The organism is Streptomyces sp. NPDC017936 (assembly GCF_044328485.1).
Lineage (GTDB): Bacteria > Actinomycetota > Actinomycetes > Streptomycetales > Streptomycetaceae > Streptomyces.
The window spans coordinates 368,236-425,906 of sequence record NZ_JBIRHK010000003.1 but is presented as its reverse complement, the minus strand read 5'-3'; the positions used below and the strand labels follow the sequence as shown (position 1 = coordinate 425,906).

The 57,671-nt window shown below is 71.9% G+C and carries 41 protein-coding genes and 2 tRNA genes (2 of these 43 only partly in view); 6 read left to right on the top strand and 37 right to left on the bottom strand.

Going from position 1 to position 57,671, the window contains the following annotated elements; all coding sequences use genetic code 11:
* The 3 genes from ACH4F6_RS08445 to lepA all read right to left on the bottom strand — a co-directional run.
* Positions 1-1,110, bottom strand: partial view of a SpoIIE family protein phosphatase gene (locus tag ACH4F6_RS08445; RefSeq protein ID WP_397959128.1) — the 5' portion only. The gene continues 822 nt to the left of window position 1, outside the view; 1,110 of the gene's 1,932 nt are visible here — the first part of the coding sequence; the start codon lies at positions 1,108-1,110; its stop codon lies beyond the left edge, outside the window.
* Between the two features lie 717 nt (positions 1,111-1,827).
* Entirely contained in the window at positions 1,828-3,711 is a 1,884-nt protein-coding gene (locus tag ACH4F6_RS08440; RefSeq protein ID WP_397959127.1) for an AMP-dependent synthetase/ligase, read from the bottom strand.
* A gap of 261 nt (positions 3,712-3,972) precedes the next feature.
* Positions 3,973-5,841 carry a translation elongation factor 4 gene (gene lepA / locus ACH4F6_RS08435; RefSeq protein WP_397959126.1) on the bottom strand — a complete coding sequence of 623 codons (1,869 nt, stop codon included), beginning with the start codon at positions 5,839-5,841 and terminating at the stop codon, positions 3,973-3,975.
* A gap of 251 nt (positions 5,842-6,092) precedes the next feature.
* Between lepA and rpsT the strand changes: the two genes are divergently transcribed.
* Positions 6,093-6,359 (top strand): 30S ribosomal protein S20, encoded by a 267-nt coding sequence (rpsT, locus tag ACH4F6_RS08430; protein ID WP_360340939.1) that lies wholly within the window; start codon positions 6,093-6,095, stop codon positions 6,357-6,359.
* A 392-nt stretch (positions 6,360-6,751) separates the two neighbouring features.
* Here rpsT and holA read toward each other — a convergent pair whose 3' ends face one another.
* The 8 genes from holA to leuS form a co-directional block, all read right to left on the bottom strand.
* Positions 6,752-7,738 carry a DNA polymerase III subunit delta gene (holA, locus tag ACH4F6_RS08425; RefSeq protein WP_397959125.1) on the bottom strand — a complete coding sequence of 329 codons (987 nt, stop codon included), beginning with the start codon at positions 7,736-7,738 and terminating at the stop codon, positions 6,752-6,754.
* A 147-nt stretch (positions 7,739-7,885) separates the two neighbouring features.
* Positions 7,886-8,131, bottom strand: a complete 246-nt coding sequence (locus ACH4F6_RS08420) for a hypothetical protein (protein WP_397959124.1) — start codon at positions 8,129-8,131, stop codon at positions 7,886-7,888.
* 22 nt (positions 8,132-8,153) lie between these two features.
* A complete protein-coding gene (locus ACH4F6_RS08415; RefSeq protein ID WP_397959123.1) occupies positions 8,154-9,101 on the bottom strand; it encodes an arylamine N-acetyltransferase in 948 nt (315 codons plus the stop codon).
* A 4-nt stretch (positions 9,102-9,105) separates the two neighbouring features.
* Positions 9,106-11,673: a ComEC/Rec2 family competence protein gene (locus ACH4F6_RS08410; protein WP_397959122.1), complete on the bottom strand. Its 2,568-nt coding sequence runs from the start codon at positions 11,671-11,673 to the stop codon at positions 9,106-9,108.
* Positions 11,674-11,819: 146 nt separating this feature from the next.
* The gene (locus ACH4F6_RS08405; protein WP_397959121.1) at positions 11,820-13,064 is read right to left on the bottom strand and encodes a helix-hairpin-helix domain-containing protein; all 1,245 of its coding nucleotides are present in this window, start codon (positions 13,062-13,064) and stop codon (positions 11,820-11,822) included.
* 209 nt (positions 13,065-13,273) lie between these two features.
* Positions 13,274-14,119: a DegV family protein gene (locus tag ACH4F6_RS08400; protein ID WP_397959120.1), complete on the bottom strand. Its 846-nt coding sequence runs from the start codon at positions 14,117-14,119 to the stop codon at positions 13,274-13,276.
* An 83-nt stretch (positions 14,120-14,202) separates the two neighbouring features.
* Entirely contained in the window at positions 14,203-14,934 is a 732-nt protein-coding gene (locus ACH4F6_RS08395; RefSeq protein ID WP_397959119.1) for a hypothetical protein, read from the bottom strand.
* Positions 14,935-15,126: 192 nt separating this feature from the next.
* The gene (leuS, locus tag ACH4F6_RS08390) at positions 15,127-17,997 is read right to left on the bottom strand and encodes a leucine--tRNA ligase (protein WP_397959118.1); all 2,871 of its coding nucleotides are present in this window, start codon (positions 17,995-17,997) and stop codon (positions 15,127-15,129) included.
* 438 nt (positions 17,998-18,435) lie between these two features.
* On the opposite strand from leuS, the gene ACH4F6_RS08385 reads away from it, so the two are divergent.
* Together ACH4F6_RS08385 and ACH4F6_RS08380 are read left to right on the top strand one after the other, a co-directional pair.
* Positions 18,436-19,737: a cytochrome b/b6 domain-containing protein gene (locus ACH4F6_RS08385; RefSeq protein ID WP_397959117.1), complete on the top strand. Its 1,302-nt coding sequence runs from the start codon at positions 18,436-18,438 to the stop codon at positions 19,735-19,737.
* Positions 19,734-21,344, top strand: a complete 1,611-nt coding sequence (locus ACH4F6_RS08380) for an NADH-ubiquinone oxidoreductase-F iron-sulfur binding region domain-containing protein (RefSeq protein ID WP_397959116.1) — start codon at positions 19,734-19,736, stop codon at positions 21,342-21,344. Before ACH4F6_RS08385 ends, ACH4F6_RS08380 begins: the two co-directional genes overlap by 4 nt.
* A gap of 158 nt (positions 21,345-21,502) precedes the next feature.
* On the opposite strand, the gene ACH4F6_RS08375 is transcribed toward ACH4F6_RS08380, so the two are convergent.
* The 4 genes from ACH4F6_RS08375 to ACH4F6_RS08360 all read right to left on the bottom strand — a co-directional run bounded on the left by ACH4F6_RS08375 (position 21,503) and on the right by ACH4F6_RS08360 (position 23,554).
* Positions 21,503-21,575 (bottom strand) — tRNA-Ala (locus ACH4F6_RS08375).
* A 134-nt stretch (positions 21,576-21,709) separates the two neighbouring features.
* A complete protein-coding gene (locus tag ACH4F6_RS08370) occupies positions 21,710-21,943 on the bottom strand; it encodes a hypothetical protein (RefSeq protein WP_003976229.1) in 234 nt (77 codons plus the stop codon).
* Between the two features lie 3 nt (positions 21,944-21,946).
* Positions 21,947-22,120, bottom strand: a complete 174-nt coding sequence (locus ACH4F6_RS08365) for a hypothetical protein (RefSeq protein WP_397959115.1) — start codon at positions 22,118-22,120, stop codon at positions 21,947-21,949.
* Positions 22,121-22,189: 69 nt separating this feature from the next.
* On the bottom strand, positions 22,190-23,554 hold the full coding sequence (locus ACH4F6_RS08360) for an MFS transporter (RefSeq protein WP_397959335.1): 1,365 nt from the start codon (positions 23,552-23,554) through the stop codon (positions 22,190-22,192).
* 208 nt (positions 23,555-23,762) lie between these two features.
* Between ACH4F6_RS08360 and ACH4F6_RS08355 the strand changes: the two genes are divergently transcribed.
* Positions 23,763-24,644, top strand: a complete 882-nt coding sequence (locus tag ACH4F6_RS08355; protein WP_397959114.1) for a helix-turn-helix transcriptional regulator — start codon at positions 23,763-23,765, stop codon at positions 24,642-24,644.
* Positions 24,645-24,714: 70 nt separating this feature from the next.
* Here ACH4F6_RS08355 and ACH4F6_RS08350 read toward each other — a convergent pair.
* The 7 genes from ACH4F6_RS08350 to ACH4F6_RS08320 form a co-directional block, all read right to left on the bottom strand.
* Positions 24,715-24,787 (bottom strand) — tRNA-Ala (locus ACH4F6_RS08350).
* A gap of 173 nt (positions 24,788-24,960) precedes the next feature.
* A complete protein-coding gene (locus tag ACH4F6_RS08345) occupies positions 24,961-25,635 on the bottom strand; it encodes a histidine phosphatase family protein (RefSeq protein WP_397959113.1) in 675 nt (224 codons plus the stop codon).
* Positions 25,632-26,075, bottom strand: coding sequence for a ribosome silencing factor (rsfS, locus tag ACH4F6_RS08340; protein WP_397959112.1), 444 nt, complete (start codon positions 26,073-26,075; stop codon positions 25,632-25,634). Before rsfS ends, ACH4F6_RS08345 begins: the two co-directional genes overlap by 4 nt.
* 109 nt (positions 26,076-26,184) lie before the next feature.
* Entirely contained in the window at positions 26,185-27,936 is a 1,752-nt protein-coding gene (locus ACH4F6_RS08335) for an LCP family protein (protein WP_397959111.1), read from the bottom strand.
* Between the two features lie 16 nt (positions 27,937-27,952).
* A complete protein-coding gene (gene nadD / locus ACH4F6_RS08330) occupies positions 27,953-28,579 on the bottom strand; it encodes a nicotinate-nucleotide adenylyltransferase (RefSeq protein WP_365454147.1) in 627 nt (208 codons plus the stop codon).
* Between the two features lie 79 nt (positions 28,580-28,658).
* On the bottom strand, positions 28,659-28,823 hold the full coding sequence (locus ACH4F6_RS08325; protein ID WP_397959110.1) for a hypothetical protein: 165 nt from the start codon (positions 28,821-28,823) through the stop codon (positions 28,659-28,661).
* Positions 28,824-28,975: 152 nt separating this feature from the next.
* Positions 28,976-29,137, bottom strand: a complete 162-nt coding sequence (locus ACH4F6_RS08320) for a hypothetical protein (protein ID WP_397959109.1) — start codon at positions 29,135-29,137, stop codon at positions 28,976-28,978.
* Positions 29,138-29,279: 142 nt separating this feature from the next.
* On the opposite strand from ACH4F6_RS08320, the gene ACH4F6_RS08315 reads away from it, so the two are divergent.
* Entirely contained in the window at positions 29,280-30,371 is a 1,092-nt protein-coding gene (locus tag ACH4F6_RS08315; protein ID WP_397959334.1) for a M48 family metallopeptidase, read from the top strand.
* 295 nt (positions 30,372-30,666) lie between these two features.
* Here the strand turns inward: ACH4F6_RS08315 and ACH4F6_RS08310 are convergent, their stop codons facing one another.
* The 5 genes from ACH4F6_RS08310 to proB form a co-directional block, all read right to left on the bottom strand.
* Positions 30,667-31,737, bottom strand: coding sequence for a hypothetical protein (locus ACH4F6_RS08310; RefSeq protein ID WP_397959108.1), 1,071 nt, complete (start codon positions 31,735-31,737; stop codon positions 30,667-30,669).
* Positions 31,738-31,918: 181 nt separating this feature from the next.
* Positions 31,919-32,530 carry a hypothetical protein gene (locus ACH4F6_RS08305; RefSeq protein ID WP_397959107.1) on the bottom strand — a complete coding sequence of 204 codons (612 nt, stop codon included), beginning with the start codon at positions 32,528-32,530 and terminating at the stop codon, positions 31,919-31,921.
* A 74-nt stretch (positions 32,531-32,604) separates the two neighbouring features.
* Positions 32,605-33,891: a glutamate-5-semialdehyde dehydrogenase gene (locus ACH4F6_RS08300; protein WP_397959106.1), complete on the bottom strand. Its 1,287-nt coding sequence runs from the start codon at positions 33,889-33,891 to the stop codon at positions 32,605-32,607.
* A 346-nt stretch (positions 33,892-34,237) separates the two neighbouring features.
* On the bottom strand, positions 34,238-34,771 hold the full coding sequence (locus ACH4F6_RS08295; protein ID WP_397959105.1) for a hypothetical protein: 534 nt from the start codon (positions 34,769-34,771) through the stop codon (positions 34,238-34,240).
* A 158-nt stretch (positions 34,772-34,929) separates the two neighbouring features.
* Complete coding sequence (proB, locus tag ACH4F6_RS08290; RefSeq protein ID WP_397959104.1) at positions 34,930-36,057, bottom strand: glutamate 5-kinase; 1,128 nt, start codon at positions 36,055-36,057, stop codon at positions 34,930-34,932.
* Between the two features lie 215 nt (positions 36,058-36,272).
* Between proB and ACH4F6_RS08285 the strand changes: the two genes are divergently transcribed.
* A complete protein-coding gene (locus tag ACH4F6_RS08285) occupies positions 36,273-37,667 on the top strand; it encodes a polysaccharide pyruvyl transferase family protein (protein ID WP_397959103.1) in 1,395 nt (464 codons plus the stop codon).
* A 67-nt stretch (positions 37,668-37,734) separates the two neighbouring features.
* Here ACH4F6_RS08285 and ACH4F6_RS08280 read toward each other — a convergent pair whose 3' ends face one another.
* The 10 genes from ACH4F6_RS08280 to ACH4F6_RS08235 all read right to left on the bottom strand — a co-directional run.
* Positions 37,735-38,955 (bottom strand): glycosyltransferase family 2 protein, encoded by a 1,221-nt coding sequence (locus ACH4F6_RS08280; RefSeq protein WP_397959102.1) that lies wholly within the window; start codon positions 38,953-38,955, stop codon positions 37,735-37,737.
* A 188-nt stretch (positions 38,956-39,143) separates the two neighbouring features.
* Complete coding sequence (locus ACH4F6_RS08275) at positions 39,144-41,222, bottom strand: hypothetical protein (RefSeq protein WP_397959101.1); 2,079 nt, start codon at positions 41,220-41,222, stop codon at positions 39,144-39,146.
* A gap of 167 nt (positions 41,223-41,389) precedes the next feature.
* The gene (locus ACH4F6_RS08270) at positions 41,390-42,889 is read right to left on the bottom strand and encodes an SDR family NAD(P)-dependent oxidoreductase (protein WP_397959099.1); all 1,500 of its coding nucleotides are present in this window, start codon (positions 42,887-42,889) and stop codon (positions 41,390-41,392) included.
* A 225-nt stretch (positions 42,890-43,114) separates the two neighbouring features.
* A complete protein-coding gene (locus ACH4F6_RS08265) occupies positions 43,115-44,308 on the bottom strand; it encodes a hypothetical protein (protein ID WP_397959098.1) in 1,194 nt (397 codons plus the stop codon).
* Positions 44,309-44,402: 94 nt separating this feature from the next.
* Positions 44,403-45,848, bottom strand: a complete 1,446-nt coding sequence (obgE, locus tag ACH4F6_RS08260) for a GTPase ObgE (RefSeq protein WP_397959097.1) — start codon at positions 45,846-45,848, stop codon at positions 44,403-44,405.
* A gap of 125 nt (positions 45,849-45,973) precedes the next feature.
* Complete coding sequence (gene rpmA, locus ACH4F6_RS08255; RefSeq protein ID WP_040253648.1) at positions 45,974-46,228, bottom strand: 50S ribosomal protein L27; 255 nt, start codon at positions 46,226-46,228, stop codon at positions 45,974-45,976.
* A 14-nt stretch (positions 46,229-46,242) separates the two neighbouring features.
* Complete coding sequence (gene rplU / locus ACH4F6_RS08250; protein ID WP_004931419.1) at positions 46,243-46,563, bottom strand: 50S ribosomal protein L21; 321 nt, start codon at positions 46,561-46,563, stop codon at positions 46,243-46,245.
* A 223-nt stretch (positions 46,564-46,786) separates the two neighbouring features.
* The gene (locus ACH4F6_RS08245) at positions 46,787-47,233 is read right to left on the bottom strand and encodes an SUKH-3 domain-containing protein (protein ID WP_397959096.1); all 447 of its coding nucleotides are present in this window, start codon (positions 47,231-47,233) and stop codon (positions 46,787-46,789) included.
* A 71-nt stretch (positions 47,234-47,304) separates the two neighbouring features.
* Entirely contained in the window at positions 47,305-54,258 is a 6,954-nt protein-coding gene (locus ACH4F6_RS08240; protein ID WP_397959095.1) for a polymorphic toxin-type HINT domain-containing protein, read from the bottom strand.
* A 130-nt stretch (positions 54,259-54,388) separates the two neighbouring features.
* Positions 54,389-57,671, bottom strand: partial view of a LamG domain-containing protein gene (locus tag ACH4F6_RS08235; RefSeq protein ID WP_397959094.1) — the 3' portion only. 389 nt of this gene lie beyond the right edge of the window; 3,283 of the gene's 3,672 nt are visible here — the last part of the coding sequence; its start codon lies off the right edge, out of view; the stop codon is at positions 54,389-54,391.

The window sequence follows — 57,671 nt, the reverse complement described above, 5'->3', positions numbered from 1 at the left end:
CCGGCGGCCGAGGTCCTCGACGAGCCCGGTGACCTCGTCGGGGAAGCGCAGCAGCCCGGCCCGTCCGATGACGAGCGTGCCGAGCGGGCGGCCGCCGGCGATCAGACGGTAGGCGAGGGCGACGCCGTGCGTGCCGAGCACGGTGGCCGGCCACGGGTGGGCGGCGGGCCCGGAGCGCAGGCCGTCGGGCGGGACCGGCGGGTCCTTCTCGAGGGCGCGGCGCAGCTCCTCGACGTGGTTCTCGCTGATGTGCCAGACCCGGGCCAGCTGCGGCCCGGGCCCGCCCGCGTCCCAGCCTCCCGCGCTCCCGGCCCCGCCCGGGCGCGGGGAGTCCCAGCGTCCGCTGAGCTCGTCCTCCAGCCACACCGCGCACCAGTCGGCCAGGCGCGGGACGATCAGCTGGCCGGTGAGCGCGGCCACCAGGTCCTCGTCGAGCTGCCCGGCGAGCAGGTCGGAGGCCTCCGCGAGGAAGGAGAGGGCGCCGCGGCCCAGCCAGTCGCGGTCGCGGGCGGAGGGGTGCGGGTCGGGCGCGAGGGCCTCGGCGAAGGAGAGGGAGGCGGCGGGAGGGCCGTCGCCCGCCGCGCCGGCCTGCGCGGTCCGCTCCTCGTGGGGCTCCCCGCCGGGCAGCAGCCGCGCCCACACCGTCTTCGCGCTCCTGTGGTACGTCACCCCCCAGGCGTCGGCCAGCGCGGCGACCAGGCGCAGGCCCCGGCCGTACTCGGGGGTCTCGTACACGGCGTCGGGCATGCCGTCGCGGGGCGCGCGGGAGGGGTGCCGGTCGGTGACCTCGACGACGACCGCGCGGTGCTCGGGCTCGGCCGGGTGCTCCAGCCGCAGGACCACGTCGACGTCGGTGCCGGCGTGCACGACGGCGTTGGTGACCAGTTCGCTGACGACGAGTGTCGCGCCCTCGCCGAGCTCCTCGGCCGCGGGGCCGGTGAGGCCGAGGCCGGCCCACTCGGTCAGCGCGGCGCGGACGAGGTCGCGGGCGGCGCCGGGGGCGAGGGAGCTGCCGGTCAGGGTCGTGCGCGTCTGCGGGTGTCCGTCGGCGGGCGCGGGCGCGCCGCCGGCTCGGGACGCGGTCTCCCGTTGCGTCGGAATGGCCCCCATGGACAGCTCCCCGGACGGTCGGACGATCGGGTCTCGGTGTCGTCTCGGTCCGGCTCGGTTCCGGCCTTCTTCCGGCCTCGGTCCCCGGACGCCTGCGCCGCACACGACGCCGCCAGAGTGACAGACCGGACCCGCTCGTGCGCACCGAGTTACCGAAGTGGGCCGTCAGGAGGGGAACAGCGCCTCGCGGGTGCGCGAAGACGGACGAATTGCGACCGAGATGACCGGGAACGGACCGCCGGCGATCGCCGGCCGGGGAATCGCCGTATCCGGCGTGCGAGGCCGACACGGACCGAGCGGCACGCGCGTACCGGGCCGGCGGGTACCGGCAGGCCGGCCGCACAGGCACGCCGACGTACGGGCACGCGCGGACCGGCAGACTGGCCGTACGCGCGTACCGGGCCGGCGGGTACCGGCAGGCCGGCCGGGCACGCCGGCGTACGGGCACGCGCCTACCGGCCGCGGGCGTACCGGCACGCGGGCACCGGCACGCGGAGGCGGCACGGCACCGGCGTGCGGAGGCCGCACGGGACCGGCGCGGCAGGGGGCCGGCGCGGGGTCGTCGTCACGGCACCCGGGGCCGGCGCGGAGCCCCGGCGGCGCACGGCTCCGCCGTGACGTCGCGGCCGGCCGTGACGCGCCCGCGGTCGCCGCCGGCCCCGCCCCTTCCGCCGCCGGGCGCGTGCTGCGCGCCGCGTCCCGGCCGCGGCTCCCGCGTCACGCCTCCCGCGCCCCCGCGTACATCTCGTCGATCAGGTGCTTGTACTCCCGCTCCACCACCGGCCGCTTCAGCTTCAGGCTCGGCGTGATCTCGCCGTGCTCCACGTCGAGGTCGCGCGGCAGCAGCCGGAACTTCTTGATCGTCTGCCACTTCTGCAGGCCCTGGTTGAGCTGCTTGACGTACCCGTCGACGAGGTCGACCGTCGCCTGCGCGGCCACGACCTCCGCGTACGGCTTGCCGCCCAGCCCGTTCTCCTCGGCCCATCCCAGGATGGACGCCTCGTCGAGGGCGATCAGCGCCGTGCAGTAGTTGCGGTCGGCTCCGTGCACGAGGATGTTCGACACGTACGGGCACACGGCCTTGAACTGCCCCTCGACCTCGGCGGGCGCGATGTACTTGCCGCCGGACGTCTTGATGAGGTCCTTCTTGCGGTCGGTGATCCGCAGGTAGCCGTCGGCCGACAGCTCGCCGATGTCCCCGGTGTGGAACCAGCCGTCCGCCTCCAGCACCTCGGCCGTCTTCTCGGGCAGCCTGTGGTAGCCCTCCATGATGCCGGGGCCGCGCAGCAGGACCTCGCCGTCGTCGGCGATCCGCACCTCCGTGCCGGGCAGCGGCTTGCCGACCGTGCCGGTGCGGTAGGCCTCGCCGGGGTTCACGAAGGAGGCGGCGGAGGACTCGGTGAGGCCGTAGCCCTCCAGGATGTGGATGCCGGCGCCGGAGAAGAAGTACCCGATCTCCGGCGCGAGGGCCGCGCTGCCGGAGACGCAGGCCCGCAGGTTGCCGCCGAACGCCTCACGGATCTTCGCGTACACGAGCGCGTCGGCGACCCTGTGCTTCGCGCCGAGCCCGAACGGCACGGAGGCCGTCCCGGTCCGCCGGAAGTTGTCCTGGGCGGCCTTGGCGTACTCGCGGGAGACCTCCGCGGCCCACTGGAAGATCTTGTACTTGGCGCCGCCGCCCGCCCGGGCCTTGGCGGCGACCCCGTTGTAGACCTTCTCGAAGATGCGCGGCACGGCCGCCATGTACGTCGGCCGCACGACCGGCAGGTTCTCGATGATCTTGTCGACGCGGCCGTCGACGGCGGTGACGTGCCCGGCCTCGATCTGGCCGGAGGTGAGCACCTTGCCGAAGACGTGCGCGAGCGGCAGCCAGAGGTACTGCACGTCGTCACGGGTGACCAGCCCGGTCGCGGCGATGGCCTTCGCCATGTACGACCAGTTGTCGTGCGGCAGACGCACGCCCTTGGGGCGGCCGGTGGTGCCCGAGGTGTAGATGAGGGTGGCGAGCTGGTCCTTGGTGATCGCGCCGACCCGCTCCGTGATGAGCTGCGGCTCCCGCTCCAGGCGGGCGGCCCCGCGCTTCTCCAGTTCGTCGAGGGTGAGGACCCAGTCGGTGTCCTCCACGCTCTCCAGACCCGCCGGGTCCACCACGACGACGCGGGTCAGGTCGGGCAGCTCGGCCCGCTTCTCGACCGCCTTGGCGAGCTGCGCCGCGTCCTCGGCGATCAGCACCCGGCTCTCGGAGTCGGACAGGATGTACGCCGACTCGTCGGCGTTGGTCTGCGGGTAGACCGTGGTGGTGGCCGCTCCGGCGCACATGATGCCGAGGTCGGCGAGGATCCACTCGATCCGGGTGGAGGAGGCGAGCGCCACACGCTGTTCGGGCTGCACGCCCAGCTCGATCAGACCGGCCGCGATGGCGAAGACCCGCTCGGCGGCCTGCGCCCAGCTCAGCGACTTCCAGTCGTCCGGCCCCTCGCCGGACGCGGCCGGCACGGGATAGCGGTACGCCTCCGCGTCCGGTGTGGCCGCGACGCGTTCCAGGAAGAGGCCCGCGACGGAGGGCGGACGGTTCTCGATCAGTGTCTGTGTGTCGCTCACGACATCCTCCGGGGCCCGCGACGATGCGGCTTGCTCACTAGCGGCTGGGCTTGCTCACGGGCAGTGGTTCGGCCTGTTGTTTAACTCGCGAGTAACTATCGAGCGAGATCAGACTAGAGCGCGACCGCCCGTCGCGTAAGACTCCGCGGCCTGTCACTTCCTACAGAGCGCGACCGCCCGCACGCGAAGGGACCCGCCGCGCTTTCGCACGACGGGCCCCGATCCGCCCGCTTTGGCGGCGTACCCCCGGGTAACCGCTGGTTACTTCTTGCCCTTGCCCGACCCCGCGCTGTCATCGCTGGAGAGGACGGCGATGAAGGCCTCCTGGGGAACCTCCACGGAACCCACCATCTTCATCCGCTTCTTGCCTTCCTTCTGCTTCTCCAGCAGCTTGCGCTTGCGGGAGATGTCGCCGCCGTAACACTTGGCGAGGACGTCCTTGCGGATGGCGCGGATGGTCTCGCGGGCGATGACCCGCGAACCGATGGCGGCCTGCACCGGCACCTCGAAGGCCTGCCGCGGGATCAGCTCCTTGAGCTTGGCGACGAGCCGCACGCCGTACGCGTACGCCTGGTCCCTGTGGGTGATCGCGGAGAACGCGTCCACCTTGTCGCCGTGCAGCAGGATGTCGACCTTCACCAGGCTCGACGTCTGCTCGCCGGTGGGCTCGTAGTCCAGCGAGGCGTAGCCGCGGGTCTTGGACTTCAGCTGGTCGAAGAAGTCGAAGACGATCTCCGCGAGCGGCAGCGTGTAGCGGATCTCGACCCGGTCCTCGGAGAGGTAGTCCATGCCGAGCAGGGTGCCGCGCCGGGTCTGGCACAGCTCCATGATCGAGCCGATGAACTCGGTCGGCGCCAGGATGGTGGCGCGCACGACCGGCTCGTACACCTCGTTGATCTTGCCCTCGGGGAACTCGCTCGGGTTGGTGACCGTGTGCTCGCTGCCGTCCTCCATGACCACGCGGTAGACCACGTTGGGGGCGGTGGCGATCAGGTCGAGGCCGAACTCGCGCTCGAGCCGCTCCCGGATCACGTCCAGGTGCAGCAGACCGAGGAAGCCGACGCGGAAACCGAAGCCGAGGGCGGCGGAGGTCTCCGGCTCGTAGACCAGCGCGGCGTCGTTGAGCTGGAGCTTGTCCAGGGCCTCGCGCAGCTCCGGGTAGTCCGAGCCGTCCAGCGGGTACAGGCCCGAGAAGACCATGGGCTTGGGGTCCTTGTAGCCGCCGAGCGCCTCCGTGGCGCCCTTGGCCTGGCTGGTGACGGTGTCACCGACCTTGGACTGGCGGACGTCCTTCACGCCGGTGATCAGGTAGCCCACCTCGCCGACGCCGAGGCCGTCGGCGCCGAGCATCTCGGGCGAGTTGGTGCCGATCTCCAGCAGCTCGTGCGTGGCGCCCGTCGACATCATCCTGATGCGCTCGCGCTTGTTGAGCTGCCCGTCGATGACACGGACGTACGTCACCACGCCCCGGTACGAGTCGTACACGGAGTCGAAGATCATCGCGCGGGCGGGCGCGTCGGCGACCCCGACCGGCGCCGGGATCTCCCGCACGACCTTGTCGAGCAGCGCGTCGACGCCGACACCGGTCTTGGCGGAGACCCGCAGCACGTCGTCCGGCTCGCACCCGACGAGGTTCGCCAGCTCCTCGGCGAACTTCTCCGGCTGCGCGGCCGGCAGGTCGATCTTGTTGAGCACGGGGATGATCGTGAGGTCGTTCTCCATCGCCAGGTAGAGGTTGGCGAGGGTCTGGGCCTCGATGCCCTGGGCGGCGTCGACGAGGAGGATGGTCCCCTCACAGGCGGCGAGCGACCGCGAGACCTCGTAGGTGAAGTCGACGTGCCCCGGGGTGTCGATCATGTTGAGGATGTGCGTGTTGCCCGGGTCCTGGGTGGGCGCCCAGGGCAGGCGCACGGCCTGGGACTTGATCGTGATGCCGCGCTCACGCTCGATGTCCATGCGGTCGAGGTACTGAGCACGCATCTGCCGCTGCTCGACCACGCCGGTCAGCTGGAGCATCCGGTCGGCGAGCGTGGACTTGCCGTGGTCGATGTGCGCGATGATGCAGAAATTGCGGATCAGAGCCGGGTCGGTACGGCTCGGCTCGGGCACATTGTTAGGGGTCGCGGGCACGCAGGGTCCTGTCTCTTGAGGCGCCTTATGCCTCGGGTCGGATCGATACGTAGGTTCCATGGTCCCACGCGCGGCGACCGGAAGCCGGTTTGGGCCGCTCTCCGGGCCGCTGGTACTGTGGATGGCTGTGTCTCATGCCCTCTCAGCGCGAGGCACGTCATCAAGAAATCACCTGGCCCGGGATCCCGGCCTCCTTGCCTTCCCGCTCGGAGCGCTCATGACCCCGTGCCTGAACCTGAAAAGGCTCATTCGTGGCGAACATCAAGTCCCAGATCAAGCGGATCAAGACCAACGAGAAGGCTCGGCTGCGCAACAAGGCCGTCAAGTCCTCCCTGAAGACCGCGATCCGCAAGGCCCGCGAGGCCGCTGCCGCGGGTGACGTCGAGAAGGCCACCGAGCTCCAGCGCGCTGCCGCGCGTCAGCTCGACAAGGCCGTCTCGAAGGGCGTCATCCACAAGAACCAGGCCGCCAACAAGAAGTCGGCGCTGGCTTCCAAGGTCGCGTCCCTCAAGGGCTGAACCTTTTCCTGATCTGACCGGATCCTCCGGGATCCGATGCGCCGGAAGGACCCAGGGCGGGCCCTCTCTCATCCGCCCCCGACCGGCACCGACGGGTCCGCGCGCGGCCTGCGTTCGCCACGCGGGCGCGGATCCAGCAGCGTGAACCGAAGGCCCCGGCCTCCCGCCCTTCCCCAGGGCGGCAGCCGGGGCCTTCGGCATGCGCACGGCTCTGACATGCGCACAGCTCTGCCATGCGCACGGCTCTGACATGCGCACGGCTCTGACATGCGCGCAGTCCTGGTCCCCTCCCTGGCCCGGCAACGGTCTCGCTCCTGGTCCGGCGAGGGACGGCGGACACGTCCCATCGCCCCCTTCGCCTCCCCCGGGCGGCTGCCGTCCTTGGGAGGTGACTACCGTCCTCGGGAGCGGGCCGCCCGCGCGATGACCACCACGGCCTTCTCCAGGGCGTACTCCGGGTCGTCCCCGCCGCCCTTCACCCCGGCGTCCGCCTCGGCCACCGCGCGCAGCGCCACCGCCACCCCGTCCGGGGTCCAGCCGCGCATCTGCTGCCGGACCCGGTCGATCTTCCACGGCGGCATGCCGAGCTCACGGGCGAGATCGGCCGGCCGGCCGCCGCGGGCGGACGACAGCTTCCCGATCGCCCGCACCCCCTGCGCCAGCGCACTGGTGATCATCACCGGCGCCACTCCCGTGGCGAGCGACCAGCGCAGCGCCTCCAGGGCCTCCGCGGTCCGGCCCTCGACGGCCCGGTCGGCGACGGTGAAGCTGGAGGCCTCCGCGCGGCCCGTGTAGTAGCGCCCGACCACCGCCTCGTCGATGGTCCCCTCGATGTCGGCGACCAGCTGGGAGACCGCCGAGGCCAGCTCCCGCAGATCGCTCCCGAGGGCGTCGACGAGCGCCTGGCAGGCCTCCGGCGTCGCGGACCGTCCGGCCACCCGGAACTCCTGCCGCACGAAGGCCAGCCGGTCCGCCGGCCTGGTCATCGCCGGACAGGCCACCTCCCGCGCCCCCGCCTTGCGCGCGGCGTCCAGCAGGCCCTTGCCCTTGGCCCCGCCCGCGTGCACCAGCACGAGCGTGATCTCCTCGGCGGGCGCCCCGAGGTACGCCTTCACGTCCTTGACCGTATCGGCGGACAGGTCCTGCGCGTTGCGCACGACCACGACCTTGCGCTCGGCGAAGAGCGAGGGGCTGGTCAGCTCGGCCAGCGTGCCGGGCTGCAACCGGTCCGGGGTCAGGTCACGCACGTCCGTGTCGGAGTCGGCGGCCCTCGCGGCGGCCACCACCTCCTGCACGGCGCGGTCGAGCAGCAGGTCCTCCTGCCCCACGGCGAGCGTCACCGGGGCGAGAGGGTCGTCATGGGCGGTCTTCTTGGCCATCCCCGACAGCATCCCACGGGCCGCTGACAACACGGCCCCCGCCATGACGTCCCAGGGGCGCGCGGGCCCGCGCGACCAGCCGCGATCTCCCGTCGGCCGGCGGGCGGTCCTCCGTCACCGCGGGTCCCCGGCAGAGCTCGCGGAAGCTCACGGCTCCTCCCGCCATCCCTCCCACTCCGCCGCGAACGCGTCCAGCTTCCCCGCGTCGAGCCGTCCCTCCTCGTCCCGCAGCACCACCAGCCACTGCGCGTCCTCCGCGTCGTCCTCGCCGGCCAGCGCGTCCCGGACCACCTGCGGCTCCTCCCGCACCCCGAACCGCTCCGCGAGCGCCTCGACGACCTCCTCGGCGGCGTCACGGTCGGGCAGCACCAGCACATGTCTCACATCGCTCACGCCGCCATTTTCCGGTACCCGCTCAGCCACCGGCCCCCAGGTCCAAAACAGCGCCCTCCGGCACGGGAACCGGCCCGGGGGCCCGAGCCGTGTCCGTCCCCCGCACCACCGGCACCCGCTCCAAGCCGATCCCGAACCGCTCCCGGTACACCGCCAGCACCTCCTCGTCCCCCGCCAACTCCCGCTCCTCGCTCCCTCCGTCGGCAGCCGTCTCCTTCAGCCGGCGCCCGCTGAGCGTGATCCTGCCCCCGTCCTCCGTGACCCGCGAGCACACCAGCGATCTCGTGAAGTGCGAGTCCGGCGAGGTCCGGTGCCACCACGCCCCGGCCAGGAAGTCGCCCAGCACCCGGGGCCGCACCTCCAACCGGTACTCGCGGACGCCGTCACGGATGACGTCCAGGTCGGGGGCCCCCGGTCCCCGGCCCGGTCCGGCGAGCCGGCCGGCCCCGCCCTTCACCCCGGCCGCGTCCGGCCCGGCCTCGACGATCCGGAACAGGCCGCCGGGGTCCTTCTGTTCGCCACGGTCCTCCCACCGGAGCGGGTAGTGGCTGTGCGCCCCGAACCCGACGTCGGCCAGCCACTCCCCGGCGTCCACCGTCCGCACCAGCAGCGCGAGATGGTCGTAGGGGATGCCGAGCCGCCCCTGCTGCCCGTACACCCGGGCGGCGAGCAGCGTCACGTCGAACCCCAGCGCCCGCAGCAGCGCCGCGAACGCCCCGTTCAGTTCGTAGCAGAATCCGCCCCTGCCCTCCTCGGCCACCTTCTCGACCAGCCGCCCCTCCTCCAGCACGATCTCCTCGCCGAGGTGGACCGACAGGTTCTCGAAGGGGACGGTCTGAAGGTGCCGCAGGTGCAGCTCCCGCAGCACGTCGACCGTGGGCCAGGCCGGACACGCGACACCGAGGCGGTGCAGATAGGCGTCCAGCAGACGGGGCTCGAGCGGCGAGGTGACGACCTGTGCGCAGTCCATGCCCTCAGTCTCCCGCCACCCGCAGCTCCGCGCCCGCACCGGTGACCGCCAGCGCCCCGTCCAGGTCGGTCCGCAGCACCACCGCGCCCATGGCCCGCAGCGCCGCCACCGTGCTCGGCGCGGGATGCCGGTACAGGTTGTGCTCACCGCACGAGATCAGCGCCAGCCGTGGCGCCACCGCGCGTATCAGACCGGGGTCCTGGTGGGCCGATCCGTGGTGGGCCACCTTGAGCACGTCCACCCCGCCCAGCAGCGCGGCCGCCGGTGACCTCGACAGCGCCCGCTGCGCCGGGGGTTCCAGGTCTCCCAGCAGCAGCATCCGCAGCCCGCCCGACCGCACCAGCAGCGTCACGCTCGCGTCGTTCGGCCCCTCCGGCTCGGGCGCCGAGAACCCCGGGGGCGCCGGAACGCCCGCGTCGCGCCGGGGACTCGGCGGCGGCCACAGCACCTGCCAGTCGAGCCCGCCGAGACGCCGGCGCTCCCCCGCCGCGGCCCGGGTGAGCGGGATCCCCCGGGCCCGGGCCTCCCTCCGCACGAACTCCGCCTGGTCCGCCGGTTCCTCGAACCCCGTCGTCTCGATCGCGCCCACCGCCCGCCCCCGCAGCACCCCGGGCAGTCCCGCGACGTGGTCCGCGTGGAAGTGGGTCAGCACGAGGAGCGGGACCCTGGTGATGCCGAGGGCGCGCAGGCACCGGTCGACCGCCGCCGGATCGGGTCCGGCGTCCACCACCACGCCGGTGCCCGCGCCGGCCGCGAGCACCGTCGCGTCGCCCTGCCCCACGTCGCACATCGCGAACCGCCAGCCGGGCGGCGGCCAGCCCGTGATCACCCGGGTCAGCGGCGGCGGCCGCACCACCGCGAGCAGGAACAGCGCCCCGCAGACCGCGCACAGCACCGGATGCCCCAGCAGCCGCCGCCCGAGCAGCAGCGCCCCTGCCGTCGCGAGGGCGAGCAGCGACGCCCCGGTCCAGCCGCCCGGCCAGTCCAGCCCCGCGCCGGGCAGCGCCGCCCCGGTCCGCGCCACCCCCGCGATCCATCCGGCGGGCCAGCTCGCGCACCACGCCAGCGCCTCCGCCACCGGCATCGCCACGGGCGCCGCCGCCAGCGCCGCGAAACCCAGCACCGTGGCCGGCGCCACCGCGAACTCCACGAGGAGGTTGCACGGCACCGCCACCAGGCTCACCCGTGCCGACAGCACCGCCACGACCGGTGCGCACAGGGCCTGCGCGGCCCCCGCGGCCGCCAACGCCTCGGCGAGCCGCGGCGGAACCCGGCGCCGTCGCAGCGCGGCGCTCCAGCGCGGCGCCAGCGTCAACAGCGCCCCCGTGGCCAGCACCGACAGCAGGAACCCGTGACTCCGGGCCAGCCAGGGGTCGTAGAGCACCAGCAGCAGGACCGCCGTCGCCAGCGCCGGGATCAGCGATCTGCGGCGGCCGGTCGCGAGGGCGAGCAGCACGACGGCTCCGCAGGCCGCCGCGCGCAGCACGCTCGGGTCGGGCCGGCACACCACGACGAATCCGAGCGTGAGCACTCCCCCGAGCAGCGCGGTCGTGCGCAGCGGGATGCCGAGCCGGGGCGCCAGTCCGCGACGCTCGGCCTGCTGGGCCAGGCCGGGCGGCCCGAGGAGCAGCGCGAGCATGATCGTGAGGTTGCTGCCGGACACGGCCAGGGTGTGGGCGAGGTCCGTCTCCTTGAAGGCCTCGTCCAGTTCGGGCGTGATCCGCGAGGTGTCCCCGACGACCAGGCCCGGCAGCAGCGCCCGCGCGTCGGCCGGGAGCCCGTCGGTGGCCGTCCGCAGCCCGGCCCGCAACCGGCCCGCGAACCGCTGCGCCGCGGACGGCTCGCGCACGACCTCCGGCCCGGCCCGGTCCCGTACGCGCAGCACGGCCGCGATCCGGTCCCCGCGGGTCAGCGCGGGGGCCAGCCGCCCGCTGACCCGCACCCGCGTGGACGGCAGCAGCCCGAGCCACGCCGCCCGTGTCGCCGCAGGGCGAGCCGTGCCCCGGTCGCCGCCTCCCCGGTCCCCTCCCCCGTCGACGTCCACGACCACCAGCACCGGCGTCCGCGTCGCCACCACCGCCCCGGTCCGTGCCTCGACTCGGCGCACCCGGGCGTCGATCAGCACGGAGTCCGGGACCGTCCGGTTCCCCCGCACCCGTGGCCGGGCGAGCCGCGGATCGGAGGTGAGCTCCACCTCGGCGGTGACACGGGCGTCCTCCTTCGCCAGCCTCGGCACGGGTCCTCGGCGCAGGTCGGCGCCGTGCAGTCCGGCCGAGGCGGCGGCCGCCCCCGCACAGAGCAGCACCGCCGCGACGGTCGCCCTCGGCCACCCGCCCCGTGCTCCGGGCCGTCGGCCGCCCCGCACCCGCCTCCCGTACCGCTCCGCTCCCAGAAGCACCCCCGCCACGAGCACGCAGCCGAGCGCGAGGCCGCCCACCACCGCCGGTGAACCGTCCAGGGCCGACGCCGCCGTCGCCCAGGCCGCGAGCGCGGGAGGCACGAGCCGCAGATCCACCGGTCCTTCCTGACGCGGGTGAGCGGACCCCAGCCGTTTCCCCGAAGCGAGGTGCACGGCCCGGCGGGAGCGGAGGCCGTGGCCGGCGGTACCGGCGGGAACGGTATCGGCGTCGTCCGGACCGCCTGTGGTCCCCGCTCCCCCGTCCCGTGCGCGCGTCTCACCGGAACCCGCCCGCACCGGCGAGGCGTTGCCGTCGTCCCTCATGGCCGCACCAGGTTCCGCAGATCGGCGAAGCGCCGCTCGCCGATGCCGTTCACCTCGCGCAGTTCGTCCACCGAGCGGAAACCGCCCTGCCGCGTCCGGTAGTCGAGGATGTGCTGCGCCAGCACGGGCCCCACGCCCGGAAGCGCGTCGAGTTGCTCCACGGTGGCGGTGCTGAGGGAGACCGGGCCCGCCGGCGCCCCGGCCGCCGGACCGCCCGCGGACCGCCCCGTCCCGGTCCCCGGCCCCGCGGCTCCGCCGGCCGCCGGCCCTCCGACGACGACCTGCTCACCGTCCACGAGGAACCGGGCCCGGTTGAGGCCGTCGGTGTTCGTCCCCGGCCGCACCCCACCGGCCGCGCTCAGTGCGTCGACCACGCGGGAGCCGGCGGGAAGCCGGTGGATGCCGGGATTGCGCACCTTGCCGCTGACGTCCACCACGATCTCGGGTGCGGCCGTGCCCGCGCCGCCCACCGGCCCGGGCGAACCGGTGGGCCCGGCCGGCGCCGTCCGTTCCTCCGCCTCGTAGGGGGCCGCCGCCCGCACCACTTGCGGTGCCCGCACGGACTGGGCCCGGCCGGACCAGAAGTGCTGCACGGCGAGGGCCGCCACGGCCACCACCAGCACGGCCAGCGCCAGCGCGGTCCTGCGCTCCAGCCCGCAACGCGCCTGCACCCACACGGGCATCCGCTCCCGCAGAGCGAGCCCGGCCCGCCGCCACCGCTCCTCCACCCCGCGAGCGGCCCGCGCATCCCCCTCGTCCTCCCCGGCGCCGAGCGACCCGGCGAAACCGGCCGCCGGCTCGCCGGCCCCGGCGGAAACCGCCCCACCGCCACCGACGGCAGCCGGCCCGCCCCCTCCGGCGGCGACCGCCCGCCCGCCGTCCCCGACGGTGACCGACGCGCCCCTGCCGTGTCCGGCGGCCGGCTCACGCCTCCCGGCGAGCTCCGCACCGCTCACGGGCCGCGGCGCGCGCCTCCCGGAGTTCCGGAACCCGGCCTCGTCTCCGACATCGTCATCCCGCGTCGGCGGACCCGCCCCCGTTCCCCTCGCATGCCCTCGCCGTCCGACCCGGTCACCGAACAACTCCTCCGCCCGGCGGCGCAGTTCCTCCGCCGAGGCCTGACGGTTCCTCAGCCGGCTGTGGGCGGGTGACCGCCGGTGCCGGAGCCGGCCGTCGGAGCCGGGGTCCCGGCCGGGTCCACTGGTCGCGTTCGTCGTACGTGAGCGTGATCGAAGTGCCATGCGACGAGGATCGACGACTTCACCGAACCGCGATGATCTTGCTCGTTCTCCGGGGACGACGGCCCGCTTGTGGACAACTCCGTCACCCGCGCGAGTGACGGATCCCCGAGCGCCTCAGGCGCTCCCCGCGAACCTGCGGACGTCCGGGACGCTCACCACGGCTCGGACGCGCACGGCACCCACCACGGCTCCTCGGACGCGCGCGGCGCTCACCGCGTCGAGACCACGGCCCCCAACAGCCCGGGCCCGGTGTGCGCCCCGATCACCGCGCCCACCTCACTCACATGGAGTTCGCCGAGGTCCAGTACCCGGTCGCGCAGCCGCTCCGCGAGGGCCGACGCCCGATCCGGCGCGGCGAGATGGTGGACGGCGATGTCGACCGGCGCGTTGCCGGCCCGGCCGGCGACCAGCTCCTCGAGGCGGGCGATCGCCTTCGACGCCGTCCGCACCTTCTCCAGGGGCTCGATGCGCCCCCCGTCGAGCTGGAGCAGCGGCTTGACCGCGAGCGCCGACCCGAACAGGGCCTGCGCGGCGCCGATGCGGCCGCCGCGGCGCAGGTAGTCGAGGGTGTCGACGTAGAAGAAGGCGGACGTGCCGAAGGCACGCTTCTCCGCGGCCGCGACCGCCTCGTCCACCGTGCCGCCCGTCTCCGCGGCCCGGGCCGCCGCGAGCGCGCAGAAGCCGAGGGCCATCGCGACCATGCCGGTGTCCACCACCCGAACGGGCACCGGCGCCTCACGCGCCGCGACGACCGCCGCGTCGTAGGTGCCCGACAACTCGGCGGACAGATGGAGGGAGACGATGCCGGTGGCTCCGGACCCGGCGATCTTGCGGTAGGTCTCCGCGAAGAGCTGGGGGCTGGGGCGTGAGGTGGTGACGGAGCGTCGTTTCTGCAGCGCCTGCGCGAGGGCACGGGTCGAGATCTCCGTGCCCTCCTCCAGTGCCTGGTCGCCGAGGACGACGGTCAGGGGCACCGCGGTGATGCCGTGGCGCTCCATCGTCCGCTGCGGCAGGTAGGCCGTTGAATCCGTGACGATCGCGACATGGCGGGACATGAGCTGGAGGTTACCTGGCGTAGCGCCCGCGCGGCAGTCCGGCCCCTGCCGGGCGTCGCCCGTCGGCGGGATCGTGTGCGGCGTCAGGTGGTGGTCTCGGGCCGGGGCTTCTTCTGCCAGGGGTAGGTGGGGCGCGGCCCGGGCGGGGTGATGGCGGGCCGGTCCGGCTCCCGCGCCGCGCTCTCCGCGGTGCGCGCGTCGGCGCTCTTCGGCCAGGTCTGCTCTTCGGCGGCCGGTGTCCCGGGCCACGGAGGCGTCGGGGCGGTCTCCGGGCCGGTCCAGTGGCGCAGGGCGCCCGCCTCGACGTCGATCTGGGCGCTGAGGGTGTCCAGGTCCTCGTCCGCGAAACGGCGGGCGCGGTCCCGGGCCGCCCAGCGCAGCGAGTCCGCCGAGGCCGTGATGCGCTCCGTGCGCTCCCGCAGGGAGGGCAGCCGCTCGGCGAGCGTGGCCCGGTCGGGCTCGGACTCCAGGCGCCTGAGCTCGCCGTCCAGCTCGTGTCCGTGCGCGCTGAGGCGCCGGAAGAGGCCGAGGGACTCCTTCAGCGACTCGTCCTCGGCCGCGCCCGCCTGCAGCGCGTCCTGGGTGGCCCGCATCGAGGTGCGCAGCTTGAGGCGGAGCTGGGCGATCTCGCCGGCCGGCCCCGGCTGGGCGAAGGACTTGGCCCGCAGGGTGTGGTCCTCGACCGTACGGCGGGCGCTGGTGAGGGTGCGGTCCACGCTGCGCTTGGCGGCGCCGACCACCTTCACCGTGGCGTAGGCGCCGAGCGCCAGGAACAGCACGAAGAGCAGGGCGACGACTGCGATCACTGCTTCCACGGGCTCCTCCTCCGGAAACCGGCTCCGGCACACCGCGCGCCGCTCCTCAACCGTAAACGAGACGGGCAGGCCCGAAGTTCCAGAAGAACCCCGAACCTGCCCGTAGGGGACTACCCCGACCACCCCGACGGCCCCCGCCACCGGCCCCCCGCGGTCCGCGAGGGGGGCGTTCGAGGGGCCGTCGAGAGGCGTCTACGCCGGAACGATGTTGACCAGCTTGGGCGCCCGCACGATCACCTTGCGGATGCCCGCGCCGCCCAGCGCCCTGACGACGTTCTCGTCGGCCAGCGCCGTCTTCTCCAGTTCCTCGTCGGAGATGGCCGGCGACACCTCCAGCCGCGCCTTGACCTTGCCCTTGACCTGCACGACGCAGGTCACGGTCTCGTCCACGACGTAGGCCGGGTCGGCGACCGGGAAGTCCTGGTGGACGACCGAGCCGGTGTGGCCCAGCCGGCGCCACAGTTCCTCGGCGATGTGCGGGGCGAGCGGGGCGACCAGCAGCACCAGTGCCTCGGCGACGGACCGCGGCACGGCGGCGCCCGCCTTGGTCAGGTGGTTGTTCAGCTCGGTGATCTTGGCGATGGCGGTGTTGAACCGCATGCCCTCCAGGTCCCCGCGCACCCCGTCGATCGCCTTGTGCAGCGCCCGCAGCGTGTCCTCGCCGGGCTCGGCGTCGACGACGGTGACCGCGCCGGTGTTCTCGTCGACGACGTTGCGCCACAGCCGCTGCAGCAGGCGGAACTGGCCGACCACCGCGCGCGTGTCCCACGGCCGGGAGACGTCCAGCGGGCCCATGGCCATCTCGTACAGGCGCAGCGTGTCGGCGCCGTACTCGGCGCAGATCTCGTCCGGCGTGACCGCGTTCTTCAGGGACTTGCCCATCTTGCCCAGCAGCCGGGAGACCTTCTCGCCCTGGTAGTGGTAGGCGCCGTCGCGCTCCTCCACCTCGGCGGCCGGCACCGCGATGCCGCGGCTGTCGCGGTAGACGTAGGCCTGGATCATGCCCTGGTTGAACAGCTTGTGGAACGGCTCCGCGGAGGAGACGTGCCCCAGGTCGTACAGGACCTTGGACCAGAAGCGGGCGTACAGCAGGTGCAGCACCGCGTGCTCGGCGCCGCCGACGTACAGGTCGACGCCGCCGTGCGGCATGCCCTCGCGCGGGCCCATCCAGTACTGCTCGATGGCCGGGTCGACCAGCTCCTCGGAGTTGTGCGGGTCCAGGTAGCGCAGTTCGTACCAGCAGGAACCGGCCCAGTTGGGCATGGTGTTGGTCTCGCGCCGGTACTTCTTCGGCCCGTCGCCCAGGTCCAGGGTGACGTTGACCCATTCCTCGTTGCGCGACAGCGGCGTCTCGGGCCGGGTGTCCGCGTCGTCGGGGTCGAAGGTGCGCGGCGAGTAGTCCTCGACCTCCGGCAGCTCCAGCGGCAGCATCGACTCGGGCAGCGCGTGGGCGATGCCGTCCTCGTCGTAGACGATCGGGAAGGGCTCGCCCCAGTAGCGCTGGCGGCTGAACAGCCAGTCGCGCAGGCGGAAGTTGACGGTGCCCTCGCCGATGCCCTCGCGCTCCAGCCACTCGGTGATGCGCGCCTTGGCCTCGGCGACGCCCAGGCCGTCCAGGGAGATGCCGGCGTTGGAGGAGTTGATGATCTTCGCGTCGTACGACCCGAAGGCGTCCTCCCACGTCGAGGTGTCCGTGCCGCGGCCGTCGGTCGGCTCCACGACGCAGTGGATCGGCAGCTCGAAGGCGCGCGCGAACTCGAAGTCGCGCTGGTCGCCCGCGGGGACGGCCATGATGGCGCCGGTGCCGTAGCCCATCAGGACGTAGTCGGCGATGAAGACGGGGATGCGCTCGCCGTTGACCGGGTTGGTGGCGTACGCGCCGATGAAGACGCCGGTCTTGTCCTTGGCCTCGGCCTGCCGCTCGACGTCGGACTTGGAGGCGGCCTGCGCGCGGTAGGCGGCGACGGCCCCGGCCGGGGTCGCGTGGCCGCCGGTCCACGCCTCGCGGGTGCCCTCGGGCCAGGCGTCCGGGGTGAACTTCTCGACCAGCGGGTGCTCGGGCGCCAGCACCATGTAGGTCGCGCCGAACAGGGTGTCCGGGCGGGTGGTGAAGACCGTGATGCGCTCGCCGTCCACGGGGAAGTCGACGCGGGCGCCCTCGGAGCGGCCGATCCAGTTGCGCTGCTGCAGCTTGATGGCCTCGGGCCAGTCCAGCGCGTCCAGGTCCTCCAGCAGCCGGTCGGCGTACGCGGTGATGCGCATGTTCCACTGGCGCAGCTTGGCCTTGAAGACCGGGTAGTTGCCGCGCTCGGAGCGGCCGTCGGCGGTGACCTCCTCGTTGGCCAGCACGGTGCCCAGGCCGGGGCACCAGTTGACGGGCGCGTCGGAGGCGTAGGCCAGGCGGAACCCGCCCAGGACGTCGGCGCGCTCCGCGGCGTTCAGCTCGCTCCACGCGCGCGTGTGGCCCGGCACGGGGCGCTCACCGGACTCGAACTGCGCGATCAGCTCGGAGACCGGGCGGGCCCTGCGGGCCTCGTCGTCGTACCAGGAGTTGAAGATCTGCAGAAAGATCCACTGGGTCCACTTGTAGTAGTCCGGGTCGATCGTGGCGAACGACCGGCGCTTGTCGTGGCCCAGGCCCAGCCGGCGCAGCTGGGCCTTCATGTTCTCGATGTTGGCCTCGGTGGACACGCGCGGGTGCGTGCCGGTCTGCACGGCGTACTGCTCGGCGGGCAGGCCGAAGGCGTCGAAGCCCAGGGTGTGCAGGACGTTGTGGCCCGTCATGCGCTGGAAGCGCGCGAAGACGTCGGTGGCGATGTAACCCAGCGGGTGGCCGACGTGCAGGCCCGCACCCGAGGGGTACGGGAACATGTCCATGATGAACTTCTTGGGCCGCGCGACCAGCTCGGGATCGCCCGCCAGGTCGCCCTTCGGGTTCGGCGCCGCGTAGGTGCCCTCGGCGTCCCAGACGTCCTGCCAGCGTGCCTCGATCTCGGCCGCCACGGCGGCCGTGTAGCGGTGCGGCGCGGCCGCCTCGGCGGCAGCGGGGTTCATCTCGCTCATGATCCTCAAAGCTCCATCGATCGTCTCTGCCAGCGGCTGTCACACCCGGGAAACGAAAAATCCCCTCGCACAGGAGGGGACGCCGCGCCGATTCCGACCCGTCCGGTCGTCCGGCGGTCGGGACTGATCAGCGCGGCCCGCCAAGCAGAAGGCGTACGGCACGCATGGCCTCAGGGTACCGCAGCCCTTGAGCACGCCGCGACGCGCTTCCGTATGCCTGGTCGACGCGGTGCCGTCCGGCACCGGCACGACCAGAACCGAGCCCATCTTGAATGTGAGTCAAGGATTACTTCGCGTAACAGCCACTAAAGGGACATCGCATCATCCCTCTCGTCCTTTGATAACAACGCAATAACTCAAACCTCGTACCCGCCGGTAGAGAGCCACTTAGAGTTCGGCAGCGGGACCGCCTTCCCGAAACTGCTCGGAGTTGCCCCCATGAACCCTCTTCTCAGCAACAGCTCGCTCCCCAGGCCCGGCCGCTCGGCCTACGGGGTGGCGTCGGCTGTCGTTCTGCTGCTCATACCCATCGTCGTGCTGTTCGGAGGCGACCAGCTCCAGGCGTTCCTCAACTTCGGTGCGGGCGTCCTGTCCCTGGTCTGCCTGACCTGCTCGGTCATCTGGGGCCTCGTCGCCCAGGACCGGCTCATCCTCAACACGCGTCAGCGGATCATCGCGCAGGGCGTCCACCGGGTGACCGCCGTCGGCTCGATCGCGTTCCTCCTGGTGCACGTCACCATCAAGCTGGCGCTGGAGCACACCGTCCTGATCGCCGCCCTGATCCCCTTCAGCCTGGGTGTCAGCGGCAGCGCCGGACTCATCGGCCTCGGCTCCCTGGCCGGCCTGCTCATGATCTTCGTGGGCATCACCGGCGCGCTGCGCAACCAGTTCGCGTCCCCGGCGCCGGTCGCGGCGCGCTGGCGCGCCATGCACATGCTGGCCTACCCGGCGCTGTGCGCGGCGCTGATCCACGGCCTCTTCGCGGGGCGTGCCGCGAAGCCGTTCTTCGTGGTGTCCTACGAGCTGTGCCTGGCCGGTGTCATCGCGGCCCTCGCCCTGCGCGCCGCCCCGCGCCCGGTCAAGCGCAAGGTCGCCGACCGCATCGCCGCGCTGCTGGGCAACCCGGACCGCTCCGCCGCGGAGGGCCTGGAGGCGTCACGCGCGCGCGTGGCGGAGGCCTCGTCCTCGCTGCCCGGCTACGGGAGCCGTCCGTCCCGGACGTCCCCGGCCGGCCCGGCGGGCTCCCCGCGGACGGGCCCGTCGGCGTCCTCCCGCTACGACGCCCCCGCCGCCCCGGAGTCCGCGAACGGCTTCGCGGCCGCCTACCGCGCCGTCTCCACGCCCCCGCCCGGGCAGCAGTCGTTCGCCGCCGGCCAGACCGCGCGCATGGACCTGCCGTTCGACGTGCAGGCCACGGAGGCGATGCCCCGGGTCGACGGCGGCGGCAGCACGTCGGGCAGCTGGCCGATCCCGTCCCCGCCGCCGGTCGGCGAGGCGCCCCAGTCGGTCTACGACCCCCTCCAGGACACCGGATTCACCATCCCGGCCTACGGCAGCACGGGCACCGTGCCGTACGCCGGAGGTGATGTGTACGACACCGGTGAGACGAACGGGCAGTACGGCACGTACAACTCGAACGACACGTACAACAGCGGTCCCGCCGAACCATCGCCCGGAGCGTCCTTCGACGCCCCGGGTTCGGGCGAACCTTGGAACACGCCTTCCGGAGGCTATAGGTGAACGAGGCCCTGCCCGACGTCCCAGAAGTCCGCGTGGTCGGTCTTCCGCAGCTCACGTCGGGCTTCGACCTTGTCGAGAGACTGGACCTGCCCATGCACCTGAAGGTGCACGGGCCGCTCGAACCCATGGGCGGGGAGAAGCTCGCCCAGCTCTCCGAGCGCATCAACCTCAAGGGCCGCGGCGGCGCGGGCTTCCCCTTCCACAAGAAGCTGCGCTCGGTCGCCGACGCGGCGATCAAGCGCGGCGTACGGCCGGTCGTCGTCGTCAACGGCAGCGAGGACGAGCCGGCCTGCCGCAAGGACACGGTGATGATCAACCGTGCCCCGCATCTCATCCTGGACGGCGCGCTCCTGGTGGCGGAGGCGCTGGGGGCCCGCACGCTCGTGGTGGGGGTCACCCGCGAATCGACCCAGCGCTCCATGGAGGCCGCCCTGGCCGAACGCGGTCTGAGCAACGGCCGCCGCTCGGCGCTGAAGGCGTTCGTCCAGCGCAACCCGGTCCGCATGGTCACCGGCGCCGCCGCCTCGCTGATCCGTTCCATCGACGGCGGCCCGGCGATCCCGCCCGGCCGCAAGACCAGCGCCTCCCAGAGCGGCGTCGGCGGCGCGCCGACCCTGCTGTCCAACGCCGAGACCTTCGCCCAGCTGGCCATCGCCGCCCGCATCGGCCCGGAGCGCTACGGCAACACCGGCCTGTACGACGAGCCGGGCACCGTCATGCTGACGGTCTCCGGCGCGGTCGCCCGTCCGATGGTGATCGAGGTGCCCACGGGCGTCCCGCTGCGCTACGTCCTCCAGCTGGCCGGCGCCCCGCCGGTCCCGCAGGGCGTGCTGACCGGCGGCTACCACGGCAAGTGGATCGACGCGGCGACGGTCAACGAGGCGATCGTCTCGCGCAACTCCCTGGACGCGGTGGGCGGTTCGCTCGGCGCCGGCGCGATCCTGCCGATCAGCCAGGAGACCTGCCCGCTCGGCGAGTCGCTGCGCGTGGCCCAGTGGCTCGCGGAGGAGAGCGCCGGCCAGTGCGGCCCCTGCTACCTCGGTCTGCCGGCCGCGGCGCGCGGCATGGAGGACATCCTCAACGGCGGCGGACCGGCCGCCCTGGAGGCGCTCAAGCAGGTCGCCAAGAACGTCAAGCGGCGTGGCGCCTGCTCGCACCCCGACGGCTCCGCGATGTTCCTGGAGTCGACCGTCAAGGCGTTCACGGACGACCTGGCGGCACACGTCCTCGGCAACGGCTGCGGCCGGCCCGTGGAAGGCGTCCTGCCGCTCTTCGAGGGCGGCAGGGCCCCGGCGGGCATCCCGGGCGGCGGAGAGTCCGCGGACACCGGGGACAGCCGTCAGAAGATCTTCGTCGACTGGACGCTGTGCCGCGGTCACGGCCTGTGCGCCGACATCCTCCCGGAGGTGTTCCAGCTCGGCGCCGACGGTTTCCCGACCGTCGCACAGGCGAAGGTGCCGCGCTACGCGGAGGCGAAGGCGCTGCGCGCGGTGCGCCGCTGCCCGGCGCTGGCGCTGCGCATCGAGGAGGACACGCGCGCGCAGGCGCCCTCCCGCAACCTCCCGGTCCTCTCCCAGGGCCGCGGCCGCCGCGCCCTGGGCCGCTGAGCCGGCACGACGACGGGGCCGCCCGGAGCGGGGCGGCCCCCCTGCGCGTCCCCGGTCCTCCGGCGCGCTCACGGCCCTGCGACCGGGTACGGGCGTACGACCGCGTACGGACACACGAAAAATCCCGCCGGATCATTCCGATCCGGCGGGATCTGCTGTGGAGCTAAGGAGAATTGAACTCCTGACCTCCTGCATGCCATGCAGGCGCTCTACCAACTGAGCTATAGCCCCTCGCGGCCAAGCGGTGAAGCCGCTTGTCGGCCTTTTCCTCCGGGTTTCCCCGGCGGCGACGCCAACATTACACGGTCCTGGGGGTGGACCACCAAATCGTTTCCGTTCTGTCCGCTTTGCCGCGGAAAGTCAGGTCAGGCCGTCACGAAGGAGTAGAACCGTTTGAGCGTGCAGTGCTCCTCCAGGAGCCGGCCGTAGATCGGCTCGCCCTCCAGCTCCCGGTACGTCTCGATGGGGTCGCCCTTTATGATCAGCGCCCGCGCGCATTCCTCGCACCAGTACTGGTAGTCGGGGTTGACCGGCTCCATGTCGCGCACGATCGGGGTGCCGCTGCCGCACCAGTCGCACTTCCGCCTGTGTGCACCCATCGATCAGCTCCAGCTGTGGCCGCAGGCCGTGCACACGTAGGAGATCCCGCCGTTGTCCCCGAGGACCTGGGCGACGAAGGCGGAACCGCAGGAAGGGCAGCTGAGCCGGGTGGCCGTTCCCCGCCTCAACGCTGCTTCGGAGAGGTGACCGACCTCGCCGAGGATGCTCGCAGGCATCGCTACTCCCTCCCGTCGGGTCGCGCCCCCTTCCGGCCGTTTGATTCTGCCACGGCCGGGCCGATACGGTCAGCGACGCCTCAGTACCAGTCCGGACACGGCACCCGTCGCGGCTGTCGCAGCGAGCGCGAACATGCATGTGAGAAGCGCTTCCGCAGAGGTATACGCCTGCGGGGCCCCCAGTGACTCAAGCCGGTGGAAGAACAGTGTGCCGAAGACCGCGACGCCGAGCAGCTGACCGATCTGGGTGACCGTGGCGAGCAGCCCGCTGGCGTCCGCCGCGTCCTCGGTGCGCACGGCGGCCAGGGCGCGGGTGAGCGTCGGGCTGAAGGCCAGCGCGAGCCCGGCGCCCACGCCCGCGTACGCCCCGTACAGCCAGGCCCCGCCGTGGCCGCCGCCCTCGAAGGCCAGGCCCACCGCGGCCACGGACAGGGCGGTGAGCGCGAACCCGGCCGGGACCAGCGCCCGCTGCCAGGCGGCGGGCCAGGTGCGCCAGGTCAGCCCGACCGCGCCGAACACGATCGCGGTCGGGGCGAAGGTGAGCCCGGCGCGCAGCGCGCTGTAGCCGAGGCCTCCCTGGACGTGCAGGGTGAGCACGAAGAGGAAGCCTCCGTTGACCGCCATGACGGCCATGACGCGCAGGACGGCGAGCCCCATGCCGGGGTGGCGCAGGACGCGCGGCGCGATCAGCGGTGCGCCGCCGCGCCGGGCGAGACGGGACTCGTAGCCGCAGAACAGGGCGAACAGGAGCGTGCCGGCCGCCAGCGAGAACCAGGACCACAGCGGCCAGTCCGCCTCCTGCCCGAGCACGAGCGGGACCGTGACGAGGGACACGGCGGCCGCGAGCAGCACCAGGCCGGGGACGTCCAGGCCGCGCGCCTTCTCGCGCTCCGTCGCGCCGCCGCGGGGCAGCACGCGCCGGCCCACGACCAGCAGGGCGAGGCCCACGGGCACGTTGACCAGGAAGACCGGCCGCCAGCCGCTGCCCAGCAGGTCGGCGCTGACCAGGACGCCGCCGAGCACCTGTCCGGCCGCCGCGCCGACGGCGAGGACGGCCGAGTAGGCGCTGAGCGCCCGCGCCCGGGCCTCACCCGTGAAGGTGCGCTGGATCAGGCTGAGGACCTGGGGGATCATCACCGCCGACCCGGCGCCCTGCACCAGCCGGAAGACGATCAGCTCGGTGCCGCCCCGCGCCAGCCCGCAGGCGAGCGAGGCGGTGGTGAAGAGGGCGAGTCCCACGAGGTGGACGCGGCCGTGGCCGAACCGGTCGCCGAGCCGCGCGCCGGTGATCAGCAGCACGGAGTACGTGATGGCGTAGCCGGCGACGACCAGTTGGAGGTCGGCGCCGGAGGCGTGCAGGTCGGAACCGATCGTGGGGGCCGCGACGTTCACGATGAAGACGTCGAGCAGTGCCATGAACTGGGCGGCGAGCACGACCGGGAGCAGCAGCCGGGACCGGTTGTCGGCGCCGGGGGCCTCACCGGCGGCGGGAGCGGGCGGAGAGGGAACAGCTACGGGATCCGGGCCCGTCCGGGGGGTCGTCGTCATGCCGTCGAGCGTGGCGGGACTCCGGTACGGGTGCCGAGAGCCCGTCGATGCTGGTACTGACAGCACCTGGCAGGGGCCGGGCGGGGGATCGACCATGGGGGACGTGACGATGGGGACGAGGAGTCGGGCGGGCACGGGGCGGGCGGCGACGGTCCAGCGGCGCCGGACGGAGCTGGCGGCCTTCCTGCGCAGCAGGCGGGCGCGGGTGACACCGGCCGACGTTGGGATGCCGCCGGGGCTGCGGCGGCGCACTCCCGGGCTGCGGCGCGAGGAGGTCGCCCAGCTCTCGGGCGTGGGCGTCACCTGGTACACGTGGCTGGAGCAGGGCCGGCCGATCAACGCCTCGGCGCAGGTCCTGGACGCCGTGGCGCGCACGCTGCGGCTCGATCCGCCGGAGCGGGAGCACCTCTACCACCTGGCCGAGGTGCCGTGCACGCCCCAGCCGGAGGCGCTGGTGCAGAGCGTGGGGCCGGAGATCCAGGGCATCATCGACGCGCTCGCGCCGCGTCCGGCGGTGGTCTACAACTCGCGCTACGACATCCTCGCCGCCAACCCCGTCTACCGGTACCTGTTCATGACCCCGTCGAAGGCCTCCTCACGGGCGTCGGCCAACGCGCTGTGGACGCTGTTCACGGCGGACGAGGAGGAGTGCCCGCTGCTGTACCGGGAGACGGAGCTGCCGGTGATGGTGGCGACCCTGCGGGCGGCCTACGGGCTGCACGCCGGGGAGCCGGTGTGGGAGGACTTCATACGCCGGCTGTCCGCGGCCAGCCCGCTCTTCGCGCGGCTGTGGGCGTCCGGTGACGTGGCGGAGCCGGGCCGCCGCGTGAAGGTCTTCCGGCACGCGGCGGTGGGCGAGCTGCGGATGTCGTCGATGTCGTTGTCGATCGACGGCATGCCGGAGTGCCGGATCGTCGTCTACACACCCGACGACGAGGAGACGGCGCGTCGCGCGGAGCTGCTGCGCCGGAAATGAGAGATCCCGCCCCCTGGGGGACGGGATCTTCTCGAACCGATCTTCGACCACTCAACGGAGTGGCGATCAGTGGAGCTAAGGAGAATTGAACTCCTGACCTCCTGCATGCCATGCAGGCGCTCTACCAACTGAGCTATAGCCCCTTGCTCCCACGCGGCGGAGCCGCATGGTGTTTCGCCCCGCTCGGCGGGGCGAACAAGAAGAACTTTAGCCTGCGACCTGCCGGAAAGTGAAATCCGGGTCCCGGCCCCGTCGCCGGACCGTCTGCCGGGCGCCCCCGGGCGTCCGGCCGGCGTCCGGTGCGCCCGCTCGGCGCTCAGTCGTCGTCGCCCAGGACCGGCTCGGGCAGGGTGCCGGCGTTGTGCTCGAGCAGGCGCCAGCCGCGGGCGCCTTCGCCGAGGACGGACCAGCAGCAGTTGGAGAGGCCGCCGAGGCTCTCCCAGTGGTGCGCCTCCAGACCGAGGAGGCGGCCGATGGTGGTGCGGATGGTGCCGCCGTGGCTGACGACGACGAGCGTGCCGTCCTCCGGGAGCTTCTCGGCGTGCCGCAGGACGACGGGGGCGGCCCGGTCGGCGACCTCGGTCTCCAGCTCGCCGCCGCCGCGGCGGACCGGCTCGCCGCGCTTCCACGCGGCGTACTCCTCGCCGTACCGGGCGACGATCTCCTCGTGCGTCAGCCCCTGCCAGACGCCCGCGTAGGTCTCGCGCAGCCCCTCGTCGTGGGCGACCTCGAGGCCGGTGAGCGCGGCGAGCTCGGCGGCCGTGCTCGCGGCCCGGGACAGGTCCGAGGCGACGATCGCGTCGGGCTTGAGGGAGGTGAGAAGCCGGGCGGCGCGGCGGGCCTGGGCCACGCCGGTCTCGGTCAGCTCGACGTCCGTGGTGCCCTGGAAGCGGCGCTCCACGTTCCAGGAGGTCTGGCCGTGTCTCCAGAGGATGACCCGGCGGCCGCGGCCCGGTGTGCGACCGGCGGCGGCCTGCGACGGCGCGCTCACCGCAGGTCCCCGAAGCCGGCGGTGTCCCCCTCGGCCTGCAGCTTGGCGTGCTCCGCGGCCTTGCCGCGGGTGGCCTTGGCGTCCTCGGGAAGGTCGAGCTCGGGGCAGTCCTTCCACAGGCGTTCCAGCGCGTAGAAGACGCGCTCCTCGCTGTGCTGGACGTGCACCACGATGTCGACGTAGTCGAGGAGGACCCAGCGGGCCTCGCGGTCGCCCTCGCGGCGCACCGGCTTGGCGCCGAGCTCCTTCAGCAGGCGCTCCTCGATCTCGTCGACGATCGACTTGACCTGGCGGTCGTTGGGGGCGGACGCCAGCAGGAAGGCGTCCGTGATCGACAGCACGTCGCTGACGTCGTAGGCGATGATGTCGTGCGCGAGCTTGTCGGCGGCCGCCTGCGCGGCGGTGGTGATGAGCTCGAGGGAACGGTCGGTGGCGGTCACTGCGTGGCTTTCCGTCGGCGGTCGTTTGACCTCAAGGGTCTCACGGACCGCCGACGGCACCCGAGGTGCTGAGGGGATCACCCGCCATGACCGCCTTAAGGCGGGGCCGCTAGGAGGCCGAGGGCTCGTAGTCCCGGCCCAGGACGACGGCGACGTCCGCGTTGGCGGCGACCGTCCCCTTCTTCACGGCGTCGGTGGGCAGGCCCAGGGTCTTGGCGACCTCGGTGGCGTTCTCCTTGTCGGCGGCGTCCGCGTAGAGCACCTCGGACGCGGACTGCGTGCCGGACGACGTGCCGCCCTCCAGGAAGGTGAAGCCGCCGTTGAGGAGCACCACGCGCGCGTCCTCGGTGTCGGCCTCGGTCCCGCCGGCGTTCTGGACGGAGACGCTGACGGCGGCGTCCTTGTCGGGGCTCTTCGCGGTGCCGCCGAGGATGTCCTTGACCACGCTCGCGCCGGCCTCGGCGCTGAGCGTGCCGTCGGCCTGGACGGGCAGCAGGGCGGTCTTGTAGTCGCCGCCCTTGGCGAGGTCGGCGAGCCCGGCGAGGAAGGCGCCGAGGTCCTTGTCGGTGAGGGAGGGGTCGAGGATCTGGGCCAGGGTCTGGACGGTGACCGTGGCGCCCTGCGCGTCGGAGGACACCTTGCGCAGCACGGCCTGCATGACCTGGCCGAACCGCTCCAGCTGGGCGTTCTGGGCCTCGCCCTCGGCGCGGTGGGTGGCGTAGGCGACGGCCATCTTCCCGCTGAGGGTCTGGTTCTCGCCCTTGCTGACGAGAGGGGCCTGGCCCTTCTTCTTGGCGTCCGGGTCGGGGACGGCGGTGTCGGTGTCGACCTCGATGTTGCCGACGAGGTCGACGAGGTTCTGGAGGTAGGGGGTGTCCAGCCGCCAGGTGCCCTCGATGTCGGTGCCGAGGACGGTGTCGAGCGCCTCACGGGTGCCGGCCGAGCCGTCCTCGTCGACGGACTTGGCGAGAGTGGTCGTGGTGCCGTCGTCGGTGGTGACGACGAGGGAGTTGGGCAGCAGGACGCTGGTGCCCTGCCGGGTGGTGGTGTTGTCGACGAGCAGCACCGTGGAGGTGCCGCCCTGAGCGGTGTCGTGCAGGTGGACCACGATCACGTCGCGCTTCTGGGCGGCGCCGGCGGTCGTGGTGCCGGTCGCCTCGGAGTCCGACGAGGACCGGCCCGGGAGCTTTCCGGCGTACCAGAGGTAGCCCGTGCCGGCGATCGCGGCCAGGACGAGGACCACGGCCAGGGCGACGAGCCGGCTGCGGGCCCGGCGCTTGGCCTCCTCGCGGCGCTCGGTGCGGTTCTCGGTGAAGTTCAGCCAGTCGATGACGTCCTCGGAGTCCGCGTCGGGCTCCTCGACGAAGGCGAACTGCTCGGTGCGGTAGTCCCGTTCGGGCTCGCCGGAGGCGTCCCGGTCCGCCGCCGGGCTCGCCGCCGCGCCCTCGGCCGGTCCGGCCTGCTGCGGGATGTGGGCGGTCTGCTCGGCGACGCGGGGCTGCTGCCCGCCGACGGCGGTCTGCCCGTACGGGTCGTACGGGGCCGCGGTCCCGGCGCCGCCCTGCCGGGCGTAGCCGCCGGTGCCGTAGGGCTCCTGCACCGGGGCCTGCCGGCCGGTGTCGTACGGGTCCTGCACCGGGGCCTGCCGGCCGGTGTCGTACGGGTCGTAGGCGGGCGTCTGCTGCTGTCCGGCCGTGGCGTACGGGTCGTAGCCGTAGGTCTGCTGCTGCCCGTACGGGTCGTAGGGCTGCTGCGGGACCTGCTGGGGCGGGACCTGCCGGTACACCGGCTGCCCGTATTCGTCGTAGCCGACGAGTTCGTACGGGTCGTTCCCGTAGCCCGCGTCGTATCGGTCGTTCACCGGTACCCCTCTCGGCTCACTCGCCGCGGTACAGCTCGCGCTTGTCGATGTAGCGCACGACTCCGTCCGGCACCAGATACCAGATGGGGTCGCCCTTGGCGACCCTCGCGCGGCAGTCCGTGGAGGAGATGGCCAGGGCGGGGACCTCGACGAGGGAGACGCCGCCCTCGGGGAGCCCGGGGTCGTTGAGGTGGTGTCCCGGGCGGGTGACCCCGATGAAGTGCGCCAGGGAGAACAGCTCCTCGCTGTCGCGCCAGGTGAGGATCTGGGCGAGGGCGTCGGCACCGGTGATGAAGAACAGGTCGGTGTCGGGGTTGAGGGCGCGCAGGTCGCGCAGGGTGTCCACGGTGTAGGTGGGGCCGCCGCGGTCGATGTCGATGCGGCTGACCGAGAACTGCGGGTTCTCGGCGGTCGCGATGACCGTCATCAGGTAGCGGTCCTCGGCCGGGGAGACCCGGCGGTGGCTCTTCTGCCAGGGTTCGCCGGTCGGGACGAACACGACCTCGTCCAGGTGGAACTGCGCGGCGACCTCACTGGCCGCCACGAGGTGTCCGTGGTGGATCGGATCGAACGTCCCGCCCATGACGCCGAGGCGGCGCTTGCCCGGGTTCGACGGGCCGGTAGGCATGTCCTGCTCTCCCATGCGTGCAGACCCTACCGGCCCCGCCTGAGGGCACCGGTCGGCGGATGCCCGGAGTGCCCCGGTATGACCATGGCGTGCCTCAGCGGTCGCGGTTGAAGCGGGTGGTGACCCACAGCAGGAGCAGCAGGATCAGGAAGGCGCCGCCACCGGTCACCAGGGGGCTCAGGCTCTCGTGGTTGCCACCGTGCTCCTCGCCCTCGGCGGCGAGGGTGACCAACTGGGCTGCGGCGCTGTGGAAGCTCATCTTCGGCAGGACCTATCCGGTGTGGGCGGGATAAAGACGTCGGCCCATCGTAAGCGTGCGCCTCCGCGCCCCTCACGCCGACTCCACCGTTGGGGGAGGGCGGTTGGGTCCCGCCGGGCGGCCGGCGGCGGCCGGGGAACCTTCCCGTGCGCTCAGTCGTCCTTCCGCTTGTAGCCCCGCAGCAGGAACCAGGCGGTCAGTGCGCAGCCCAGGAGCATCACGATCAGGACGATCCGGAGCAGGTTTCCCGCCCCTTGCTGCTGGGCCGCGTCGGCGGTCTGCGCGAGCCAGGCCGCTGCGGGGTTGTGCTCCATGGTGCGGGACTCCATTCGGTGTGGTGCCCGTCCACCGTAACTCCGCCTAGGCTGTGTCCCGCTTCGGGGGCGCGAAGGGCTGCACGAGGGTCCGCGAAGGGCCAGACACACGAGGGCCACACACACGCACATGGGGGAAGACATGTCCGACGACGGCCACGAGCAGACGGGGCACGAGAAGGTGCCGAGCAGGCAGCGCAAGCGTTTCCCGGGGATCTCCTCGCGTGCGTACGAGCACCCGGCCGACCGTTCCGCGCTGGTCGCGCTGCGCAAGCTGAGCGGCTTCGACACCGTCTTCAAGGCGCTCAGCGGGCTGCTGCCCGAGCGGAGTCTGAGACTGCTGTTCCTGTCCGACTCGGTCCGCGTCTCGGACCAGCAGTTCGCCCACCTGAACGACATGCTGCGGGACGCCTGCTACATCCTGGACCTGGAGAAGGTCCCGCCGATGTACGTCAACCAGGACCCGCAGCCCAACGCGATGTGCATCGGCCTGGACGAGCCGATCATCGTCGTGACCACGGGCCTGGTCGAACTGCTCGACGAGGAGGAGATGCGGGCGGTCATCGGCCACGAGGTGGGCCACGCCCTCTCCGGCCACGCCGTGTACCGGACCGTCCTGCTGTTCCTGACCAACCTCGCCCTCAGGGTCGCCTGGATCCCGCTGGGCAACCTCGCGGTCATGGCGATCGTGACGGCCCTGCGCGAGTGGTTCCGCAAGTCGGAGCTGTCCGCGGACCGGGCCGGTCTGCTCGTCGGCCAGGACCTCAGGGCCTCGATGCGCGGCCTGATGAAGATCGCGGGCGGCAACCACCTGCACGAGATGAACGTGGACGCGTTCCTCCAGCAGGCCGAGGAGTACGAGGCCGGCGGCGACCTGCGCGACTCCGTGCTGAAGATCCTCAACGTGCTGCCCCGCTCCCACCCCTTCACCACCGTGCGCGCGGCCGAGCTGAAGAAGTGGTCGGAGTCCCGGGACCACCAGCGGATCATGGACGGCCACTACCCGCGGCGCGCCGAGGACAAGGACACCTCGGTCGGCGACTCCTTCCGCGAGTCGGCGTCGCACTACGCCGACCACGTCAAGAACTCCAAGGACCCGCTGATGAAGCTGGTCAGCGACATAGCGGGCGGCGCCGGCAACCTGGGCGGCCGGGTCCGCCGGGGCTTCGACGGCTTCACCTCCGCGCCGCCGCAGGACCGCCCGGCGGACGCGCCGCCGCGCGACGACGACTGACCCGGCCGGACGGAACCGCACGCGGCCGAACGACACAGGACCGCCCGGACGCGCACCGGGCGGTCCGGGTGGTCCGGGCGTTCACGCGGTTCCCGGCGGGAACCGCGCACCGGGACCGGGCCGCCGAGCCGACCGGCCCGCACCGGGCGGCGCCGGGCCGAGCAGCACCCGTCCGCACAGCGCTGGGCCGAGCAGTACCCGTCCGCACGGCGCCGGGCCGAGCAGTACCCGTCCGCGCGGCGCCGGGTCGACCGGTGATGTCCGGTTCCTCCCGGTGCCGCCCGTGCCGGTCCCCTCAGACCTTCGGCTGCGCGCTCCCCGCCAGCGACCCGCACAGTGCCGTCCAGCCGCCGGTGGCGTACGGGTCCGTGCCGGCCGGGCCGCCCGCCTTGGCGATCTGGCCGGCGAGCAGGGGCCGCAGATGGTTCGTGGAGTCCTCGGCGCAGGACAGCGGGCCGGCCTGGACGTAGGAGACGGTCAGCTGGGTCTGGCGCAGCCGCAGGTCGTCGCGGTCGAAGCGGAACTGCAGCTCCCGGCGGACGGTGAACAGGGAGGCCGACGCCCCGGCGTCGGCTCCGGCCGGCCGCAGCGCGTACACGAAGGTGTGGTCGGCGGTGACCTCCAGGGTGGAGGAGTCCGCCTCGGCGGCCTGGAGCGTGCCCTGGACGCGGACCCTGTGGTCGGCCAACTCGGCCCGGGAGGGGTCGAAGCGGACCAGCCAGCCGGTCGGCGCGTGCCGCCCGTCCGCCGCCGGGTGGGTGAAGCTCTCGTCGAACTGGTCGAGCTGGTCGGAGTCGATCAGCACCCGCACCGGCCGCACCTGCTGCCCGTTGAGCACCTCCGGGTAGAGGGAGGAGCGCACGATGTAGTCCTTGGCGGTGGTCAGGGCGGTGACGACCTGGCTGTCGGAGAAGTGCGCGGTGCGCCGGGAGGCGGGCAGCGGGATGCCCTCGGCGCCGATGCGGTACTGCGCGGCGGGGCTGTGGGCGTACAGGTACTCGGGGTCGGCCCTGCCGGGCACGGCGCCCTGCGGGGCGAGCGGGATGACGGTCATCCGCAGGGGTTCCACCGCCCGGCGGGCGGCCGGGTTCTGGTAGGGGTGGCGGACGCCCATGTAGACCGCGGTGCCGAAGGCGAGGGCGATCAGCACGAACAGGACGAGTGCCTGCCGGGACAGGCCCCGGTGCAGGGGCGGACGGCGTCGGACGGCCGGCGCGTGGTCGGTGATGCGCTCCGCGGCCGAGTACTCCTGGAGGCGCGCAGCGCGGACGAACGATTCGTCGAAGACGACGGATCGGTACTCGTCCTCTCCACCACCGGGAGCTCCCTCGGGTGTCCCCTCCGGTGGGTCTCCGGGCCCGCCCATACTTTCAGAGTAGGTCGCGCGGAGCTCGGGTAAACGCCCTGCCGCGCGACAAGTTCTGACAGGTTCTCACGCGTCGGGAACCGCTCTCCCGGACCGTCTTCCCGGCCTTCTCCCAGGTATTCTCCGCGGCCGTCCCCCACCGCTTCCCGGCCGTCCCGCCGGCCGCGGGGCGGGCTCGCGCTCAGGGGGTGCGCGGGACCGCCGGGACGGGTGGCCGGGAGTGGTCGGCGGATGCGGACGGAGGGAGTCCGCTCCCCTGTTCGAGTCCGGTCGAGGCGGGCGTCGGCACCCGGTCCCGGCTGCCGGACGAGGCGCCCCGGTAGACCGCGGCGAAGGCCAGCGCGACCATGCCGACGCCCATGACGAGGGCGAGCATCCAGGCGACGGGGCGGTGCCAGCGGAGCTGCTTGCCGTGCGCCCCGAACGGGCCGTGGCGGCGGTCCCAGGCCTCGGGGTCGTCCAGGTCGTCGAGGTCGTCGTCGTCCGGATGGCGACCGAGATCGCCGGGTCCGTCGGGGCCGTACAGGTCGTCGTAGCGGTCGCCGCGGGCACGGGCACGGCGGGCTTCGGCCTCGGAGGCCTCGGCTCTCGCCCGCGCTGCGGCCAGGAGGCGTTCGACGGCGGACGGCTCGTGCACCACGGCCGCCTGCACGAAGGCCTCGTCGAAGACCACGGAGGCGAACTCTTCGTCCGACACTCCGCGGTCGTGGTCGTCGTCGGGCTCCCAGCCGTCCGGGAACGGCGTGCCCCCCACGTCCTCCGGCACGGATCCAGAGTAGACCTGGGGGGTCAATTTGGGCAGACGGTACGGAAATTCATCCGCCTGGTGAGACGCCCCGCACCGTGTCGGCCGTCAGCCGTGCGCCCTCAGCGCCGTACGTGGCCGTCGCCGGTGACGATGTACTTGGTGCTGGTCAGCTCCGGCAGGCCCATGGGGCCCCGGGCGTGCAGCTTCTGGGTGGAGATGCCGATCTCCGCGCCGAAGCCGAACTGGCCGCCGTCCGTGAAGCGGGTGGAGGCGTTGACGGCGACCGTGGTGGAGTCGACCAACTGGGTGAAGCGGCGGGCGGCCTGCTGCGAGGTCGTCACGATGGCCTCGGTGTGGCCGGAGGTCCACAGCCGGATGTGCTCCACGGCCTTGTCGAGGGAGTCCACGACCGCCGCCGCGATGTCGTACGACAGGTACTCCGTCTCCCAGTCCTCGGGCGTGGCCTCGACGACGGTCACCCGGGACTTCTCGGCGTGGGCCAGCACCCGCTCGTCGGCGTGGACGGTGACCCCGGCGTCGGCGAGGGCGTCGAGGGCGCGCGGCAGGAACGCGGCGGCGATGTCCTGGTGGACCAGCAGGGTCTCGGCGGCGTTGCAGACGCTGACCCGCTGGGCCTTGGAGTTGATCAGGATCTCGATCGCCGTGTCGATGTCGGCCTGGGCGTCGACGTAGACGTGGCAGTTGCCGGTGCCGGTCTCGATCACCGGGACGGTGGACTCGGAGACGACCGTCCGGATGAGCGAGGCGCCGCCGCGCGGGATCAGGACGTCGACCAGGCCACGGGCGCGCATCAGCTCGCGCACGCTGTCCCGGCTCTCGCCCGGCACGAGCTGGACCGCGTCGGCGGGCAGCCCGGCGCCGCCGACGGCGTCACGGATCACCCGGACGAGGGCGGTGTTCGACGCGTAGGCGGAGGCCGAGCCGCGCAGCAGCACCGCGTTGCCGGACTTCAGGCAGAGCGCCGCCGCGTCCACGGTGACGTTCGGCCGGGCCTCGTAGATGATGCCGACGACGCCGAGCGGGACGCGGACCTGCCGCAGGTCGATGCCGTTGGGGAGGGTGGAGCCGCGCACGACCTCGCCGACCGGGTCGGGCAGCGCCACGACGTCCCGCACGTCGGAGGCGATGGCCCGCACCCGCTCCGGGGTGAGCGTCAGACGGTCGACGACGGCCTCGCTGGTGCCGGCCTCGCGCGCCTTGGCGATGTCCTCGGCGTTGGCCTCGACGATCTCGCTCGTACGGACCTCCAGCGCGTCCGCGATGGCGAGCAGCGCGTCGTCCTTGGTGGCCCGGGGCAGCGGCGCGAGGTCGGCGGCGGCCGCCTTGGCGCGGTAGGCGGCCTGGGTGACCGGGGAGAGGGCGTCGTACGGCGAGAGCGTGGTCATACGGGAAGGGTAGTGCTCGGCGTGGGCGCGTCCACCGTTCGTTCCACACCCCGAGACACGCGCGGGACGCCCTCCGGGCGGCTGCCCGGGCACGGTCGAACCCGGGACGAACCGGGGTCGCACCGGCGTGGGCCCGGCGACCGGGTCCAGGGGGCGGGTCCGGGCGGCGCCCCGGCAGTCGGCCCCGGAACCGGGGCCGGGGACCGGGGCGGGACCACCCCGGCAGTCGGGTCCGGGGCCGGCTCCGGGGCCACCCGGAGCCGAGCCGTGGATCGGCCAGGGGCTCGTGCGAGGCCGGAGCGCGCCCGGTCGCCGGAGCGAACCCGGTCGCCGGAGCGAGCCCGGGTCAGAAGGGGTGCACTCCGACGGGGGTCGCCGGGGCCGGCCCGTAGCCCTCGGCTATGCGCTGGTGGTAGGTCTGGCGGTCGATGACCTCCAGGCCGACGATCTCCCACGGCGGCAGTCCCGCGGTCTGGCGGTGCTCGCCCCACAGGCGCAGGGCGACCGCGGCCGCGTCGTGCAGGTCGCGGGCCTCCTCCCAGTAGCGGATCTCCGCGTGGTCGACCGCGTAGCGGCTGGTCAGGAGGAAGGGGTGGTCGTGGGCCAGTTGCTCGAGGGCGCGCCGCACCTCCCTCAGCGGGGCCTCCTCGCCGGACACGCTGAGCGTGACGTGCCACAGGCGGGGCAGTTCCTCGGGCCGGGCGCGTTCCGGGCCCTCGCCCTGCGCCGGCCGGTACCGGTCGCCGGCCGCCACGCTCGTGAGGGCACGCTCCTCGCCCGGCGCACGCGAGGGCGCCTTGCCGTCGGAGGGAGCCGGGGCCCTGCCGGCCCCGGCGGTACTCCCACGGGGCGCTGCCACCCCAGGGCGCACTCGTCTCACGACGGCCTCCTTTACGCAGCGCTCGTGCGGAACGTGTCCCGCGGAACGGGTCCCAGAGACAAAGTGGAGCAGGCCGCGCGGCTCCGCGGGGCGGTTTCACGGAACGTCCCCCACCGGTACGGCGTTCGAGCACGCGCCGCGGGGCCCGGCCGTCCGTTCTACGGGTGCAGGATCACCAGGTCGTCCCGGTGGACGACCTCCCGCTCGTACTCGGCGCCCAGCTCCCGCGCCAGTTCGCGGGTGGACCGCCCGATCAGCCGGGGGATCTCCCTGGCGTCGAAGTTGACGAGCCCCCGGGCCACCGCGCGCCCGCGGCCGTCGCGCAGTTCGACGGGGTCGCCCGCGCTGAACTCGCCCTCGACGCCGGCGATGCCGGCCGGCAGCAGCGACGTGCGGCGCTCGACGACCGCCCGTACCGCGCCGTCGTCCAGGGTGAGCGAGCCCTGCGGGGTGGACGCGTGCTGGAGCCACAGCAGCCGGTCGGCGGAGCGCCTGCCGGTGGGGTGGAAGTAGGTGCCGGTGTCCCCGCCGGAGAGGGCGTCGGCCGCGTGGACGGCGCTGGTGAGGACCACGGGGATGCCGGCGGCGGCCGCGATCCGGGCGGCCTCGACCTTGGTGACCATGCCGCCGGTGCCGACGCCGGCCCTGCCCGCGCTGCCCATCTCGACGTGCGCGAGGTCCTCCGGTCCGCGCACCTCGGCGATCCGCGCGGTCCCCGGCCTGCCGGGGTCGCCGTCGTACACGCCGTCCACGTCGGACAGCAGCACGAGCAGGTCGGCGTGGACGAGGTGGGCGACGAGGGCGGCGAGCCGGTCGTTGTCGCCGAAGCGGATCTCGTCGGTGGCGACGGTGTCGTTCTCGTTGACGACCGGGAACGCGCCCATCGCCAGCAGCTTGTCGAGGGTGCGGGAGGCGTTGCGGTGGTGGGCGCGGCGGCTCATGTCGTCGGAGGTCAGGAGGACCTGTCCGACGCGGACGCCGTAGCGGGCGAAGGAGGCGGTGTACCGGGCCACGAGCAGACCCTGGCCGACGCTGGCGGCGGCCTGCTGGCGGGCGAGGTCCTTGGGGCGGCGGCGCAGGCCCAGCGGGGCGAGGCCGGCCGCGATGGCGCCGGAGGAGACGAGGACGATCTCCCTCTCTCCCCCGCTGCGGCTCTTGGCGAGGACGTCGACGAGCGCGTCGACACGGTCGGCGTCCAGCCCGCCCGCGGCGGTGGTCAGCGACGAGGAGCCCACCTTGACGACGACCCTGCGGGCCTCGCGTACCGCCTGCCTTGCCCCTGCCACCTTGCGCCTCGTCCCCTCGGGTAGATCACGGCTCGCCGCCAGGCAATCTACGCGAACGGGGCCACGGCCGCTCCCGGGTTTCACCTGCCGGACAAGCACGTAGCGCATTCATTTGCTCACGCTTTGCGTACGGCAAAAAGGTTGTACCGGTTCCCTGTGGAACTTGAAGACTCCCAAAATTTATTTTGCCGTTTGTGTCACCTAAGGTTCGCACTGTGAAGCGCATACTCCTCAGGTCGGGGAAGAGCCCCTTCGACGTTCTTCCCGTCGAGGAAGCCCTCCACCGCGACGTGATCGCCACCAATTCCGGCAATCTGATCTTCAGCGACGCCGCCCACAAGATCCTCACCACGCCGCGTGCCGAGGTCTTCTCCAACGGCATGAAGACCGACGTCGGGGCGGCTTCGCGGATCAACGACGAGTACGACGCCTTCGTCGTGCCGCTCGCCAACGCCTTCCGGCCCTCGTTCGAGCCCGCGCTCCAGCGGCTGACCCGGCTGATAGGCAAGCTGAAGATCCCGGTCGTGGTGCTCGGGGTCGGCGCGCAGACCGGCGTCACCTACGACCCGGCGCGGCTGAAGGCCATGGAGCCCAGCGTGCGGGCCTTCTGCGCGGCGGTGCTGGAGCGCAGCCCGTCCATCGGCGTGCGCGGCGAGTTCACCGAGAAGTACCTCAACGACATGGGTTTCCGGGACGTCGAGGTCATCGGCTGCCCGTCGATGTTCCTGCACGGCGACCGGCTCCCGGTCGAGAAGCGGGCGTCGGCGCTGACCGCGGACTCGCGCGTGGCGGTCAACGGTTCGCACACCGCGGTGCGCGGCGGCGGCCTGCACAGGATCATCACCCGGGCCCACGAGCGGTACCCGAACCTGCTGTACGTCGGCCAGAACCTCACCGACGCCAAGCAGCTGCACTGGCGGGACGTCGACTCCCCGGCCGGCAGGATCACCGAGATGCCGACCCACCCCGACCACCCGATGTACCGGGAGGACAAGGTCCGGGTGTACGTGGACCCGGTCACCTGGATCGACGACCTGCGTGGCTTCGACTACTCCTTCGGCTCGCGCATCCACGGCAACATCGCGGCGCTGCTGGCGGGCACGCCCGCGACGGTGCTGGCCTTCGACTCGCGCACGCTGGAGCTGTGCCGCTACTTCGAGATACCGCACCGGCTGCTGAGCGAGGTGCCCGCGGACCTCGACCCGGCCGACCTGTACGAGGAGGCGGACTTCGGCCCGCTGACCCGCAACCACAAGGAGCGCTTCGAGCGCTTCACGGCGTTCCTGGACAAGAACGGCCTGGAGAACACCTTCACGCACGGCGACGGCGGCGAGGCCTTCGAGAAGAAGCTGCGGTCGCTGGCCTTCCCGGCGGGCGTGCGCCCGTGGACGGACGTCGACCTGGACTCCTTGGCCGGCCGGTTCGGCTGGCTGCAGCAGCGCATCACCGAACTGGACACCCAGAACACGCAGTTGAAGCGGGAGCTGACCCGCTCCAAGGCCGCCGCGAAGGCGGCCGCGAAGGCCGCGTTCCCCGCGCCCTCGATCTACCGCCGGGCGCGCCGGGTGGTGGGGGGCCCGCTGAAGCGGGCGCTCAAGCCCCAGAAGTAGCTCCACGGGCCGGGCCCCCCGCCCGGCCCGCCGGGATCCCGGCCGCGGCGCCCCCGGGCCGCCCGCGTCACGCCGCCGTGGCGCTCCTCGGCGTCGTCCGGCGCTGGGACAGCAGCCGCCGTACCTTGCGTGCCGCCCGCCGCAGTAAGGACTCGGCGGAGCCCTGCCGCCAGCCGGGGTAGGCCTTCGCCTCGCGGGGTTCGGCCAGGTAGACGCGGTCCGGTATCCCGGCCGTCCGGGAGCGGAAGTGGGGGTAGGCGAGGTAGAGCCGGGTACCGCGCTTCTCCAGGACCGGGGCCGGCTCCTTCTTGGCCGCGATGAACTCGAGCACGTCCGTGAGGAGGTCGGGGCGCCGCTGGGCCACCAGGTGCAGGCGCAGCCGTTCGTGGACTTTGAGGCGGTGGGCGACGCCCTCGTTCCAGTAGGCGTCCATCAGCGGTCCGGCCAGCTCCAGCTTGGTGCGCCGGATCTCCTCGTCGTTGCGCAGGAACACCGGTCCGAACTGCGGCAGGACCGTGACCAGGAAGGGACGGACCATGAGCACGTCCCGCTTGGCACCGGGCGGGAGCATCCGCGCGAGCAGTTCCATCAGGGCGCGCGCGGAGTCGAAGCGCAGGGTGTAACTCCCGCTCTTCGTCACGTGCTTGCCGTCCGTGCGGCCCACCAGGTAGTAGCAGGTGTAGTCGGCCAGCACGGAGACGCCGTCGGCCCGCAGGTAGGCCTCCATCGTGAACAGCGCGTCCTCGCCGGTCCACAGGGACTCGTCGAAGCGCATCCCGTGCTTCTCCAGCATCGCGCGGCGGAACAGCTTCTGCGCGCTGAGCGTGAACTTGATGTTGGAGGAGAAGACGTCCGTGCGGTCGAGCGTCTTGCCCCACATCGACCGGGGCGGCTTGCGGTTGATGCCCTCGACACGGCCCAGGACCACGTCGGTGCCGTTGCGGTCGGCCATGGCGACCATGCGTTCCAGGGCCTCGGGGCCGAGCCGGTCGTCGGCGTCGAGGAAGAAGACGTAGCGGCCGGTGGCCCGGGACAGGCCGACGTTGCGCGGGCCGCTGGGGCCGCCGGAGTTCTCCTGGTGGACGACCGTGACCGCCATGGGAGCGCGTGCGGCGAACTCCTCCAGGCAGTCCCCGGTGCCGTCCCGGGAGCCGTCGTCCACCGCGATCACCTCGATGCGCGCCGGGTCCAGCGACTGGGCCTCGACCGAGGCCAGGCACTCGACCAGGTACGGCATCGCTTCGTAGGCGCCGATGATCACGCTGACATCGGGCTCCGCAAGGGTCACTTCTCCCCCTCGTAACGCACGATTCCCTCATCGTCAAGGGTCTGACGCCACGGTAGACGGGCGGTGACGGAAAGGGGTTGTCTCCCTCACCCGTTCCCTGATGTGTCCCGCGTCACAGGAGACGGAAACGGCTCGGCTCCCGGGATCACTCCGGGAGCCGAGCCGCAGGGGTCGTGCGGGGGGCGGTCTCAGACCGTCGTCACGCCGTGGGCGCCCCCGCCCGTCAGTTCCGCCCCGCCGGCCGCGGCGGCGGCCCGGGACTCCTGGCCGACGTTGCGCGCCTCCGCCTTGAGCGCGAGGTCGGTCACGGCCGTGTTGAACCGCTCGATCGAGGTCGGCTCGTCGGGGCCGAGCAGGTACTCCTTGAGCTTCTTGCGGTCCTCGGCCAGCGGGTCGGCGGCCGGGTCGCGGACCGCGTCCAGCAGCTGGTCCAGCTCGGCCGCGCCGTTGGTGAGGATCACGGCCGCGCGCACGGCGGTGTTCTGCCGCTTGAACTCCTCCGCGCCCAGCTCGGCCGAGTCCGTGACCGCGTACGGCTTGCCGCTGGCGATGAAGTCGGAGACGACGCTGGAGATGTCGGAGACCATCGCCTCGGAGGCGTTGAAGCAGTCGTACAGGCGCGGTTCGCCGCCGGTGACGACGCGGTGCTGGAAGGAGGGGAAGGAGCGCCAGTAGGCGTCGTTCCACTCGGCGCGCAGCCGGGCGGCCTCCTCGTGCTTGCGCATGTCGACCAGGCCGTCGCGGCTGGTCACGGCCTCGTCGGCCTTCTCGTCGAAGGAGAGCGACAGCTCGTCCAGGCGGGCCTTGAGGCGGGTCAGCTCGGTCTTGGCCCGGGCCTCGGCGGCCGGGTCCGCGGTGAAGCGCGGGTCGGCGGCGCGCTCGGCCGCGGCCTTCTTGATCAGCGCGGTGATGCGGTGGTGGGCGGCGCCGGCCTTCTTGCTGCGGGTGCCGGTGAAGGGGTGCGGCTTGTACAGGACGCGGACCGGGGGCTCGGCCGCGACCAGCTTCCTCACGATGTTCTCGCCGGCCAGCAGGAGGGAGGTGTTGCCCGGGTTGTCGTCCCAGCCCTCCCAGGTGGGCGCGTACAGGACCGTCGGGATCCGGCCCTCCGGCGCGCCCCGCCACGGCTCGATCGGCGCGAGCTGCGGACGGCCGACCTCGACGATGTCCTCGTCGCGGATGCCGACGTCGGCGATGGCGTAGCGGTCGCGGCCCGCGCGGCCGGCGGTCCACACCTCGTCGTACACCTTGCTGAACGGGTTGACGCTGGCCAGCTTGTCGCTGTCGCCGTGGCCGATGAAGACGTGCTTCATCGTGGGGACGCGCAGCATGTGGATGTTCTTGCCGACGTTCGCGGCGTACAGCGTGACCCGCACCATGGACAGGTCCATGTTCATCAGGTGCACCCCCCCGGGCACGCAGATGACGGGAACCGTCGTGGGCGCCATCTTCTCCAGGATGAAGCGCTCGCGCAGGATGATCAGCGGACGGGAGTCCAGCTGCTCCATCGTCTCCAGCCACATGTTGAGCTGGTAGGCGGAGTCCGGGGAGCCGGAGAAGTACAGCACCGTCTCCGGCCGGTACTCGCGCAGCCAGGTGCTGACGGCCTTCAGCACCTTGTCCGCCTTCGGCGGGATCCGCTTGGCCCGCAGGTACGGCGCCAGCGCGAGGACGTAGAGCGCGCCCAGGCCCAGGGTGGCGCCGACGCCCACGAAACCGGCGAGCTCCTCGTCGGTGAGGGCGTAGACGAGCAGTCCGGCCACGGCCGCCAGGTCCAGGTGGACCATCTTCACGCCGGCGCCGCTCATCAGGCGGCGCGGCGGGGCGTCCGGGATGCTCAGCCGGGAGACCAGGTCGACGTTGCGGGTGACGACCGGCATCTGGCGGCGGTTGCCGATCAGGGTGACCAGCGCGCCGTGCGGGGCCTGCAGACCGAAGAAGATCGTGAAGCAGGCGATCGCCGCGTAGAAGACCGGCTCCTCGGACAGGCCCAGTCTGGCCAGCAGCAGGACCAGCAGCAGCTCCCGGACCAGGAAGCGCATCGACAGACCGGCCCTCACCTTGCCCAGGAGGGTGATGAGGTAGCTGCCCTTGCGGTGGAGGTAGAGGTCCGCCAGGTACGTCACGGCGGCCGCGGCGGCGAAGGCGGGGACGCTGGGAACGAGCGCGGCCAGCATGAGGCCGGGATACCCCAGCGTCATGAGGACCGCCGCGGCCAGCTCGGCCGCGCTGCCCACCCGGGCGACCCGAATAGCGGTGCTTATCACGGAGGAACCTGCTCTGGGAGGGTTGCCGGTCAAAAATGTCGTAGCAGCCGGAGGGTCCGGAAAATCCCTTGTAAAGATTTCGGGGACCTCACGGATTCAGGCCCCTGTGAATTCCTGGTAAATCAGGAGCCACAGAGGCCTGAATTCCAATGGCTATTTACGGCCGATTATGCCATGCCGTCCTGCCGGTCCAGCACACCCGCGAGGGCCTGCTCGAAGCCGGAGGCACGGCTGGCGCCGGCCGTCGGGTCCTGCTGGCGCACGTCGATCACGTGCCCGGTCAGCTCGGACAGCAGCACGTCGAGGGAGGTGCGGGCGACCGCCTCGGAGGACAGCAGGCTGCCCGCGGGCTCCTGGCCGAAGGCCTTGGTGCGCATCGGGGTCGCCGTGCGCTCCGGGTTGATGCAGTTCACCCGGACGCCGTCGCCGGCCCACTCGTCGGACAGGGCCTGGGTGAGATTCACCATGGCGGCCTTGGTCGAGGAGTAGAGGCTGTACTCGGCGCGCCCGCGGGTGTAGCTGCTGGAGGTGTACAGCAGCAGCTGCCCCTTGGTCTCGGCGAGGTACTTGTAGGCCGAACGGGCGATCTGCACGGGGGCCAGGTAGTTGACCTTCAACGCCTCCTCGATGGTCGCGTTGTCGGTCTCGGCGAGCTTGCCGATGCGCAGCACGCCCGCGGTGTTCACGACGTAGTCGATCCGGCCGGTCTCGGAGTACGCCTTGGACAGCGCGTCGTCGACCTCCTCCGGGTTCTCCACGTGCGTGCCCGTGGTGGAGCGGCCCAGCGCGTAGACGCTCGCGCCGTAGGCCTCGGCGAGTTCGGCGATGTCCTTGCCGATGCCGTACGAACCGCCGAAGACCACCAGCGTCCTGCCGGTCAGCAGTTCGCGGTAGGCCTCCTCGCCGTTCTGCTCGGGTGCCGCGGAGGAGGCGAGCTGGAAGAGCTTGTCGGCGATGAAGACGTCGACCGGCTGCGTCACCTTCATGTTGTACTCGTCACCCGCCACGACGTGGATCGGCACGTCCGGCAGGTAGCGCAGCACGACCGTGCAGTCGTCGGTGGCCTGGAAGTGGGGGTCCCCCGCCGCCACTTCGTACGCCCGGCGGATCGTCGACAGCTTGAACGCCTGCGGGGTCTGCCCGCGGCGCAGCCGGGAACGGTCCGGGATCTCGGTGATGAACTCGCCGTCCTCGCCGTGCGTCCGCGTGACGATGATGGTGTCCGCGGACGGGATGGCGACGTCGACGGCCTGGTAGCGCTCGAGCGCGGCGACGCAGTCGTCGATGACGCGCTGCGAGAGCAGGGGCCGTACGGCGTCGTGGAAGAGGACGTTGAGGTCCTCGCCCTCGGCCAGTCCCTCGCCCAGGGCGGCGATGGCGCGCTCGGTGGTCTCGTTCCGCGTGGCGCCGCCCTCGATGACCCGGGAGACCTTCCGGAACCCCGCCTTGGCCACGATCTTCTCGACGTCCGGCACATAGCCCGGCGCCATCAGCACGATGACGTCGTCCACCGAGTCGGCCTTCTCGAAGGTGGCCAGGGTGTGCTCGATGACTGCCTTGCCGGCGATCTTCAGCAACTGCTTGGGGATCGACAGACCCACCCGCTGACCGGTGCCACCGGCCAGGATCACTGCGGTGGTACGGGGCTTGGCTATGTGCTGGAACACAGGTGACCTACCTTGGGGCGACAGGGAACGGGGAAATGGTCCCACTTGCGGTAACCGCGATGCAAGGTGAGCGCCCTTCAGCGCATATGTGCGCGCCACCTGTCATTCACCTTGCGTTGCCGGTGATTGACGAGACTCGTGCGACCCTTCCTCCGATGTCCACATTAAATCCTGTGAGTAACTGCACAGGTCCCGCGACATTGCCGACGGTGACGGGAAAGCGGCTCAGCGGCGTCGCAGTCGCTCGAGGCAGCGATGTCCGAGCACTTTCACGAGTTCCTTCGACGGCGTCCGGTGCACCGGACGCGCGGTGCGGCCCCCGTGCCCCGCGGCCACCGCGGCGAGCGCCCCGTAGAGGGCCTGAGCGGCCACTTCGGGGGCGATGCGCGGCTCCTCGGCGGGCTGTCCGGCCGTCTGCGGGACGGCGCTCAGCAGGGCGGTATCGCCGATGACGCGCACGCCCGCCGCCTCGATGCGCCCGGCCATCCCGGCGCCGATCCCGGCGGCCGCCCGCACCGCCCAGTCCGGCGTGGAGATCCTCACGTCGCGCGGCGTGGGGCTGCACGTGTTCTTCATATGCATGACCGCGCCGTTGCGGACCAGTGCGGAATAGAGCTCGTCGGGGAGGCCGCTGCCGCGGAATTCCTTATTGAGGCTCCGGAGCATTTCGGTCTCGGCGAGGGTGAGTGATCGGTTCGCCGTGTCCGGGGCGGGCCGCAGGAGATGCGCGGGCAGCCCCAGCAGGCCCTCGAAGGTGCGCAGCAGCCCGTCCCGGTCGCGGTCGTCGACCACGACGACGGTGACCCGCTCGGCCCCGACCGCCCGCACCCACCGCTCCACCAGCCGGTCGTGCCGGTGCCGCCGCCAGAAGCTGGGGTTGGGCTTCTCGTACGGCGCCTTGCGGAGCATGTGCTCCAGCCACTCCTCGTAGCCCATGCGCAGCCCGTTCTGCACGTACTGCTGCCACTGCGAGGGCATGATCCGCACCAGCGGCCGCAGGGTGACCACGACGTGCACCCGGTCCCCGCCGAGCTGCTCGACGATCCGCGCGACGGTCGCGTCGTCGGGGGCGTCGGCGAAGAACTCGCTGCTGATCACCGACGTGCTCCGGCCGGTGGCGCGCACCTGTTCCACGAGCCGGGTCCAGTGCCGCTCGGTGGGCGTGGTGTCGCCGATCATCCCGGGGCGGGCGCAGGCGGCCAGCACGGCCTGCATGGGGTGCCTGCTGGTCGCGGGGAACTCGACGCCGTACGCCGGCATCCGCTCCTTCGCCGCGAACAGGGCGCCCTGGAGGGCGGTGGTCCCGGTCTTGTGGGGGCCGATGTGCAGCAGGCGGGTGCCGGCGGGCAGGGCCTCGGGCCGCGCGGCGGGGCGGCCGGCGGCCCGCTGGGTTTCGTTGCTCGTACAGTCCGTCTCCATGGTCAAAGGACGGTAGGAGCGGATTCTGTGGGGACGATGAGAGGAGCCTGGGACCCGGATGAGTCCGCCCGGTCCCGGGCTCCTCCCCGTCCTCCTAGAAGGGTTCGAAGCCCTCGAACTCCTGGGACGCCTCGTCGCGTTCGGCCTGGCGGTCGCGGCGGCGCTGGGTGGCGGGCCGCGGCGCGTCGAAGCGGTGGTCCTCGCCACGGCGGCCGAGCATCTCGGCGCCGGCCATCACGGACGGCTCCCAGTCGAAGACGACGGCGTTGTCCTCGGGCCCGATGGCGACGCCGTCGCCGGAGCGGGCGCCCGCCTTCATCAGCTCCTCCTCCACGCCGAGGCGGTTGAGCCGGTCGGCGAGGTAGCCGACGGCCTCGTCGTTGTTGAAGTCGGTCTGGCGCACCCAGCGTTCGGGCTTCTCGCCGCGCACGCGGAACAGCTGCTCCCCGTCGATCTCCTCGCGGGTGACGGTGAAGCCGGCGTCGTCCACGGCCTTGGGCCGGATGACGATCCGGGTCGCCTCCTCCTTGGGCCGGGCGGCCCGCGCCCGCGCCACCAGGTCGGCGAGCGCGAACGACAGCTCCTTGAGTCCCGTGTGGGCGACGGCGGACACCTCGAAGACGCGGTAGCCGCGCGCCTCCAGGTCGGGCCGGACCATCTCCGCCAGGTCCTTGCCGTCCGGCACGTCGATCTTGTTCAGGACGACGATCCGCGGACGGTTGTCGAGGCCGCCGTACTGCCTCAGCTCCTCCTCGATGATGTCGAGGTCGGAGACGGGGTCGCGGTCGGACTCGAGGGTGGCGGTGTCGAGGACGTGCACGAGGACGCTGCACCGCTCGACGTGCCGCAGGAACTCCAGGCCGAGGCCCTTGCCCTGGCTGGCGCCCGGGATGAGGCCGGGGACGTCGGCGATGGTGTAGACGGTGGAGCCGGCGGTCACGACCCCGAGGTTCGGCACGAGGGTGGTGAAGGGGTAGTCGGCGATCTTCGGCTTGGCGGCGCTCAGCACCGAGATCAGGGACGACTTGCCGGCGCTCGGGTAGCCGACCAGCGCCACGTCGGCGACGGTCTTCAGCTCCAGCACGATGTCGTGCAGGTCGCCGGGCTCACCGAGCAGCGCGAAGCCGGGCGCCTTGCGGCGGGCACTGGCGAGCGCCGCGTTGCCGAGGCCGCCGCGGCCGCCCTGGGCGGCGACGAAGGAGGTGCCGTGGCCGACGAGGTCGGCGAGGACGTTGCCCGCCTTGTCGAGGACGACGGTGCCGTCGGGCACGGCGAGGACGAGGTCCTGCCCGTCCTTGCCGGAGCGGTTGCCGCCCTCACCGGGCTTGCCGTTGGTGGCCTTGCGGTGCGGGGAGTGGTGGTAGTCGAGCAGCGTGGTGATCGACTGGTCGACGGTGAGGATCACGTCCCCGCCGCGTCCGCCGTTGCCGCCGTCGGGCCCGCCGAGCGGCTTGAACTTCTCACGGTGGACGGAGGCACAGCCGTGACCTCCGTTACCCGCGGCGACGTGGAGTTCGACGCGGTCCACGAAGGTGGTCATGGTGGGTGCCTCCAGTGATGTACGTGAGGTACGGGTGTTACCTGTGCTAACACGCGAAAGGCGGACCCGCCTTCCCGGGAGGGAAGTGAGGTCCGCCTCGCGAAGCGTTCCCGGAAAGCCTGAGATCAGGCGACCGGAACGATGTTCACGACCTTGCGGCCACGGAACGTACCGAACTCCACCGCACCGGGCTGGAGCGCGAACAGCGTGTCGTCGCCGCCGCGGCCGACGCCGGAGCCGGGGTGGAAGTGGGTGCCGCGCTGGCGGACCAGGATCTCACCCGCGTTGACGACCTGACCGCCGAAGCGCTTCACGCCGAGCCGCTGGGCGTTGGAGTCGCGACCGTTCCGGGTGGACGATGCGCCCTTCTTGTGTGCCATGTCTCCTCAGTCCCTTACTTCGCAGCCGCGGGGATCTCAGTGACCTTGATCGCCGTGTACTGCTGGCGGTGGCCCTGACGACGGCGGTAGCCGGTCTTGTTCTTGTAGCGCAGAATGTCGATCTTCTGGCCCTTGTGGTGGTCCACGACCTCGGCCTGGACCTTGATGCCGGCCAGCACCCACGGGTCGCTGGTCACAGCGTCGCCGTCGACAACGAGCAGGGTCGAGAGCTCGACCGTGTCGCCAACCTTGGCGGTGGAAATCTTGTCAACCTCAACGATGTCGCCGACAGCAACCTTGTGCTGGCGACCACCGCTGCGCACGATGGCGTACACGCGGATCTCACTCTCTCGCTCGGGAACGGCACCCCCGCAGTCCAGTCGTCCGGGACGAACACGGACGACCTCTCCCGGTCACCGGGGAACCGGCATCCGGGAGGAAGAGGTTTACGGGGATGTGGCACGTCTGTGGACACGCCGACGCTCAAGGTTACGGGGCCCGGCTTGAGGGGTCAAACCGGGCCCCGCTCTCAGCCTGTGCGGCGGGCCGCTCAGCCGCTCAGTCGAGGAGCGGCTCCGGAGCGATCCCGAGGATCAGGCACTCCAGCCCGGCCCGTTCCTCCGCGAAGCGGCTCAACGTGTCGACGACCTGGTAGAGCATGCCCTTCTCGTCGATGCCGAGAAAACCGCCCCGGCCGTCGTCGAACTCGCCGATCGGAAAGATGTTCTCTCCGATCTCGTCGCTCCACTCGGCGAACCGCTCCTCCTCTCCCAGGCACAGCAGGGGGTCGAGGTCGAACGGCTGACGAGCCATCGAGATGCCGTTGCCCGCGTGCGGGAAGGACAGCCCACCGAACTCCGCGAGGAACCGGCGGGCCGCCTCGTGCATGGTGACCTCCCCGGAGGCCTCCAGGCGGCTCTGCCACTCGCTGGTCGGCACACGCCTGCCCGGCTGCCATCCGGCGGCCGACAGGGCGCGCTCGATCTCCTCGGTCAGGTTCTCCATCTGTCCCGCCGTCCTCGGTCCGATCGGGAACCGTGCGTCACGATCTCCTCCTCACCAGTCTCGCATCTCCCTCATGTCACGAAGTCGATGTCGAAGTGCTCCACCAAGGCGGCACAGCTGTTGCACGGGCCGATGGGCATGCCGTGCTTCTCGTGGTTGACGTCGTTGCGGATCGTCACCGCCGCGCCTCTGGCCCCGGTGGGACTCTTGCCGGCGAACAGCGCCTGCGACACGCACACCACGAGTCCGCACTGGCCGTGTCCCTTGCCCCTGGTGGCGTGCGAGGCCATCGTGTTCAGCACGGACTGCACGGCGGGATGCACCCGCACCTTGGCGCCGCGAATGCTGGTACTGGCCATGACGGTGCCGTCCGACAGCTGGATCCCCTCCGCGACGGCCGGCCGTTCCTTGCTCTTCTTGATCTGCGACGCCTCGTCCGCCACGGACTGCACCGCGTCCATGAGCGGGTCGGAGTCGTCGTCGCCCTCCCCACAGTTGTGGACCAGGAGGGAGACCCCTCCCGCGTGCACGTAGTACGTGTGCACGTCCTCGACGGTCAGGTCGTGCGTGCGCTGTCGCTTGTCGAACGCGCTGACGGCCGTGACGGTGACCGGGCTGCCGTCCGTCGTGTGCAGCCGCATGCCCGGTTCGAGGTCGCCGGCCTCGATCCACGCCTGCTCGGAGTCCGACCAGAAGGGGTGGGTCGTGGTGGAGACCAGGGTCTCGGACCTGCCCGAGGTCCCCTCGACCGTCAGGTCGACGAAGTGCTTGTCGTCCTCGGTGACGATCGTGCCGACGACCTCACGGACCGTCGTGCCGCCGGTGGCGGGGTCGGTGACGGTGATCCTGTCGCCGAGCTTCACCTTCTCGATCGGCTTGGTCTCGCCCTGCGCGAGCAGCACCTTCGTGCCCGGCAGGAAGCTGTGCTTCCCCTTGACCGGGCAGGAGCCGCCCTCCTCGTTCTTCTTCCGTTTCTTGAGGGCCTCGGCCGCCTTCTTCCTGGCGTCCTTGAGCTTCTGCCCCGCCCGGGCCAGCCCGGCCTCGGCCTTGCCGACCGCCTTGTTGGCCTTCCAGAGGGACTTCGCGCCGCCGATCAGGTCGCCGACCAGGCCGGTCACCCGCTTGGCGAGCTTGATGCCCTTGGCCCAGTTCCACGGCGCGCCGTACTTGGCGAGGATCTTGCCCGCCAGACCGCCGGCGAAGCTGCCCGCGATGTTGAGCAGGGTCTCCCCGCAGGCGCCGACGTCACCGCTGGAGATGCAGTCCAGGGCCGCGTCCACACCCAGGATGTCCCGGGCGATCTTGACCAGCGCCTTGCCCGCGGACTTGATCCGCTGCTTGGCCGCCGACTGCTGTGCCCGCGCCTGCGAGACGTTCCGGGAGGCCTGGTCGACGTCCGACTGGGCCTTCTCGGTGTCGGTCTTCGGGAAGTACGGCACGCCTCCACGGCACTCGATCAGACCCTCCCGGCACTCCGGGATGATCATTCCGCTCGGGTCGGCGTGCGTGACCGGCGAGTTGTTCGCGTACGCGTAGCCGTTGATCTGCTGCGGCTGCGTCACGTCGATGACCGGATCGGCTGATATGAACTTGCCGATCTGGGCGTCGTACTCCCGTGCTCCCAGGTGGGTCAGACCTGTCGAGGAGTCGATCGTGCCGCCGACGAAGCCCTTCTCCCCCGGCCAGGTGCCGGTCTTCTCGCCGCGATCGACGCCGTAGGGGTCGAAACGGCGCTGTGATATCGCTCCGGTCGCGGCGTTGATCGCGAGTTCCCCGGTCCCGTGGTGATCGGATCCGAGGAAGTGGACGTCACCGGCGGTACGGACCGCGACGGTCTGGTCGAGGTAGGTGTAGTAGCGGGTGGCTTCCTTCTTCGTGCCGTCGGCGGAGAGCTTCAGCTCGGTGCCGGGCAGGTAGACCGTCGTGCCCGAGGGGTCCTTGCGCAGTACCCGCGTTCCCGTCGGATCGTAGAGGTAGCCGGTCTTCGAACCGCTCGCCTCGGTCACCTCGGTCAGCTGGCCGGAGTCGTTCCAGCTGAGGACCTGTGCGTTGCCGCCGAGGGTGCGCTTGGTGGTGTTGCCCGCGTCGTCGTACTCGTACGACGACTGCCGGTCACCGGTCGGGGTCTTCTCGACGACCTTGGTGACCTGGTGCGGTCCGTCGCCCAGGGCGCCCGCGCCGCCGTACTCGTAGCTGCGGGTGATGTTCTTCGCCGCGTCCAGCCCCGTGTCGTGATGGGTCTCGGAGACACGGTTGCCGATGGCGTCGGTCTCGTACGACTTCCAGTACGGGGCCGGCCCGCCGAGGGCGCCGGACCCGGCGGCGGAGTCACAGGCCGCCGGGCCGCCGCCCTCCACCGGGACGGTGGAACCGCGGGTGCCCATGCCGGCGGCGCTCGCCGCGGTGGCCGCGGGGGTCCACGCGTCCTTCAGCCGCTGACGGGTGTCGTAGGCGAAGCACTGGACGTCCGGCGAAGCGGGGTTCGCGGTGTCCGCTATGGACAGGACGTTGCCGGCCTGGTCGTAGGAGTACCGGGAGTCCTTGGCCGGTGCGGTCGCGCCGTAGACGTCGACCACCGAACGGGTCAGCCGGTCGGTGCCCTTCTCGTATTCGTAGGTCTGCCAGACCTTCTTGCCGCTGCCCGTGGACAGTTCCATCTGCTGGACCTGGCTGGTCCTGGAGTAGACGGTGTGGGTGACGTAGGAGTCGGTGCCCGTCATCGTCATCGGGCGCTGGAGCGAGTCGTAGGTGTAGGTGACCGCCTCCGCGGGCAGGTCACCGATGGCGGGCAGACCGGTGCTCTGCACCGATCCGTCCCGGTTGTACGACGTGGTGAAGACGTACGTCCCGGCCAGCGAGCCCTGTGAGGCGGGAATCTGGTACGCGGTCTTCAGCGGCTGGTAGAAGTCGTCCACCGACTGGACCGCGACAGCGAAGTACTCCGTCGGGGAGACGTAGCTCAGGTAGCCGTAGGCCAGACCCAGCCAGCCCTCCTTGTCGTACTTGGTCTCCGTCAGCTTGGTACCGGTGTTCGGGTCGCCCTGCCAGGTCGACAGGACACGGCCGAGGCTGTCGTAGACCGTGGAGGTCTTCTTGTTCCGGCCGTCGTAGGCGACCACCGGGCGGTCCAGCTCGTCGTACTCCGTGCGCGAGGTGCCGGCGTCGGGGTCGACGGACTTGATCTGGCGTCCCAGCTGGTCGTACTCGTACCGCCACACGTTGCCCTGAGCGTCGGTGACCGTCTCCAGCTGGCCGGCCGCGGTGTAGGTGTACTTGGTCGACTCGTAGGGCACGCCGACGGCCGGCGACGCCCCGCGGTAGTGCCGGATCTCCGACGTGTTGCCCTGGCCGTCCGTGACGGTCGTGGTCGGCACGCCGCCGACCGGCGGGTCGACGTGGGTCAGTTCACCGTCGTACCGGGTCGTGGTGCGCCACTGCTCGCCGCCGCCGACCGCGAAGATCTGCGCGGTCGGCCGGCCCAGGCCGTCGTACTCCATCAGGCTCTGCGCACCGACCTGGCCGTTGGCGACGAGCAGCAACTCGTCCGTGGCGGGGCCGGAGGCGTTGTAGGTGGAGTTGGTCTTCTTGACGTTCCCGGTGCCGTCGTACCACGTGTCGGCGACCATCCGGGTGCCGTCGGGCCCCTCGGTCTGGATCTGGCGGGACCGGAGCATGCTGTCGTAGAGCTGGTACTCGGCGCCGTAGCTGCCGCTGTTCTCGATCTTCTCGGTCTTGATCGAGGTGACCTTGTCCTTGCGGACGTTGTACGAGTACTTGATGCTCGGCGTCTGCGCCGTCGTGCGGTCCGGGAGCCAGACGGAGGTCAGCCGGCCGAGCGCGTCGTACGCGAGGTCGGTCCGCTTGCCGTTCGGGTCGGTCTGGCCCTTGGACATGCCCCAGGCGGGGCTGTAGTCGGTGATGGTGACGTGACCGGCGGCGTTGGTGACGGTCGTCTTCGTCAGCAGGCCGTTGGTCTCGGTGTAGGCGGTCTTCGTCTGCTGCGTCGTGCCCTGCTGCTTGGCGTCCTTCTGGGACAGCGGGCGGCCGAAGTCGTCGTAGGTCGTGGTGCCGGTGACCTGGTACGTCGCCGTGGTGCCGTTGTGCGACGTCATCCGCTCGGTCTTGGTCGCGTCGCCCTTGGTGGGCGCCGCGCCGAACGCGCCGCCGTCGTAGGAGGTGCGCTCGTCGGCCAGGACCTGTGTCCTGCGGTCCGGCGTGGTCGCGCACTTCACGGACACGGACTCGCTGCGCGCGGGCAGCGACAGGATGTTCTTCGCCGTGTTGTCCGCGTACGTGGTGCGGGTGCAGGTGTCGTCCTTGGTGGTGGAGACGTCACCCTGGTCGTCGACCGTCAGCACCCGCCCGGTGCCGTTGGACGTGTCGTACGTCGTGGTGGACTTCGTCTCCCGCCAGGTGCCGTCGGACCGGAGGTTGAAGCCGCGGCCGGTCTGCGAGCGCACGATCACCGCGCGGCTGGTTCCCCAGCTCTGGGTCTGGGTGGCCGTGTAGTGCTTCCACGGGGTCTCGATGGACTTCGAGATCAGCTTGGCGCCGTCGTACGTGGCGACCTCCAGCTGGTGGCCCGTGAACTCCTCGTCGTCGGAGTACGACGCGCCCGTGGAGTCCTTCACCGTGACCGAACGCGCGTTGCCCGACGCGTCCTTGTCGCCGTCCATGCCCTGCATGAACGTGTAGTCGACGCGGGTCTTCTGCACGTCGGCGGTGCCGGAGGTGACCTTGACCCTGCCGTAGCCCTGCCAGCCGCCCCAGGTGAGGTACTTGGCGTCGGTGATGCCGTCCGGCTTCGCCTTACGCCAGGCCGCGTCGCCCTGGTAGTCGTAGCGGGTGACCATGCCGTCGCTGCCGCCGGTGCGGTCGGTCTCGACGACCGCGGAGACGACGTACTTGTGGAACCAGTCGGTGATCGGCTCCAGGTAGCCCGGCGGGGCCCACTTCACGGGGTAGCAGCGCCTGGTGGACTCGCCCGGTTTCGGCAGCGTGGCCTTGGTGCAGTCGGTCGGCGCGTAGGTGACGTCGAGCTGGGCGCCGGTCTCGCTGAGGACCGTCGAGAGGCGGAAGCGGTGGAACGGCGCGATGTTGTCGCCGACCGCGTCGACGCGGTTGGCGAGCTGCTCGCCGAAGAGGTCGACGGAGGGCAGCTTGACCGCCGTGCCGGCGCGGCCCTCGTGCTCGATCTTCGACAGCCACAGCGTCTTGGAGTCGTCGCCGTTGTCCGTGAACAGGTGCGTGAGGATCCAGGCGTCCACGTCCTGGTAGGTCGTGGCGTCCTTGCGCATCTGCGTGACGACCGACGTCAGCCGCTTGGTGGTGAAGAACGTCTGGACGGGCGAGGTGCACTTCGTGCTCGCCTTGCACTCCTGGTCGACCGGGACGTCGGGCCACCTGGCGGCGTTCGCCTTGGTGCGCTTGCTCTCCGCGCAGTCGAAGTCGGAGGTGGGCAGGCAGCGTTCGGCGGTGTCGAAGACGATCCGGGCCGGGGCCTTGGCGGCGTAGACCTGGCCGTCGCGCTGGCCGTAGTCGATGCGCTTCAGGTAGCCGCCGCGGTGGTACGCCGTGCCGTTGACGTCCGTCTTCCCGTTCAGCGCGTAGTGGTTGGTCTCGCGCTCGTAGAAGTAGGACATCACGTTGCCGTGGGTGTCCTTGACGTAGTCCAGGCTCCAGCGCCAGGCCTGCTGGCAGTGGGCGCTGGTGAAGGTGGCGTTGTAGCAGGGCTCGCCGGAGTCGTCGCCGAAGACGGGCGCGGTCCAGGTGGAGTCGGTCTCCTCGTTGCCCGAGGTCCAGCCCGGCAGGCGGTTCTGGCCGAAGTAGTACTCGGTGCCGTCCGAGGTGGTGATGCGCCAGTACTCGCCGTCGTTGTCGCCGTTGGTGGCGCCGGTCAGCTTCTCGACCTTGCTGCCGTCGTCGGACGACATGTGCCACTTGCCGGTGGTGTCGTCCTTGACCAGCTCGCCGGCGGAGCCGTTGAGCATGACCGTGGCGTTCTCGAACGCCCAGCACTGCTCACCGGAGCTGTCGTGGCCGTCGTCGGAGCACGGCTTGTAGCGGCGCTCGATGTAGCCGGGGTCGTAGGAGAAGCCCTCGCCGATCCACGAGCCCTGGTTGTTGGTGGCCGAGGTGCGGCCGTCGGCCGACTGGGAGGAGTAGCCCAGGCCGACGGTCGGCGTCAGGCCGCCCGGGGTCGGCACCGACCGGAAGGGATAGTTCCAGTTGAATGCCCCGGAGGAGGTGGCGACGCTCCAGCTCGCCGACGGCGCGAGGGCCGTGGCCTTGTAGGTGCCCTGGGCGCTGGACGGGCCGGCCGCGACGGCGACCAGCGAGGTCGCCTCGGCGGCCATGGTGGAGACGCCCTCGGCCGGGGCCGGAGCGGCGGTCACGTCGGCGGAGACGGTGCCCGTCTCCACGTCGTTGACCGTGGGCAGCACCTTGGGCTGCTCCGGGCACTCCTTGCTGCCGGGCACGGCGACCGTGGCGCAGGAAGGGAGCTGCACGAGCCGGAGGCGGGAGGCGTAGGAGCCGCCGAAGCCCTCGGCGAACTCGGAGTAGTCGACGGTCAGGCGGACCTTGGCGGCCTCGTCCGCGCCGTCGGCGCGCGCCACGCCGAGGAGGACGCCGGCGCCGAGCTGCCCGGCGCGCTTCGGGTCGAGGACGTCGACGCGGACCTTGCCGGCCGTCGTCACCGCCTTGGCCTGCGCCTTCGCCCTGCCGACCTTGACCGGCAGGCCGCCGGCCCCGGTCGCGGCGGCGGCCCCGACGGCCATCTCGGCGCCGCCCTGCTTCGGCCACACCGCCTTGTCGAGGCCCTCGACCGCGGCCTTGCGCGCCGGGTCGGAGGGACGTTTCTTGGCTTTGGCCTCGGATCCCTCGGCGGGATCCCCGTCGTCCTGGACGCCGGGGCGGCTGGTGCGGCCCCGGTCGCCGTCGTCGAGCACCACTGCCTGGACCGACGACGCGGACAGCACGAGCGAAAGCCCGATCACTGTGGCGACGACCGTCTGTCTGGGCATGCGGCGGCTCAGTGAGCGGCCACGGAAGAACATCTGCCAACTTCCTGATCGTAGGAGAACGTCATGAAGGGGGGTGGGACAGGTGTGCCGGGCCTCGGGGAGCCCGGCACACCTCACTGATGACGAACCGTCACATGTCAGTCACGGCCGTCAGCGCGGCCATCTGCTGCACCGCGACCGGGTCGGCCGCGCCGCTGTACACCCGCACCTCGTCGATGGCGCCCGCGAAGTACTCGCTCGCCCCGCGCAGCGAACGGCCCACCTGGAGACCGCCGGTGGCGGACCACAGGGTGTTGTCCGTGCCGTGGGCGCCGGCGACGAGCTGGCCCTCGACGTACAGGCGGATCGTGTTGGCGAAGGCGTCGTAGACGACCGCCAGGTGTTGGCCGGAGCCGCCGGTGTCGGGCAGTTCCTGGTCGTCGGTGAAGGTGACGACCTGGGGAGCGGCCACGTCCGTCTTGGCGACGGCCAGCTCCCACTGCTGCGTGGCCGCCTGGTAGCGCACCTGGACCCGGTTGGCGTTGGCGCCCGGCAGGGACAGCACCGTCTGCGACTTCTCCGGGTCCAGCGAGGTGAGCTGGGCGCGGGCGGTCAGGGTGAAGCTGGTGTTGCCGGTGACCGGGGCGGTGGCGGTGGACGCGTAGTCGCCGTCGCCGTCCAGGACCAGGTTGCCGTCGCCGACCAGGGCGGCCACGTCGAACAGCGGGTCTGCCGGGCGGTAGATGGAGGCGTTGCCCGCGAGGGTCAGGGCCTGGCCGCCGCCCGTCTCGGCCACCGAGCCGTTGGTGGCCTGGTCGAACTGCCAGTAGCCCTTGCGGTCCGGCTTGATCGTCATCAGCTCGGCGACCTGGGCCGCCGGCAGGACGCGGTCGAAGACGCGGACCTCGGCGAGGTCACCGGTGAAGTTGTCGCGGTAGCCGCTCTTGGCCGTGCTCCGGCCGATCTGGAGCGGGCCGTACGACTTCCAGGTGGAGCGCCGGCCGGCGGAACCCTTCAGGTCCTTGTTGACGTACAGCTGGAGCTGCGGGCCGCCGCTCTTCTGCGCGTCGTAGACGCCGGTCAGCAGCACCCACTGGTCCTTGACCACGGAGACGCCGGTGGAGACGGCCTTCCACTCGCCGAGCGAGTCCACGTCGTTGACGGGGACGGCGAACTTCCAGGTCCTCGCGCCCGCGTCGTAGCCGAGGGTGAAACCGGGCTCGCCGGTGCCGTCCTGACTGACGACCGCCATGTCCCTGTCCAGGGCGGTGGGCCGCACCCAGGCGCTGACGCTGAAGCTCTTGGCGGTGTCCAGCACGGTCTCGCCGGCGTCGAGGTAGGACTCGGCGCTGCCGTCGAAGCGGGCCGCCTTGTCGACCTTGCCGCCGGGGCCGTCCGCGCCGAAGGCGACGGCGGTGCCGGCGGTCGCGGAGAAGTCGCCGCTCTCGTCGTGCGCCTCGGTGTCGCCCGCCTGGTCGGCGAGGTTCCACTGGGCGACGACCGGTTTGCCCTCGCTCACCAGGAAGTCGTACGGCGTGCTGCTGGCGTGGTTCGCCTTGTCGACGGCGACCACTTCCAGCACCTGGCGTCCGGAACGGGTCGGCATCCACTGGACCGAGACCGAACCGCCCGCCTTGGCCGGGGTGAGGGTGGTCATCGCCGCGCCGTTGAAGGAGTACTGGTACTTGACGACGTCGTTGTCCGGGATGGAGTCGTTCGGGTTCGGCGAGAAGGTGAAGGTGCCGTAGGCGCCCACGCCGTCGTGGTAGACGGTGTCGGACGGGTACTGCTTCGACAGCACGAGCGGCTTGCCGGGCCAGGTCTTGTCGTAGGTGAACTCGCAGCGCTGCGCGGGGTCGCCGTCCGAGCTCCACGGACCGTAGCCGTCACCGTCGTAGGCCCGCGCGCTCCAGTAGACGGTGGTGTTCTGCGGGATCGTCGACTTGACGGTGTGCACGAACTTGGTGCTGGTCGTCGGGGAGAGCCAGTCGGGGGTGGTGTACGTGTAGGAGCCGGGGGTGGTCCCGCCCCACTCCACCTTGAACTGGACCTTCACCTTGTCGGTCTGGCCGTTGCCGTGGTCCGGGTCGCTCGCGATGGCCTGGAGCTTCGGCGGCACGTCGGTGGTGGGACGGCTCGTCCCCCACTTGCAGACGCCACCGGGGTCCGTGGACATGTCCGACGTCTTGATCTGCCGCGGCAGGTTGTTGTACTTGATCGACAGGTACGCGTTGCCGCAGATCCGCTTCCACTCCGCGAAGCGGGACTCGTCGGCCGCGCGCAGGCCCAGCGTCATCGCGTTCCAGCCGCCGGCGGCGGCCGTCTTGATCTCGCTGGTCAGCTCGCCGGTCTCGCCGCTCTCGAAGTGCAGGTTGGCCTGGCTGGAGCAGGAGGTCGGGGAGATCGCCTTGTCGACGGTCTGGAGGTAGTCGTCCCAGTCGTCCGAGGTGTTGGACCAGTTGCTGGACGAGCTGAGGCTGTAGTTCTGGCCGCCGACCCGGTAGAGCCGGACGGGCTCGGCGGTCGGGGAGGCGCTGTAGATGTGCTCGACGCGGGCCGAGAAGGTGGCGCCCAGGATCTGCTTCCCCTTGTAGAAGGAGAGCGGCATCGTGAACATCACGCGGCGCACGCCGACGCCGTTGCAGGAGACCGGGTTGTAGTCGGTGGGGCACTTGCCGACGCCCGCGCTGCCCGAGTACTTCCAGTCCTGCTCGCTCGGCATGCCCGACATCACGCCGGTCCACGAGGTGCGCGAGGTGGTGCGCTGGATCGGGTCGATGACGACGGGGAAGACCGTGTCCTCGCCCTTGAGGAGCTTCTGGTCCGGGACGAGGCTGAGCCTGTCCTTGCCGACCTCGACGCCCAAGGGGGCGACGCGGCCGCCACCGCCCGGGCCCTCGAGGGCCGGCTCGGGTGCGGCCTGCGGGCCGGCGGTGGCGGTGGGCGTCGCAGCGGCGGCGGAGGGGGCGACCGGAGCAGTCGGCCCGGCGCCGGCCGCGGCGGCCCTGAGCGCCTTGGCGACCGCCTTGGGCCCCTGTTTCCCGGCAGCGGTCTCCTTGACGGCCGCCGAGTCCCACATCGCCGGCTTCCCGGCCTGGAAGACGGTGCCGCCGACGACGGCGTCCTTCACGAGGACGGCGCCGGTGGCGTCCTCCGCGACCTTCAGGCCGTCGGTGGTCATGCCGAGGTCGAGCCGGGCCAGCCGGGGGTCGGCCGCGGCCTCGGGCGTCTTGACGACGATCAGGTGGCCGAAGCCGTCCGCCTCCGCCCGCACGGTCAGGTCGACGCCGGGCAGCACCTCGGCGTAGGTGGCGGTGTCGCCGTCGACCCCGGGCGCGGGCAGCTTGCCGTAGGGCCAGGTCAGGGCGAACTCGCGGCCGGCGCGCCGCATGGTCACGAAGGGCTTGCCGGCCTGTCCGGCGGAGAAGGACAGG

Bases quoted from the DNA above. Each gene is read 5' to 3' on its own strand.
- nadD (WP_365454147.1), bottom strand. From the start codon at position 28,579: ATGGGAGAGCAGGACATGCCTACCGGCCCGTCGAACCCGGGCAAGCGC.
- ACH4F6_RS08400 (WP_397959120.1), bottom strand. From the start codon at position 14,119: ATGTCCCGCCATGTCGCGATCGTCACGGATTCAACGGCCTACCTGCCG.
- leuS (WP_397959118.1), bottom strand. From the start codon at position 17,997: ATGAGCGAGATGAACCCCGCTGCCGCCGAGGCGGCCGCGCCGCACCGC.
- ACH4F6_RS08245 (WP_397959096.1), bottom strand. From the start codon at position 47,233: ATGGAGAACCTGACCGAGGAGATCGAGCGCGCCCTGTCGGCCGCCGGA.
- ACH4F6_RS08315 (WP_397959334.1), top strand. From the start codon at position 29,280: ATGTCCGACGACGGCCACGAGCAGACGGGGCACGAGAAGGTGCCGAGC.
- ACH4F6_RS08365 (WP_397959115.1), bottom strand. From the start codon at position 22,120: ATGCCTGCGAGCATCCTCGGCGAGGTCGGTCACCTCTCCGAAGCAGCG.
- rpmA (WP_040253648.1), bottom strand. From the start codon at position 46,228: ATGGCACACAAGAAGGGCGCATCGTCCACCCGGAACGGTCGCGACTCC.
- ACH4F6_RS08325 (WP_397959110.1), bottom strand. From the start codon at position 28,823: ATGAGCTTCCACAGCGCCGCAGCCCAGTTGGTCACCCTCGCCGCCGAG.
- ACH4F6_RS08370 (WP_003976229.1), bottom strand. From the start codon at position 21,943: ATGGGTGCACACAGGCGGAAGTGCGACTGGTGCGGCAGCGGCACCCCG.
- ACH4F6_RS08300 (WP_397959106.1), bottom strand. From the start codon at position 33,891: ATGACCACGCTCTCGCCGTACGACGCCCTCTCCCCGGTCACCCAGGCC.
- obgE (WP_397959097.1), bottom strand. From the start codon at position 45,848: ATGACCACCTTCGTGGACCGCGTCGAACTCCACGTCGCCGCGGGTAAC.
- ACH4F6_RS08320 (WP_397959109.1), bottom strand. From the start codon at position 29,137: ATGGAGCACAACCCCGCAGCGGCCTGGCTCGCGCAGACCGCCGACGCG.
- ACH4F6_RS08240 (WP_397959095.1), bottom strand. From the start codon at position 54,258: ATGCCCAGACAGACGGTCGTCGCCACAGTGATCGGGCTTTCGCTCGTG.
- ACH4F6_RS08310 (WP_397959108.1), bottom strand. From the start codon at position 31,737: ATGGGCGGGCCCGGAGACCCACCGGAGGGGACACCCGAGGGAGCTCCC.
- ACH4F6_RS08355 (WP_397959114.1), top strand. From the start codon at position 23,763: ATGGGGGACGTGACGATGGGGACGAGGAGTCGGGCGGGCACGGGGCGG.
- ACH4F6_RS08265 (WP_397959098.1), bottom strand. From the start codon at position 44,308: ATGGAGACGGACTGTACGAGCAACGAAACCCAGCGGGCCGCCGGCCGC.
- holA (WP_397959125.1), bottom strand. From the start codon at position 7,738: ATGGCCAAGAAGACCGCCCATGACGACCCTCTCGCCCCGGTGACGCTC.
- ACH4F6_RS08385 (WP_397959117.1), top strand. From the start codon at position 18,436: ATGAACCCTCTTCTCAGCAACAGCTCGCTCCCCAGGCCCGGCCGCTCG.
- ACH4F6_RS08415 (WP_397959123.1), bottom strand. From the start codon at position 9,101: ATGGACTGCGCACAGGTCGTCACCTCGCCGCTCGAGCCCCGTCTGCTG.
- ACH4F6_RS08405 (WP_397959121.1), bottom strand. From the start codon at position 13,064: ATGGCACTTCGATCACGCTCACGTACGACGAACGCGACCAGTGGACCC.